We start from the raw sequence: 56,587 nt of genomic DNA on the forward strand, positions 1-56,587 counted from the left end.
TCTGAGAAGTGGGCTTCGCGAACTTCTCAGAGGAAGGCACCCGCCCGGAGGCGGCCCTCTCGACCGTTTCGATATGCGGGGGCTGATTTTTTTAATGTATTGGGGACATGGCTGTTGCTGCCTTGGAAACAGGAAGTCTTACTATGGCTAGCCCGAGATACATCGCCGGGGCCGGGGTGCCTGCTTTGTTTTGAGAAGTTCGCGGAGCCCACTTCTCAAAACAAAGCAGGCACCCCGGCCCTCGCCCGTACACTTTTCCGCTGAGCGCGTGATTGCCGCCGTGTACCGAAGGGTTGCCGTTGCAACTTCAAATTGGTGCTATATTCGGCTTGAGTTGTTTAATACTAGTACGGGAGGCTGATATGGGGCTGTTCAAGAAGAAAAACCCGCAGGATGCCTTTGATCCCGATGTGTTTACCATCACGGATACGATTTTGGACCCGCCGCGGTTTACGTTTTTGCCGGCTATCTACCAAGATGCCACGCGCCACAAGTGGGCTGTGCATCAGCGTGGTGCCGAGCCAAAGATCTTTGACTATGCGGATGTGCTGCAGTGCGAGATCGTTGAGACTGGAAATCCCGAGGATGTACCGGAGCTCAGCAATCGTGAGCTCGCTCAGCAGATTCTGATTAATCCAGCTCAGGCTACCAAAAATAACGCCGCCAAGCGTAATATGTGCCTTGGTATGGGTGTCATCGTTGCCGTGCAAACCGGCGAGGATGAGATTTCGAAGCTTGAGATTCCGGTGACCGCGGGCGAAGTCAAGCGAGACTCCGGCCTGTATCGGTCGTATCGGAACGTTGCGGAACAGATTAAGGAAGCCTTCGACGCCATGGGGTGTTCGGAGAAATGATGCCCGCAGCATCAGGCGGTTGAGGAGCCTTGTCCATGTCGAGCGAACCATATGCGATTCCGCCCAAAGATCGCGCCCTTGAGGGCATTCTTTGGTATATCAAACACTATGACTTACAGGGTGGCGATCGGTTGCCTGCCGAGCGCGTGCTCTGCGAAGAGCTGGGCGTATCACGCACGGCGCTTCGTGCTGCCATCACGCGTCTTATATCGTGCGGAACCCTGGAAAGCCGCCGTGGTTCGGGCACCTATGTGTGCCCGCCCAAACCGCTGAACATCTTTCAGGAAACGTGGAACTATACCCAGGCCGTCGAGAGGGTCGGCTCAAAGTCCACCGCACGCCTGATATGGTCAAAGGTCGTGTATGCCGATATCGATTTGGCTCAAAAGGCGCAGATCGATCTGGGTATGCCGCTCTTCTGCATTCGACGCGTTCGCGTGGTCAATGGATCCCCCGCATCGATCGAGACGGCATACGTCAATCTGTCTTTATGTCCCTCGCTTCCCGATCACGATTTTGAGCAAGAGAGCCTCTATGACGTTTTGCTCAAAGAGGGCAATGTCCATGTGACGCACGGCAAGGAGCATATTTCCATCAGCCGCCTGAACGCCGACGAGGCCAAGCTGCTGGATGCCCAGGAGGGCACGCCAGTGTTTTACAAGGCGTCTCACGAACGCGACGAGAACGACGGCTTTGTCGAGTATTGCAAGTCCGTGATTCTGCCGACCAAGTATCGCTTTGCCGATAACGGCGAGGCGGACGGCGTTGCAACGAAGGTGGGTGCCGAATGGCTGAAGCGGTAGGGGACCTGCCGGTCTACAAACAAATCCGCCGCTGTATTGCGGAGCGAATCGAGCGCGGCGACTATCCGACGGGTTCGATGATTCCGTCCGAAAATGAACTGGCCGAGGAGTTTGGCACCACGCGTCTGACAATTCGTAGCGCCATGGACGAGCTGGTCAAGAGCGGTCAGATTCGTCGCGTGCAGGGCAAGGGCGCCTTTGTGGGGCATAAGTGGTTTGATGAGCACGTTCGCAAAGGCGGTTTTCGCCAGACGGTTTTGGCCTCGGGCGCGACGCCATCGGTACGCATCCTCGCGCGTTCCAAACGCTATGCCGGCCTGTACTATGCCGACCTGTTTGGTATCGCCGAGGACGATCTGCTTTACTCGGTGCGCCGTCTTAACTGCATCGATGGCGAGCCCGTGTCGATCGAGATGACGCTGATTCCGTGCCTGCTGTTCCCGGGTATCGAGGATGTCGATATTTCGGTTTTCAGTCTGTACGAAACCTATGACATGTTGGGTCGAAAGCCGGATAAATCGATTGAGAAGCTCGATATCGAGGCTTTGGGCGCACGCGATGCGAGCCTGCTCAATCTTGAGCCAGGAGATCTGGCGCTTGTGCTGGAATGCTTGACTTACGATGCGAGCGGACAGGTCATCGAGTACGCCAAATCCTTTACTCGCGGCGATGCCGGCGGTTATGCCTACAACTATTAGTATCTAGAACGTCCTTGCGCACGGCGAGGACGCTCGTTTTTTTAGGACATGTGTCGCTCGACCGATGAACGGCCAAAACTGACCGTCTACCGAGAGAGGAGGATTAAATCGAAAAATCGGTATTAAAAACGGCTAACCTGTAATCGTTCACTGGTATTAAGAACCTTTGAATTGTTGAGTTTGTGGTCAAGATGACCACAAGGTTAAACGGGACTAATGGGACGGCAAGCCCGTTCGTGTCCGTGCGACAATTCAGACTGCTCGTGAAAGGAGCGGGAATGAAGGAGACCGAGAAGATCGAGATCATGCACTTCGACCAGGAGGGCTACCTCGAGGACGGCAGGAACGTCTACGAGGCCGGCAAGAGGATGACCGCCCTGGCCGACCGCGTGCACGAGGAGGGCTACGACGCCGTCTTCCTGATGGGCGTCGGCGGCACCTGGGACGAGTTCATGCAGCTCGAGTACCTCATGAACAAGTTCGGCGACCGCGACCTCGAGGTCTACCTGATCCACGCCGCCGAGTGGAACGTCATGGGCCACAAGCGCATGACCGAGCGCTCCGTCGTGCTGACCGCCTCCGAGTCCGGCACCACCCCCGAGGTCCTCGAGGCCATCGGCAAGATGAAGGCCATGGGCGTGCGCGTCTACGCCATGACCAACCCGGAGGGCAAGATCGGGCGGGCCGTGGGCGCCGAGAACTGCGTCATGATGGCCTCCGACCACGGCGCCGGCGGCTGCGAGAAGGGCTACTACCTCGCCGACTGCTTCGGCCTGCGCCTGCTCAACCGCCGCGGCTGCTTCCCCAAGTTCGACCTGTTCATCGAGCAGACGAAGGACGTCTGGAAGGACATGCTCGACATCCGCAAGCGCTTCGAGCCGCGCGCCGAGGAGCTCGCGAGGAAGTACGCCCTGGCCGACTACACCATGTTCATCGGCTCGGGCGCCCTGTGGGGCGAGACCATCCTGTACTCCATGTGCCTGCTCGAGGAGATGCAGTGGAAGCGCATCCGCCACATCACCTCGCACGACTTCTTCCACGGCACCCTCGAGCTGCTCGAGCCCGGCGTCCCGGTGTTCCTGTTCATGGGCGAGGACGAGTGCCGCGCCCTGGACGAGCGCGTCCGCGCCTTCCTCACCAGCGGCGTGACCGGCGACGAGGACTACGTCATCATCGACACCGCCGAGTACGCGATCCCGGGCCTGGACGACGACTTCCGCGTCATCGTGTCCCCCTGGATCCTGTCGGTGCTCACCACCGACCGCCTCTCGCGCAACTACGAGCTGGTCACCAAGCACAACCTCAAGTACCGCCGCTACTACCACCAGTTCGACTACTAATTTCATTTGGGGGAAACCGCAATGAGGCAATACATCTTCGCCAGCCACGCGCATTTTGCGACCGGCATCAAGGAGAGCACCGAGCTGCTCTCGGGCGCGCGCGATAACGTCCACGACCTGTCGATGTTTGTCGACGGCCGCACCGACGTCGCCGAGGAGGCCGCCAAGCTCCTGGCGACCTTCGACCCCGCCGACGACGTAATCGTGTGCACCGACCTGTTTGGCGGCAGCGTCAACAACGAGTTCACCAAGATCGTCCAGACGCGCCCCAACACCTACCTGGTTGCCAACATGAATCTGCCGCTGCTGATCCAGCTGCTCTTTTCGGACCAGGAGGCTCCCGCCGATCAGGTTATCCGCGAGATCCTCGCGGCTGACGACACGCGCGTCAAGTTTGTCAACGACCTGCTGACCGATGCGGATGACGAGGAAGAGTTCTAGTCACCGCCTGCTATTAATGGGGCCGGGTTTCCGGCATGAGACCTTTGGGGGTCAATCATGATTCAACTGCTTCGCGTCGACCATCGTCTGCTTCATGGCCAGGTGGCCGTCTCTTGGGTCCAGGGCTTGGGCTCTGACTGCATCTTCTGCGTTGGCGACAAGGTTGCCAACGATCCCGTCTGGAAGACTACGCTCAAGATGGGAAAGCCTGCCAACGCCAAGCTCGTCATCAAGGACATGGAGCACGCCATCGAGGCCATCAACTCCGGTGTTACCGATAAGTACAAGATGATCATCTGCGTCGCCAGCATCGCCGAGGCCAAGCAGCTTGTCGACGGCTGCCCGCAGATCACCTCCATCAATCTGGGCAACACCAAGTCCAAGGACGAGCAGCGTCCCGATGCCCGTAAGATCTCCCGCCAGATCTTTGTGACTGCTGCCGAGGAAGAGGACATTCGTGAGCTCGTCGGCCGCGGTGTCGAGGTCGAGATTCGCGCTCTGGCCGACGACCCCAAGGTCGATGCCCTAAGCGCCCTCTAATTGGGAACCACGGGCGGCGCGCACGGCGCCGCCCCTATTCGTGGGCGTACCGGATAAACGCTTTACCCGTTACCCCCATCTACCGTTCACCGGGAGTACACGCCCGTTGAGCGATTGGTATTAAATAGTTTTCGCATGACTATATAATTGGTATCAAATCATTTGCACCGGTTTAGGTGTTAACAGCACACCGGTACAAGCTGGATCTGTCTGGGCGATTGTCGGCATGGAAAAGGGCGCGCTGACAAGTCGGGAATCGCCGCGCGGATCCAAGAGGGATCAAAGGGAGGAACAATGCTTGTTCAAGCGATCCTCATCGGACTTATCGCTGCCTTCGGTAAGCTCGATTATCAGCTCGGTACGCTCTATGCGTTCCGCCCGATCGTTCTGTGCCCGCTCGTCGGCATAGTCCTCGGGGACCTGCAGTCCGGCCTCGCCATCGGTGCGAGCCTCGAGCTGCTCTTCATGGGTTCTATCTCCATCGGCGCTTACGTGCCGCCCGATGAGTGTATTGGCGGTGTGCTCGCCTGCGCCTTCGCTATTCAGCTGGGTCAGAGCACCGAGGCCGCTATCGCGCTCGCGATGCCCATCGCCACTCTGTGCCTGGCCATCAAGAACGTCGTCAACGCCGGTATGCCCCTTCTGGTCGACCGTGCCGACGTCTTTGCCAGCAAGGGTAACCTCAAGGGTATCTACGCTATGCACTGGATTATCGGTCTCGTGATTGTCGTCCTGGCCTTTATCTTGTGCTCGGTCTCCTTCTATCTGGGTGCCGACGCCGTTCAGGGCCTGCTCGACTTCATCCCGACGTTCGTCCTCGATGGCTTTGGCGTCGCAGCCAACATCCTGCCTGCCATGGGCTTCGCCATGCTCGGCCGTCTGGTGCTTACCAAGCAGCTCGTGCCGTTCTACTTCCTGGGCTTCCTGCTGTGCTCCTATGCCAACGTGCCCGTCCTCGGCGTCGCTCTGATCGCAATCATCATCGGCATCGACAAGTACGACCTGCTGGGCCTTGGTGGCGCCCAGTCCCAGCTTTCTGTGGAAGGGGATGAGGACGATGACTTCTAATTCCGAGAACCAGATTACTCGCTCCGACCTCATTAAGAGCGCCGTGAACACCGGCGCCCTGGGCATGGAATTCTCCTGGACCTACTACAAGCAGATGAACATTGCCTTCTGCCTGATGGTCGCCAACATGCTCAAGAAGATCTATGCCGGCCGTCCCGATGATTACGCCGAGGCCTTGCACCGTCACAGCGCATTCTTCAACATCACCCCGCAGCTCGCTCCCTTCGTGGGTGGCATCGCGATGGCCATGGAAGAAAAGGTCGCTCGTGGCGAGGTTGAGCCCGAGAGCGTCAACGACATCAAGGCCGCCCTCATGGGTCCGCTTTCCGGCCTGGGTGACTCCTTCTTCCTGTCCACCCTGCGCGTCGTCGCCGCTGCCGTGGGCATCAGCCTGTGCCAGGCCGGCAACGTCTTTGGCCCCATCGCCTTCCTGCTCGTCTACAACATCCCGGCGTTCCTGATTCGTATCTTTGGCGCTATCAAGGGTTATGAGCTAGGCATTGGCTTCCTCGACGAGGCTCAGAAGACCGGCCTGATGCAAAAGATCATGGCCTGCGTCGGCATTGTCGGCGTCATGGTCGTCGGCGCCATGAGCAAGGACATGTTCTGGGCTTCGTTGCCCATCGCCATTGGTCAGGGCGACTCCGCCCAGACTCTCCAGGACATCCTGGACGGCATCATGCCCGGTATGCTCGGTATGGCCGCCTTCTGGCTCTACTACTGGCTGCTCTCCAAGAAGATCAACCCGATGGTCCTGATCCTCTGCACCATGGTCGTGGGCATCATCGGCGCTTACTTTGGCGTGCTTGCCTAATATGTTCGAATCGCGCTTCCATCGCGTCTAACGGTTGCGTCGATCTTTGGGGGCTTGTCGCATCTGCGGCGGCCCCCTGTTTTTTAAAACTCCGTACGAAAGGGGAGGGCTATGGTCGTACCCGAGCTTTCGCTCATGAACATCAACCATCGTTACTACAGCATCGAGACGTTTTTTAAGGCGGCCAGCGAGGCGGGCTATCGCAATATCGAGCTGTGGACCGGCTCGATGCACCTGTATGTGGATTGCCATGAGCACGATTCGGTGGATAAGATTCGCGATCTTGCCGCCCAATACGGTATCAAGATCGTGTGCGTGTGCCCCGAGCAGAACAACCCCAAGCCGTGGAACGTCGCGGTGCGCGGTGAGGCGGGCCAAAAACGCATCCTCTCGTACTTTAAGAATGTGATCGACGTTGCCGTTGAGTTGGGCGTGCCGCAGATTCTGGTGACGAGTGGTTGGGCCTATCTGGACGAGCCGGCTGAGGACGCCTGGGCCCGCAGCGTTGCCATGCTGCGCTCGGTGTGCGACTACGCCGATACGCGCGGTATTCGCGTCGCGCTCGAGGCCCTGCAGCCGTCGGAGTCCGTGTTGGTCAACACCGCACAGGATGTCGCGCGCATCCTCGAGGCGGTCGATCGTCCCAACCTGAAGGCCTGTATCGACTTTGGCGCCATGGAAGTTGCCGGCGACACGATCGACGGCTACTTTGAGGTTTTGGGCGACAAGATCGTTCACACCCACTTTGTAGATGTGGGCGGCGGCACGACGCATCTTGCCTGGGGCGACGGCGAGCGTGATATGCGTGCCGACCTCGAGGCACTCATGCGCCACGGCTATACGGGCTATGTCTCGGCCGAGACGTGTGATGGCCGCTACTATCAGGATCCGTCCAAGGCGACGACTCAGGTTATCGAGATGTATCGCCGTGTGACAGCGGAGATGGAAGCCGAATAACTAAACTGCGCGGTTGCGCCGGAAACGCTTGGGCGGGTCTGGCGCAACGCTTTTATAGCTGGCGAGTTGTGGGGAACCCGTTGGCAGTAGCGCTCGAAATAGACAACTATTGGCGTTGTAATACCACTCGGGCGAGGAAACCGACCGTTCGCCGCAAATCTCCGTGAGTTTGGATTGGTATTAAATAACAAGCAATCGTATGGCTATAATTGGTATCAGCAAGAAGCGCGATGTATAGAATTGCGCACATGTGATGGGAGGACACACATGAAGGAGACCGAGAAGATCGAGATCATGCACTTCGACCAGGAGGGCTACCTCGAGGACGGCAGGAACGTCTACGAGGCCGGCAAGAGGATGACCGCCCTGGCCGACCGCGTGCACGAGGAGGGCTACGACGCCGTCTTCCTGATGGGCGTCGGCGGCACCTGGGACGAGTTCATGCAGCTCGAGTACCTCATGAACAAGTTCGGCGACCGCGACCTCGAGGTCTACCTGATCCACGCCGCCGAGTGGAACGTCATGGGCCACAAGCGCATGACCGAGCGCTCCGTCGTGCTGACCGCCTCCGAGTCCGGCACCACCCCCGAGGTCCTCGAGGCCATCGGCAAGATGAAGGCCATGGGCGTGCGCGTCTACGCCATGACCAACCCGGAGGGCAAGATCGGGCGGGCCGTGGGCGCCGAGAACTGCGTCATGATGGCCTCCGACCACGGCGCCGGCGGCTGCGAGAAGGGCTACTACCTCGCCGACTGCTTCGGCCTGCGCCTGCTCAACCGCCGCGGCTGCTTCCCCAAGTTCGACCTGTTCATCGAGCAGACGAAGGACGTCTGGAAGGACATGCTCGACATCCGCAAGCGCTTCGAGCCGCGCGCCGAGGAGCTCGCGAGGAAGTACGCCCTGGCCGACTACACCATGTTCATCGGCTCGGGCGCCCTGTGGGGCGAGACCATCCTGTACTCCATGTGCCTGCTCGAGGAGATGCAGTGGAAGCGCATCCGCCACATCACCTCGCACGACTTCTTCCACGGCACCCTCGAGCTGCTCGAGCCCGGCGTCCCGGTGTTCCTGTTCATGGGCGAGGACGAGTGCCGCGCCCTGGACGAGCGCGTCCGCGCCTTCCTCACCAGCGGCGTGACCGGCGACGAGGACTACGTCATCATCGACACCGCCGAGTACGCGATCCCGGGCCTGGACGACGACTTCCGCGTCATCGTGTCCCCCTGGATCCTGTCGGTGCTCACCACCGACCGCCTCTCGCGCAACTACGAGCTGGTCACCAAGCACAACCTCAAGTACCGCCGCTACTACCACCAGTTCGACTACTAAGAGCTGGCCGCAGGGCCGATATCTTGGCTGGTTGATATCTCGACCCTACACAAGGGCGTCCGCATTCGCGCGGGCGCCCTTTTTGCGTTGCCGTCGGCGCAGGGTGTCCTCGGCGGAAATCTCATCCCGGAATTTCGGCTCAGAGTGGGATGCGGTTTCCGGATGAGGGCGTCCCATTCTGAAGCCCCGAAACGGGACGCGCTTTCCGCTTGGGGTCCGATCCGGAAAGCTCATCCCGTTCCGAGCATCAAATCCGGGACATGCTTTCCGCGCTCCGCCCCTTGCAGAAAGCGCGTCTCCTTCCAAACACAAATCTTGCGGTACAGCTTCTGCAAAGACGCGAAGTGGCCGCTGACAGCAAAGAGGGGCTGCCGAGACAATGCCCGACGGCCACTCCCCTCATAACTTGCTATCGATGCCAATCGCCACAAGGGCGCGGCTGCCTACTTGCTGATCGCGCCCGTCATATAGACAAACTGCACGCGATTTATATGTCCGCCCTGCTCGCCGTTGACAAAGTCCGTCGGCGTAAAGCCGGGGTTGAGCATTTCCTCGATCTTGTCCTTAACGGTGTCGATGACCTGAGTATCGAGATTGCTCGTTCGGTCGGTAAGCTCCTGCATGCCGTTGCCGAGCTCGGATGCGCCGCTGGCAAGCGTACCCGCACCCGAGGAGAGAAGATTCGTGCCGCTGGCAAGGCTAGCAGCACCTGTCTTGAGCTGCGCCGCACCGTTGTTGAGCTGTGATGCGCCGTTGGCAAGCGCGGGCGTGGCACCGTTGAGCTGCTGTGTGCCCGCAGCAAGCTGGTCGGTGCCCGCGGCAAGAGCCGCGGCGCCATCGCTCAGCTGACCCGCGCCCGTTGCTGCAGAGCCAACACCGGCGACAAGACCGGGGTTCACGGCCGTGGGGTTTGCCGGGTTGATCGCGCTGTTCATATAGGCGATGGCTCCGGCCAGGCTCAGCTGTTGGCCATCCTGGACAGTGGTGTAGCCCTGAATGGCGCTATCGAGCGCGGTGACGGCACCCTGGGCGCCGCCCTGGGCGCCGGCCGCCTGGGCCAAAGTCGTAACCTGATCGGTAAGCGTGCCAAACATGGACTCGGCACCCTTAAGGCCCTGCGACACCTGCGTGTTAAGACCCTGCGCGCCCGCAACGGCATTGGATGCAGAATCGAGAAGCGCGGTAAGACCCGTCGCATCGGCGCTCGATGCCGCCGTGGCGGCGGCACCCGCGCTGGTAGCAGCACTGCCGGCACTTGCGGTGGCGGCATCCAGCTGTGCCGTAGCCTCGCTTAGCTTGGCTGCCGCAGCCTTGGCGGAGTCGAGATCCGCCGCGTTATCCAGCGCGTCCTGAGCATCGGCGACCGCCGCCTTGGCAGCGGCAATAGATGCAACGGTGCTCTCGGCGCCAGCCTTTGCGCTCTCGGCGTTAGCCTTTGCCGCATCGTTGCCCATGGCGCTCGCGGCCTGCTTTGCCCCGCCGAGCGCCTGCTGTGCACCGGCAAGGTACTGCCCCTCGCCGCTGAGCGCCGCCGTAAGACCCTGCGGCCCGTACAGCGCGCTGTAGGCGTTGCCCGACGTAGCGGTCACGGCGTCCTGGGCCGCCTTGGCCGCAGCCTGCGCCTTGGCAAGGTTTGCCTCCTGAGCCTGCTTGCCCAGCGTCAGCGCGTCGACGTACGTATCGGACCCAGCGGCAATTCCACTTATGCCGCCCGAGATCTGCTGTGCGCTCCCCTGCAGCTTGGAAAGGCCCGCCGAAAGATCGGACGCACCGCCCTTAAGCTGCACGGCACCGGCATTAACCCCCTCGGCACCGGCATTAAGGTTGCTCACGCCTTCGACCAGCGTGGGGACCTGCGCGTTGAGCTGACTCGTACCCGCCGCGAGCGCAGCGGCGCCACTGGACAGCGTGCCGGCACCGGTATTGGCCGTGGCAAGCGAGGCCGCGAGCGTCTTGACACCGTCGGCAACCTGGCCAGCACCGCTATTGGCCGTAGCAATACCGTTGGAGAGCTCCACGAGCTGGCTCGTATCCATGCTGCTCGAGTCCACATCGATGGCAAGATTCAGCGGCACGCCGACAATCTGCCAGCCATCAAACTCAAAATCCTCAACATCGGTCGTAATGGTGTAGTCTCCGGTGCTGCCGGGAATCACCATGTAGGTAAGCTGCGTGTTGGAGCCGTTGGCAGCAACCGTGGCGCCCTCAGCCTCAATATCGTGTGCCTCGGCATCCTTAAGCTGACCGGTAATCTGAACCAGGTAGTTATCGGCATAATCGCCACCGGTATAGTCGTCATTCTTTTCGACCTTGAGCTTCATGGTGAGCTTGCCGCTCTTGCCCGCCAAATCCTTGGCGTCGATATCGCGGCCATCGAGCTGGTATGCCACGGTGACGTTCCACGGCATCTGAGTGTTCTTGTCCAGATCGCCCTGGTAGACAAAGTCCTGCACTCCCTGGCCCGTAACGGCAACCGACCCGCTGTCGTCCGTTAGTTTTTGAGTCGTCGATAGGTTGGTCACTTTGTTATAGGTGCCGGCATCGTCGATCTTGACGCCCTTATTGGCCTCGAAGCTATTGACCACGTAAACACCCGTGCGATTGCCGTCGGCATCGGTTTTGACGTATACGACCTGGTTTTTCTTATATCCCGGCGTGCTGTTATCGGAGTCCGTCGCCATCTGTTCACTCGTAGCCGAGGCAGCGCTCGTCGACCCTACGCCGTCGGCGAACACAACGGCACCGGGAACGGTAAGGGCCACGGTCAGACCGGCGGCAAGAGCGAGCGCAGCGATGCGCTTATGGGGACGACGTACAAGATCGCGTTGGGCTTTGAGCTCTTTCGAAGCGGTATCAGTGGTATGGGTATGCATTGCGGTATTCCTTCCAACTGCTTTGTAAAACGTTACTGAGCGGAGCCGTCCGCAGCCGATGCCTCGGTGGTATCCGAAACCGGATCCTGGGCATCCTTGGGCAAAAAATGAGCTTTGAGCGTGGTCTTGCCGATGAGGCCATCGAGCACATACAGGAAACCCGGCAGCGCAAAGAGTACGGCGACTAGGGAGATGCTCACGCCGACGCCCAGGAACCAGCCGATCTGCTTGAGCACGCCGTGGCTCGAGATCGCATGGATCAGGAAGCCACTGATCAGCAGAACCGATCCAGAGGTCAAAACAGGAATCGTGCAAGCTTCCATGGTCTCGAGTAGCGCTTCGCGCTTATGCATGGTCACGCGGTCCTCACGATAGCGGTCAGCAATCAGGATGCCGTAGTCGACGGCAACGCCCAGCTGGATGGAGCTCACAATTAAGTAGGCGAGGAAGAACTCGTGCATACCGGTGTAGAGCGGTGCAGCAAAGTTGATCCAGATCGAGGTCTCAATCACGAGCACCAAGATGATCGGCAGGCTCAGCGACTTGGTGGCCAGCAGCAAGACCGCGAACACGGCCACGACGGCGATGAGGTCGACCTTGCCCTTATCGACGGTGATGGTGTCCTTAAGGTCGGTGGTGCTCACGCCCTCGCCGGCGAGCATTGCCTTACCCGGATAATGTTTGTCCGCGATACAACGAATCTTCTTGACCAGCTTAAATGTACTCGGACCCTCGTAGGGCGCGGTAACCGTGAGCACCAAACGGCTGTGGTGCTCTCCCTCCACCAGATCGAGCGTGTCCTTTTCGGCCATGCCCGTGGGGATATAGGGACTCGCAACGTCAACATAGCTCTGGATGGACTTGACCTCGGGGAGCGCCTTGAGCTCATTGGAGAGTGCCTGCTCCTCGCTCACCTCTCCACGGGGAACGAGCACAACGTAGGTATCGGAGTTGCCAAAGACCTCCTTGACCTTGTCCATATCCTGACCAAGCCGCGTATCCGAACCAAAAATGTGCGAAGTGCCGTAGTAGTACGTGATATCGCTGGAGGTCGATGCCACACGCGCAGGGTAAACCACGGCGAGGATCACGACGGCAGCGGGGATACAGACCTTGAGCACCAGACGGGCGAACTTACCCAGCGGCGGGACAAAGGGCCTGTGCTGCGATTTTTGCACAAAGCCATCGAACTGAACGAACATCGAAGGAACAAAGGTAAAGACCGATACCAGGCTGATGGCGATACCCTTTGCAAGGGCAAGACCAAGGTCGGGGCCGATCTTAAACTGCATGGCGGCAAGCGCGATAAAGCCGATGCAGACCGTGCAACCGCTCGAAAACACGGCGACCGAGGACAGGCAGCACGACTGCACCATGTCTTCGGCAACGCTGCCGTGGCGGCCACGCTCCTCGTTAAAGCGGTGCAGCAAAAAGACCGAGAAGTCCAGCGCGATGGCAACCTGCAAAATGGAGCCCGCAGAGTTGGTGACAAAGCTAATCTCGCCAAAGATGAGGTTGGTGCCCCAGTTGATAAACACCGAGACGCCCAGGCCCAGCAGCACCAGGATGGGTTCGGCCCAGCTGGTAGTCGTGATGACCAGAATCACGAAGATAATCGCTATGACAGCGACCGTGATAATGCTGATCTGCTGCTCGGTCGATGTGGTGGCGAGCGCGTTAGACATGGCCGAGCCCGTAATGGCGCCCTCGTCGCCCACGATATCTCGAATAGCGTCGGTTGCCTCGATCTCCTTTTCGGAATTAACCGTCACCGTAAACAGGGCGTTGTTCTTTTTGTAATAGGTCTCAACGGTGTCTTTGTCTTGCGTGGCAAGCGGCTGATCGATATCTGCCGCGTCGTCAAGCCATAGGACCTCCTCGACGCCGTCGACCTTTTTGATTTTGTCCTTGTATTTGAGCGCCTGAGCGATCGAGACATTGGGCACCATAACGCGACAGTTGGGAATGTCACCCTCAAACTCATCACCCATGGTATTCAGAGCGACGGTCGACGCCGCTTCGTCGGGCAGATAGCTCGTAATGTCGTAGTTAACGCCTACAAACTGGCGCAGGAACAGGCATACCAGTGCTGCCACCGCATAGAACGCGATGATGGGTTTGCGGTGCTTCACGACCCATCGAAATAGCTTCTCTTTCAACCTCAATCCTCCATAACGCTCAGCCTATGTTTTGCTCTTTGTTATATTCCACATTTGGTAGTTATACAACATGTGTAGGATAAAGGCGCCATAAAGATATGCGATTGACACGGTCCCGGAGCCAAAACAGCCGCTGCAGAAGCAGTTCGGAAAGTCCTCAGCGGAAACTGCATCCCAGTTTTTAGACGAAAAACGGGATATGGTTTCTGGTTGGCCTAGATAATCGTCAGATTTAGCTGAGCGTCTGCCCCTATGTTTCCAAATGAATACGGCGTGAGCGGCTGCGATGGATTTTCCCCGCAAACACTCTAGTATGCTAAAGTACCCAGAAGACCGGCGGAGCTATGCCGGTCTTCTGTTCTATATGAAACACAGCATGAGGAGGCTCACCAGATGACGGCCACACCGTGGGGATTCCGGGACATATTGCCCGAGGAGGCTCAGGCACGCGAGGAGATCGCATGTACGGTGAAGGGCTGCTTTAGGGAGCATCATTACCTGCCGGTTGAGACGCCGCTGCTCGAGGACAAGGGTTCGCTCGAGGAAGGCGGCCGCATCGCGGACACGCCGTTCAAGCTTTTTGATGACAACGGTCGCCTGCTGGTGGTCCGTCCCGACAACACGCTGCCGATCGTTCGCCTGGTTTCGACTCGCATGCGCGCGGCCGATCTGCCGCTGCGCCTGCGCTATGAGGCGCCGGTGGTTCGCGAATGCCAGCGCAATGCCGGCGGTTCGCGTCAATTTACCCAGCTGGGTTTTGAGCTCATCGGTGCGGGCGATACCGCGGGCGATGTCGAGATCGTCTCGCTGGTGGCCGAGGCCGTTCGCAAGTTGGCGCTGCCCGATGCGCGCATTATCGCAGGTAGCGTGCGCCCGTTTAAGGAGCTGCTCGCGGCGTGCGAGGATCGCGAGCTGGCTGCCGAGGCTCTGCGCTGCGTGCACGCCAACGACTTTGTGGGCCTCGATGCCCGCGTGGCGGCAAGCGCCGAGACCGATGCCGTTAAGGCCGCCGTCAGCGAACTGCCGCGCCTGCATGGTGGGGCCGAAGTGCTCGATCGCGTGGATGCGCTGCTGGCGGCTGCCGGTATTGTCGCGCCGCTCACGCGTGAGCTGCGCGCGCTGGTCGAGGGCCTGGCGCCCGAGGACGCTCAGGTGCTGTCCTTCGACTTTTCCATTATGAATTCTTTCGATTACTACACGGGCCTGGTCTTTAAGGCCTATGCCGGTGGCCTGCCCGATCCGGTGGGCTCGGGCGGTCGCTACGACTCTATCTTTACCGGCGCGTTCGGCGACGGCATCGAGGTGCCGGCGGCGGGCTTCGCCTTTTCGCTCGAGCGTCTGGAGGCCGCGTGCACCTCTGCCGAGGACGCCGCCTCCGATGGTGACCACGCCGTGGGCCGCGGCGCCGAGGGCCCGCTGCGCATCGCCGTGCCCAAGGGCTCGCTTAAGGCCGACACGCTCGACGTGCTCGAGGCCGCGGGCCTGGACGTCTCTGAGCTGCGCGACCCCGGCCGTCACCTGATTGTGCGCGGTCGCGACACACGTGCCGGCGAGGGCGCGGTCGGCGATATCGAGTTTGTCATCGTGCGCCCCAGCGACGCGCCCGCTTTTGTGGGCTGTGGTGGTGCCGATTGCGGCATCTGTGGCTGGGACTCGCTCATCGAGGCAGACCTCAACTTGCTGCAGCTGGTCGATCTGGGCTACGGCCTGTGCACGTTTATCGAGGCGGAGCCTGCATGGCGCGCCGGCCAGGCCGAGCGCAACTATGCCCGCCGCGGGTCGCTTCGCGTGGCCACCAAGTATCCGCGCATCGCGAGTGCCTGGTATGCCGAGCGCGGCGTGAACGCCGATATCGTCTCACTGCACGGCAACATCGAGCTGGGCCCCATCGTCGGCATGACCGATCGCATCGTGGATATTACCGCCACGGGCGCCACGCTGCGCGATAACGACCTGGTCATCACCGGCCGCATCATGGACTGCACGGCCCGCTTCTTTGTCAATCCGGGCGCCGCACGTCTGGATCCGCGCGTACGCAATCTGGCAGATCGCTTGGCGGCAGCCGTGAAGGGCAAGCATTTTGAGCCCGTTGCGGGCTCGGCACAATAGCGCGAGCACTCACGGGCGCCCCAACGTCCGGGCTGCGGGCCGATTGGCGCCGCCGTCCGGCCTCTCGTTTTTCGAACACAACCTCGACCGATAGGGGATACCGAAATGAAGACCATCAAGCTTGCTCCCGGTGAGCGCCTCGTTACCAACCAGCTCAACCGCAAGGGCGTGCTGCCGCAAAACATCGTCGACGCCGCCCGCGATATCGTGGCCAACGTGCGCGCCAATGGCGATGCCGCGGTGCGCGACTACTGTCAGCGTTTTGACGGCGTTGAACTGCAGAGCTTCCGTTTGCCGCAAGAGCAGATCGATGCCGCGCTCGAAGGCCTTGATCCCGCCTTTGTCGCGGCGCTCGAAAAGGCTGCACGCCAGATTCGCGAGTTCCACCAGCGCGAGGTCGAGCAGAGCTGGTTTACCACGCGTGCGGACGGCACCATGCTCGGCGTTAAGGTGACCCCGCTCGCGGCGGCCGGCATCTATGTGCCGGGCGGTCGCGCGCAGTACCCTTCCACCGTGCTTATGAACGCCATTCCCGCCAAGGTGGCCGGCGTCAAACGCGTGGTTATGGTGACCCCGCCGCAGAAAGATGGCCTGATCAGCCCGTATACGCTCGCCGCGGCAAAGCTCGGCGGCGTGGACGAGATCTATATGGTGGGTGGCGCTCAGGCCGTGGCCGCGCTGGCGTACGGCACCGAGACTATTCCGCGCGTCGACAAGATCACCGGCCCGGGCAACGCCTTTGTCGCTGCGGCCAAGCAGATTGTCTCGGGCGACGTGGGTATCGACATGGTCGCTGGCCCCTCCGAAGTCTGCGTGCTGGCCGATGCCACGGCCAAGCCCATGGTGGTCGCGGCCGACCTGATGGCCCAGGCCGAGCACGATCCGCTGGCAGCCTGCTATCTGGTGACCTGCGACGAGCGGTTTGCGCGCGAGGTCGAGGCGGGTATCGACATTCTGGTAGCGCAGTCGCCGCGTGCCGAGATTACGCGTGCTTCGCTCGAAAATGAGGGCGCCATCGTGGTGGCCGCCGACATGGCCGCTGCCGTCGAGGCGGTGAACACCGTGGCGCCCGAGCATCTGGAGCTGCACTGCAAGGATGCGATGGGCCTGCTTGGCGGTATCCGCAACGCCGGTGCCATCTTTGTGGGCGCTTGGAGCTCCGAGCCGCTCGGCGATTACGTTGCTGGCCCCAATCACACGCTGCCGACCGGCGGCACGGCCATGTTCTCCAATCCGCTTTCGGTGGAGGAGTTCGTTAAGCGCTCGAGCGTCATTTGCTATACGCCCGAGGGCCTGCTCTCTGACGCTCCCGCTACGCAGCGCCTGGCCGAGGCCGAGGGCCTGTGGGCGCACGCGCTTTCTGCCGCCCTGCGCCGTCGCGTGTTGGAGCAGGGCGAGGATGCCGTGAGTGCCGAGTCGCTGGCCGCGGCCGACCTGACCAAGGTTGCCTGGCCGGGCGATACGACCGCGACGGTCGCCGAGGGCGTGGACCTGGCGGCGGCGGGCGGTGCCGCTGGCGCGGTCGTCGAGGAGGCCTAATATGGCCGAGCTGACGCCCCGCATGAAGGAGCTCGTCCAGCCTTACCTGGCCGGTATTGAGCCCTACGATCCTAACTTTACGCCCACGCGTATCAACCTATCGGCCAACGAGAACACCTACCCCGTGCCGGCCGGCGTGCGCGAGGCGGTCGACGTCGCCCTGACTGCTACACCGCTCAACCGCTATCCCGACCCCATGTCCAACGACCTGCGCGACGAGCTTGCTGCCTGGCATGGCGTGACGCGCGAGAACATCTGCGTGGGCAACGGCGGCGACGAGCTGCTCTATAACTATCTGCTGGCGTTTGGCGGCGCGGGGAGGACTCTGCTCAACTGCCCGCCGTGCTTTAGCGAGTATGCGTTCTTTGCGTCGCTCTGCCAGACCGAGGTGCGCGACGTGTGGCGCGACCCGGCGACCTTTGAGCTCGACCAAGCTGCTGTGCTCGCGGCCGCGCCCGAGTGCAACCTGGCAATCGTGACCTCGCCCAACAATCCCACGGGTGATGTGGCTCCGCTCGACTTTGTCGCGGCCCTGTGCGATGCGTACCCCGGCATGGTCATGGTCGACGAGGCCTACGTTGAGTTTGCGGACGATTCGTTTGGCGCGGCTACCACGGCGCAGGGGCTTATCGCCGAGCATCCCAACCTGGTGATTCTGCATACGCTGTCCAAGGCGTTTGGCGCCGCCGGCACGCGTCTGGGCTATGTGATCGCGGCGCCCGAGGTCATCGACGTGTTCGCGGCGATTCGCCAGATCTATTCGGTCAACGTGCTGAGCCAGGCGGCAGCACTTGCCTGCGTGCGTGCCCGCGATGCCTACGCACCTGTGGTGGCGCAGGTCGCATCCGAGCGTGAGCGCGAGCTGGCCGCTCTGCGCGTGATGGCTGCCGAGGGTCTGCCCGTGGAGGCGTGGCCGAGCGCGTCGAACTTTGTGCTCGTGCGCACGCCGCATGCCACGCACGTGCGCGAGCGTCTGCGCGACGAGTATTCGATTTTGGTGCGCGACTTTAGCTACGCGCCGGGGCTCGCGGACTGCCTACGCATTACCGTGGGTACCCCGCAGGAAAACGACGAGGTGCTGGCTGCGTTTGCCGCGCTGGTGAAGGAGGAGATGTAGATGGACCGCTATGCCGAGGTGACCCGCAAGACGGGCGAGACCGACATTGTCGTAAAGCTCGACCTGGACGGAAGCGGCGTGTGCGATATCTCGACCGGCGTGCCGTTTTTCGACCACATGCTCAACGCTTTTGGCCGCCATGGTCTGTTCGATCTGACGGTGCACGCGGTGGGCGACGTGGAGGTCGATGCGCACCACACCGTCGAGGACGCGGGTATTGTGCTGGGCGAGGCGTTTTGCCAGGCGCTGGGCGACAAGGCGGGCATTACGCGCTTTGCCGACGCGGCGATCGCCATGGACGAGACACTTGTGATGGCTGCTGTTGATATTTCGGGCCGCGGGCAGGCCTACTGCGAGCTGCCCGTGCCGACCGAGCGCGTGGGCAGCTTCGATACCGAGCTGGCCGTCGAGTTCTTCTACGCCTTTGCGCGTGACGCCAAGCTCACGCTGCACGTGCGCGAGCTGGCGGGCAGCAACTCGCATCACATTATCGAGGCTGCCTTTAAGGCCGTGGGCCGCACGATGCGCCACGCCTGCGAGCTCGATCCCCGCGTGCAGGGCATCCCCAGCACCAAGGGATCGCTGTAACCGTTACAAGGGTAAAACCACCACAAAGGGGACAGGCACCTTTGTGGTGGTTTTGGATGATGAGAAGTGGAGGGGTCGCGTGGGCGAACCGAAGATCGTGGTGGTCGACTACCACAAGGGCAACTTGTCGAGCGTTGTGCGCGGGCTTGCGCGCGCCGGTGCCGTCGCCTGCACGTCGGACGACCCAGAGCAGATCCGTAACGCCGACGGCTTGGTCATCCCGGGCGTGGGCGCGTTCTATGACGCGATCGCCTTTATGCGCCAGAGCGGCGAGGCCGACGCGGTGCTCGATGCCGTCGCCGCCGGAACTCCGCTACTCGGTATCTGCCTGGGCCTTCAGCTATTTTTTGAGCGCGGCAACGAGGGCGTGCCTGCGGACGAGGGCGCGGTTGCCGATGGCAACACCCCCGAGCAGGCTGGCGGTCCCTGGGTCGATGGCCTGGGTATTATGCGTGGCTCGTGCACGCGCTTGAAATCGAGTCGCCTGAAGGTGCCGCACGTGGGCTGGGACCAGGTGCACATGACGCCCGCCGGTGCGGCCGATCCGCTGCTTACTGGTTTTGCCGAGGGTGCCAACATGTACTTCACCCACAGCTACGCGGTGGCCGACGATGCCGATGCCGCCGATGTGCTGGCGCGCACGCACTATACGCGGAGCTTCCCGTGCATCGTGCGCCACGGCAACGTGTGGGGCTGCCAGTTCCATCCCGAGAAATCCTCCGCGCTGGGTCAGCGCATCCTTAAGAACTTCGTGAGCATCGTCGAGGGGGCCGGCCGATGATCCTGTTTCCCGCAATCGATTTGATCGGCGGCAAGGTTGTGCGCCTGGAGCGCGGCGACCGGAGCCGCTGCAAGGTATATTCCGACGACCCCGTTGCCGTTGCCCGCTCGTTTGCCGAGCAGGGCGCAAGCTGGGTGCACGTCGTAGACCTGTCTTCTGCCTTTGGCGAGGACGAGGACACGTGCGCTGCCAACTCGGCGGCGATAAAGGCTATCTGCGGCGTCGACGGCCTGTCTGTGGACGTGGGCGGCGGCGTCCGCTCGCTCGCGCGCATCGACGAGCTGGCCGGCTATGGTGCTCGCCGTATTGCGCTGGGCACCGTGCTGGTGACCGAGCCGGGTTTTGCCGAAGTGGCAGCCCAAGGCTTTGGCGAGTTGCTGGTGGCAGACATTGCCGCGCGCGACGGTCAGGTCAAGGTGAATGGCTGGCGTGACGGTGCGGGTGTGGCGCTCGACGACGCCGTGGCGCAGCTTTCCGAGCTGGGTTTTAAGCATCTGGTGTATACCGACATCGCGCGCGACGGCATGCAGACGGGCATCGACGTAGCGGCGTATCGCCATGTGGCCGAGGTCGCGGGCTTTCCCGTCGTGGCTTCGGGTGGTATCTCGACGCTCGATGACATCCGCGCACTGGTCGCGGTGGGTGAGGGCGCGATTGAAGGTGCCATTACCGGTCGCGCGCTCTACGAGGGCAACTTTACGCTGGCCCAGGCACTGGTCGCCGCCCGAGGGGAGGAGTAGCCCATGCTTACCAAACGCGTGATTCCCTGTCTGGATGTTAAGGACGGCCGCGTGGTCAAGGGCGTCAACTTTGTGAGCCTGCGCGATGCGGGCGACCCGGTGGAGCTGGCGCGCGCCTATGACCGCGAGGGTGCGGACGAGGTCGTATTTTTGGACATTACCGCGACGAGTGACAACCGTGCGACGACCATCGAGATGGCGGCGCACGCGGCCGAGGAGCTCGCTATTCCCTATACCGTGGGCGGCGGCTTTCGCGACCTGGCAGGCATGCGGACCATGGTTGCCGCCGGTGCCGACAAGGTGTCGCTCAACTCTGCCGCCGTGCGCGATCCATCGCTGATTAGCCAGGCTACCGCGGCGTTTGGTAGCCAGGCCGTGGTCGTGGCGATCGATGCCAAGCGTGTGGGGCTGCCCGGGGAGCCGGGCGCCGATAAGTGGGAGGTCTTTACGGCGGGCGGTCGCAACGCTACGGGTATCGACGCGGTGGCGTGGGCCGAGGAGGCGGCTCGTCGTGGCGCCGGCGAGATCCTGCTCACCAGCATGGATCGCGACGGCACCAAGGCCGGCTTTGATTTGGCGCTCACCCGCGCCGTGGCGCGCGCGGTGCCGATTCCCGTCATCGCGAGCGGCGGAGTGGGCACGCTCGAGCATTTTGCCGAGGGCGTGATCGAGGGCGAGGCCGACGCCGTGCTGGCGGCGAGCGTCTTTCACTTTGGAACCTTCAGCATTCGCGAAGTCAAAGAGTATATGGCCTCACAGGGCATTCCTGTGAGATTGGACTTCTAATGCTGCGGCTTGTCCAGGCACCCGACCTTCCGGCTCCAACCCTCCTCGCGTACTTAAGTACGCGTCGTCGGGCTTGTCGCTCGGAATCTCGGGCACCTGGACAACCCTCGCCGACCGGCGATGTTTAAATTGGGGAATTGAAATGAGAGAAATTACTACTCCAGCGGATCTTAAATACGACGCCAAAGGATTGATTCCTTGTGTGGTTCAGCAATATGACACCGGCGAGGTGCTTATGGTTGCTTGGATGAACGAGGAGTCGGTGGGGCTGACGCTCAAGACCGGTACCACGTGGTTTTGGAGCCGCAGCCGTCAGGAGCTCTGGAATAAGGGCGCGACGAGCGGCAACATGCAGGAGGTCAAGGAGCTCTGGGCCGACTGCGATAGCGATACGCTGCTGGTCAAGGTCGACTCGCCGGGTCCGGCCTGCCACACCGGCAACCGTACCTGCTTCTTTAAGAAACTCGCGTAGGACGGGCGCTCGACTAGGCGCTTGGCCAACCAGAAAGGATTGAACTATGGGTGTGCGCACCGCAAACGTTCAGGATGGAAATATCGGAGAGACGTTGACAGGTCTGGCCGAGGTGATTCACGGTCGTCGTGATGCATCGCCGCAGGAGAGCTATACCGCGCGTCTGCTGACCGACGTCGAGGATGAGCTGCTCAAGAAGCTTGCCGAGGAGTCGAGCGAGGTGATCATGGCCTGCAAGGATAACGATCACGACCACATCCGCTACGAGGCCGGCGACCTGGTCTACCACCTGCTCGTGACGCTTGAGCGCTACGGCATCACCCTCGACGAGCTGGCTGGCGAACTCAACGCCCGCCGCCACTAGTCATTGGGGACGTTCTTAAACGACTAGTTAGGCGAGGGGTGTGGATTCCCATTCGCCGGTGGCGTGGGGGACGTCGAAGGTTCGGTAGCCACAGTCGTAGGCGTGTGCCTGGGCCTCACGGATGTTCCAGCAGATGTCGCAGGCGCGGTGTGCGTCCGAGCCAAAAGTGATCGGCACCTCGGCGTGGGCAAAGCAACGCAGCAATCCGGTCGCGGGATAGTAGTCGTCGAGGCCCTTGCGCGGTGCGGCGGTCGAGACCTCAACGCGGCGGCCCGTATCGTGCGCGCACTCGGCCATCTGCTGCCAAAACGGTGCGGGGTCAAAGTCGGGCGCAAAGCCTTCCTTCGAAAAGCGCATGACCAGGTCGGGGTGAGCCATCACATCAAAGTTGAGCGGGCTCTCGCAGGCGCGGCACCAGTCATCGACATAGCGCTCCCACACGCCGCGCACGCCTAAGTTATCCCAAACATGCAGGTCGGTGTCATCGTCGATCCAGCCGCAGCGCGAATCGGGCGTATCGGGACGAGCGACGTCCTCCGTCCCCGTCGTCCCCGCGGCGCCTGCCGCAATATCTCCCGGGTTGCCAATCCAATGCACGCTGCCCAGGCGTACGACGGCGCCCTGGGACCAGCGCTCAACCAAAGGCTCGCAGCCCTCGTACCAATCGCATTCAAAGCCATAGATAAAGCTGAGCTCCGGCACAATCTGCGCGGCAAGCTTGCGAGCATCCTCAAAAGCCAGACGATGTACCGGCAGGTCGCCCTCAGTAACCTGCACTTCGCAGTTGGCATCCATGCTGGCGGGCAGGGTGAGATGGTCGGTCGAGACCATGACGCGGCAGCTGGCCGCAGCAGCGGCGCGAACGTTGTCCTCAAACGAGGCATGTCCGTCCGAAAACGAGGTGTGGGTATGGCAATCGACCATCGGGCAAGCAGACATGGCAGCTCCTTTGCGTCAAGCGAATCCGCTCCATTGTAATGGTGTAGCTTTTAACACGCCGGGCACGCCGGAGCTCGAAATCGATTGGAAAGGCTGTGCGGTGCGCGGCGCGGCCTCGCTTGCGCTCTCAAAACATGTACATCAGCCTCCAAAAGCTGCAGAAAATGACATGTTTGGAGGCTGATGTACATGTTTGGATAGGGGCGAGGGCGGCGACGGACGAAAGTCACGCTTGTGCCACGTCCGATGTGCTAGCGTTTGGATGAACAAAACGAGCCCGCGCGGAAAGGAGCCGGACCGTATGCCATGCGATAGCACATCTCCGCTGTCCCGCGAGACCGATGCGCCCGAGACCATCGTCAAGCTGGAGTGCGACATCGACGATGCGTCGCCCGAGGTACTCGCCTATGCCGCCGACCGCCTGCGCGAGGCAGGCGCCCGCGAGGTGCACTGGCTGCCTCTCTACTGCAAAAAAGGCCGCCCCGGCTGGCAGCTGCAGGTGATCTGCTCGCACGAGGATATCGAGCGCCTACAGACGATTATCTTTTTGGAGACCACGACCAACGCCGTTCGTCGCCAGGTGATGGAACGCGTTTGCCTACCGCGCCGATTCGAGCAGGTGACAACGCCTTGGGGCGAGGTATCCGTTAAGGTGGCGACTCTGCCCGACGGCAGCGAGCGCGCGGCTCCCGAGTACGAGGATTGCGCCCGTCTTGCCCGCGAACATGGCGCGCCGCTCCAACGCGTGATGCAGGCGGCTCAGAGCGCGGCGCTGCGATTTGAGTAACACGGTAGATGGGCCCCACATCCGCCGGACCCCGTATTCAGCCCCCATCAACTCCGCTTCGAAAGGACCATCATGAAATACCTCATCGCCTCCGACATTCACGGCTCGGCATACTGGACAGAGCGCCTGTGCGCCGCCATCGAATCCGAGCAGCCTGACCGCATCGTGCTGCTAGGTGACCTGCTCTACCACGGCCCGCGCAACGACCTGCCGCGCGATTACGCCCCCAAGCGCGTCATTCCGCTGCTCAACGCCCTGTCCGACCGCATCATCGCGGTACGTGGTAACTGCGACGCCGAGGTCGACCAAATGGTCCTCGACTTTCCCGTCATGGCCGACTACGCCACGCTGTTCGATGAGGCCGGCCGCGAGCTGTTCCTGACGCACGGCCACGTCTTTGGCGCCGGCATGCACAACAGCGTCGACCACGCGCCCGCGCTGCCCGAAGGCTCCGCGCTCGTCTACGGCCACACGCATATCAAGGTTAACGAGGCAAGCGAGGCGCACCCGGGCCTGTGGCTCTTCAACCCCGGCAGCGTGAGCATCCCCAAGGACGGCACACACAGCTACGGCATCTACGAGGGCGGCGCGTTCCGCCACGTGATCCTGGAGGAGGACTAACCATGGCGCAGCACATGGCTCAGCAAAATGCCGAGGGCTCGCGCGATCTGTCCACGCTGGTCGACGCATCGGCCGAGCTGCAGCATCTGGTGCAGACCATCTGGCGCCTACGCCAGCCCGACGGCTGTCCGTGGGACCGCGAGCAGACACACCGCAGCATTGGTAAGAACATGATCGAGGAGGCCTATGAGGCGCTCGACTGCATCGAGACCGACGACGCGGCACACCTTCGCGAGGAGCTAGGCGACGTACTCATGCAGGTAGTGCTGCATGCGCAGATTGCGGCGGATGCCGGCGAGTTTACGCTGGCCGACGTGGCGCGCGATATCGACGCCAAGCTCATTCGCCGCCACCCGCACGTGTTTGGCGATGCGGATGCCGACAACCCCGACGAGGTGCTCAAGATTTGGGACGAGGTCAAGCTTGCCGAGAAGGCTGCCAAGGACAAGGCTGTGGCGGCGGGCGAGGCTGCACCCGAAGGCCTGCTCGACGGCGTGCCCACGCACCTGCCGGCGCTGATGCAAGCTCAGAAGGTGTCGCGCAAGGCGGCGGCCGTGGGCTTTGAGTGGGAGACGGTCCAGGATGTGTGGGACGAGGTCGCCGAGGAGCGTGCCGAGTTTGAGGCCGAGGCGCCCGGCTCGCCCGAGCGCGAGATGGAATTTGGCGACCTGCTCTTTGCCCTAGTCAACGTTGCGCGCAAAGAGGGGATTGACGCCGAGAGCGCCCTGCGCGCGAGCACGGCCAAGTTCCGCCGTCGCTGGGCTGCGATGGAGCAGATGGCGGCCGGTGCTCACGTGGATCTTGCCGAGCTTTCGACCCACGGCCTCAACGACCTGTGGGATGCCGCAAAGGCGGAGGAGTAAGACTGCGGGAACGACGGGCTGACACGCCTCATCGTTCCCGCTAAATTTTTCGAAAATCAAGTGTATCTCTCGGCTAACTTAGGGCATAATGCAAAAAGTGCGACATGGCTAACTTACGGAGACGCACCGACGGTGCACGTCAGCCGGTCGCTTGCATCCACTACGTTTCCAAGTGAGAGGGAGACAACATGAGCGATATTTTGGACGTCTACGGTCGCGAGGTGCTTGACAGCCGCGGCAATCCCACCGTCGAGGTCGAGGTCGTGCTCGAGGACGGCAGCTTTGGCCGCGCAATGGTGCCTTCGGGTGCTTCGACCGGCGCCTTTGAGGCCTGCGAACTGCGCGATGGCGACAAGGGCCGCTACCTGGGCAAGGGCGTCTCTCAGGCCGTCGAGCACGTCAATAACGAGTGCGCCAACGCCGTCGTGGGCCTCGACGCCTTCGACCAGCGCGCCGTCGATGCCGCGCTGATTGCCGCGGACGGTACCCCCAACAAGACCAAGCTCGGTGCCAACGCCATCCTGGGCGTGTCGCTGGCCGTCGCCCGCGCCGCTGCCGAGTCGGCGGGTCTTTCGCTGTACCAGTACCTGGGCGGCGTCAACGCCCATCTGCTGCCCACGCCCATGATGAACATCCTAAACGGCGGCGTGCATGCCGACAATAACGTCGACTTCCAGGAGTTCATGATCATGCCAGTGGGCGCCCCGAGCTTTGCCGAGGGCCTGCGTTGGTGTGCCGAGGTCTACCACACCCTCAAGGGCGTGCTGCACGAGGCCGGCCTGGGCGGCGGCGTGGGCGACGAGGGCGGCTTTGCGCCCAACCTCAAGACCAATGCCGAGCCGTTCGAGTACATTACCAAGGCCGTCGAGAAGGCTGGCTTTAAGCCCGGCGTCGACTTCATGTACGCCATGGACCCGGCCTCGACCGAGTTCTACAACGCCGAGACCGGCATGTACGAGCTCAAGGGTGAGGGCGTGGAGTACACGAGTGCTCAGATGGTTGATTACTGGGAGAAGCTCGTCGACACCTATCCCATCATCTCCATCGAGGACGGCATGGCTGAGGAGGACTGGGACGGTTGGGTTGAGCTCACCCAGCGCATTGGCAACAAGGTGCAGCTGGTGGGCGACGACCTGTTCGTCACCAACACCGAGCGCCTCAAGAAGGGCATCGAGCTGGGTGCCGCCAACGCGATCCTGGTCAAGGTCAACCAGATCGGCACGCTCACCGAGTCGCTGGAGGCCATCGAAACCGCCAAGGAGGCCGGCTACGCTTGCATTGTGAGCCACCGTTCTGGCGAGACCGAGGACTCCACGATCGCCGACCTGGTCGTGGGCGTCAACGCCGGCCAGATCAAGTCGGGCGCCCCGTGCCGCAGTGACCGTATCGCCAAGTACAACCAGCTCATCCGCATCGAGGACGAGCTCGAGGGCAGCGCGCGCTACGCCGGCAAGGCCGCGTTCTACAACATTCGCTAAACGGGCGAATTTGGCGAGGAGGAGGCTGACTCGGTTCCGCCCCGCCTTGGCTGGACGCCGCAAAGCGCTGTGGGCGCTGGGCCATATGGCTCAGCGCCTTTTTTATGTCGAGCAAAGGCTGGCGAAGGCGGTGCGGGCGCTCGTGCTATAACTAAAGGACTTAGCGCAAACAAACCTCAACCGCACAAGGCGCACATGGATCAGATTTACGACAACAGGTACTATTCCGCCGGTTCGCGCGAGCCGTCGCTTCACCGTGCGCGCACGGTGCAGCTCGGTGGGTCCGCCTACGCCGGCGTCGGCCGCCCCGCGCAGCGCCCGACAAGTACCTCGCGCCCCAATGCCCAATCAAATACTTTGGCAGATGGATCAGTGCGCCCGGCACGTTCGTCGCATGCATCGCGTCCCTCGACTCAGACACACGACAAATCGAGCAGACCCTCGAGCCGTCTTTCGGGCTCGGACTTTATGCATTACGCCAACGACAACGCGGTGGTCAAGGCGATCTATGACTTTACGCATGGCTCTCTGCGTCCGCTGTTTATCGGCATTGTCGTGGCGCTGGTGCTCGTGAGCCTGTATTTCCCCGTGCGCGACTTGTACGTGGCAAAACGCTCGAGCGATATCTTGGCCAAGCAGGTTGAGATTCGCCAGCAATACAATGATGAGCTGCGAAAAAGCGTCGACAAACTGCTCTCGGAGGAGGGTATCAAGGACGCGGCGTCCGAGGACCTGGGCCTGGTGATGCCCGGCGAGAAGAAGATTGACGTGCTAGGCTTGGACGACGATTCGGACTCGTCGTCGAGCAAAAAGTCCTCAAACGCCAAGAAGGCCAGCGAAGTTGCCAAGGAAATCGAAGAAGTCGGCAAGGACGCGCCGTGGTACATCCAGGCGCTCGACATGCTGTTTGGGTTTAACGGCGTCGAGGGCCAGACGGTCGTGTCCGACGGCAAATAGCGCCCGGAGGGGAGCCCGCAATGACAAATTGCAAACGCTATAAGGTAGCCGCGATCGACCTGGGAACGGTGTCGTCGCGACTGGTGTTGGCGCAGGTCGAGGCCGGGGCGATCGTGGAATCGTCCAAGCATACCGAGATTACCGACCTGGGCGAGGGCGTGGACGCGACGGGCCGCTTTTGCGAGGCGGCCGTTGAGCGTGTGCTCGATGCGTGTCGTATGTTTGTGGATGAGGCGCGTGCCTTTGGGGCCGCGTGCATCTGCACCACGTGCACGAGTGCCGCGCGCGATGCGTCCAATGCCGCGCTGCTGCTGGACGGCCTGCGCGAGTTGGGGCTCAAACCACAGGTAATTCCGGGCGAGGTCGAGGCGCGCCTGACATTTTTTGGCGTGGCGCACGACTTTGCCGGCGAGCGCATCATCGTCGCGGATTCGGGCGGTGGCTCCACGGAGCTCGCGACGGGCGTATACGCTCCGGAGCGCAGCGTCTTTGCGCTGGAGGGAACGCGCTCGCTGGACATCGGTTGCCGTCGCGTGACGGAGCGCTTTTTCTCCGCGTTGCCGCCCGCGGATGGCGAGCTTGCTGCCGCTGCCGCGTGGGCAGGCGAGCAGTTCGCCGCCTATTTTGAGGGCCTGCCTGTCGACTTTGAGCGCGCCGAACGCTTAGTCGCGGTGGGCGGCACGGTGACTACGCTGGTGGCTCTGGTCCACGAGCTGGAACCGTACGATTCGAGCTTTGTGCACCTACGCGAGCTGTCGCTGGAGCAGGTCTCGGCCGCTATCGAGCGCATGTCTGTGTTGGACGCGGAAGGCATCGCCGCGCTACCGGGTGTACAGCCCAAACGCGCGGGCGTGATCTTGGCTGGTGCCGTGGTGATTCGCGAGCTTATGCGAGCCGGCGGCTACGACACGCTCACCGTAAGCGAGAACAGCCTGCTCGCTGGCATGGCCACCACCATCAACGAGACCCTCGACGGCGAGCTACCCACCATCGGCTGGACCCCGAGCCTCAGCGCCCTCTAACTATTCCACCGCAACTTAGAGTCCCGCCGGCGTGAAAAAGAAACGGGCTCGCATCCCTGGGGGACACGGGCCCGTAAACAATACGTGGTAGGGGCGGTGGGACTCGAACCCACAATCCTTGCGGCGAGGGATTTTAAGTCCCCTGCGTATGCCAATTCCGCCACGCCCCCGTGAGACTTGAAGTCTAGCACAAGCCGTCCGTTACGCGTTGACGGCCATCGAGTGTTGGCCCGACTTCTCCAGGAACTCTTGGAACTTTGCCTCGTCGCCCTTGTTTTGATACTGCAGGGCCAGCAGGTACTCCAAGCGGCAGCGCTTGACCGGGTCGTCGCCGACGTCCTCGAGCATGCGCTCCAGCTCGGGAATGTCGTTGTGGCGCTTGAGGATCATCGTGTCGTACATCAGCTGGCATTCGTGTGCGACCGCTTCGGCCTGACCGCCCTCAAAGCCCTTGATCTCGTGAAGAAGCTCCTTGGACTTTTTGCGGTCCTCTTGGCCAACATAGTAGTTAAAGGCTTTGATCACCAGGTCGACGCGCTGCATCTTGGGGAGGTTGAGCCCCAGCAGCAGGTCGAACATCTCGCTGGCACGCTCGTGGTCCTCGCGCAGCAGATAGGAGTTCAGGCGCAGGTAGTCGCGGTTGTAGCGTGGGTACAGCATGCTGGTGAGTTTGCCGTCGAGCAAACGATCGAACTCGTCCCACTGCTTGGCAGCCATAAGCTGCTGCAGGCGCTTAAACGTGGTGCGTTTTTTGACGCTAAAGAATACCGACACGGCGATGCAAATAATGACGACGGCGGTCCAGAGGGTGCGGGAATCGGGCATATTGGGGTCCTTAGTCGCTCATAAAGCGAGCGGTATGACAACACGTACTAGATGTATTATACGCAGCGCGCAAGCAAACTAGCATAAAAGCTCATCGAGGCTGAGTGCCATCGCTCGCTGCGGTACACTTACCTAAAGTAAACCATGAAGGGAGACATTACCTATGAAGAAGATCGTTTTGGCTTGCGGTGCTGGCGCTGCTACTTCCACGCTCGTTGCCCAGAAGGTCGCTACCCTGCTCGACGCCAACGGTTATGCCGACAAGTACGAGATCGTGCAGTGCGCCATCTCCGAGGCCAAGGATTACTGCGACGAGGGCGCTGACCTGCTGATCGCCACCACTGTTGCCCCCGAGGGCCTCACCTGCCCGTACGTGAGTGGCGTGCCCTTCATGACCGGCATGAACCGCGTTGCCGCCGAGAAGGCCGTTCTCGACGTCATGGCTCAGTAGGCGCTGACTGCATGAGTGAGCAGAACGCCAACCCGGTAGAGCTCTTTGGTATGCGCGTTGCCCATGTGGGCATTAACGCCACCGACCCGGCAGACGCCCTGGAGATCGCGGAGCTGTTCTCGACGATGATGGGCCTGCCCGTCATCGAGACCCCGGTTTCGTACTTCAACGATTCGCTGGTCGAGATCATGAAGCAGAACGGTCGTGGCACCAAGGGCCACATCGGCTTTGCCGTTAACGACATCGATGCAGCTGAGAAGTGGTTTGCCGAGCGCGGGCTCGAGGTCAACGAAGAGTCGCGCGCGCTGCTGCCCGACGGTGGTACCAAGCTCGTGTACTTTAAGCGCGAGTTCGCCGGTTTCGCCGTGCACCTGTGCCGCGAGTAGCGCACAAGCTGCCATAGCTGGCAAAAAGGGATAGGGCCGCGTGGCCCTATCCCTTTATTTATGCCGAGGGGCTTCCTACCGCGGCAGGCGAATCGTAAAGCGGCTGCCGACGCCCTCGACTGAGGTCACGCCAATGACGCCGCCATGGCTATCGACGATCCACTTGGCAATGGCAAGCCCCAGGCCCGAACCCTGTGCACCGACATCGCGCGCGTTGCCGGCACGGTAGAACCGCTCGAACGCGTGAGCTGCGGATTCCTGGTTCATGCCGATACCCTCGTCCTCAACACTTATGTCGATCGTGCCCATGCCCGCATCGGGTGTTATGTCAAATGTGACGGTCGTTCCCGCACCCGAGTACTTGGCGGCGTTTTGCACGATCACGCGCAGAGCCTGCTTTACGAGTGCCACGTCGACGGGCGCGTCGCAGCGCGGGTCGCTGACAAGCGCGGTGTCGTACGCCAGCCGATATGTGTGCCCGGCATCGATCATCTGCGATTCCTCGCATACCTCGCCGACCAGTGCCGCCAGGTTAGTGTTCGCGCGCCGTAGCACGGTGCGGCCGGCATCGCCGCGCGCCAAAAACAGCAGCTGCTCCACGAGCTCCTGCATATGCTCGCTTTCGGCCTTGAGCGAAGCGATGGACTCTGCCAGCACGTCTGGGTCGTCTTTGCCCCAGCGGTCGAGCATGTTTACGTAGCCCTGAATCACCGCGATGGGCGTGCGCAGTTCGTGACTCGCGTCGTTGACAAAGCGCATCTGCTGCAGCTTGGCCTCTTGCATCTGACGCAGCAGGCGGTTGAGCGCGACCTCGATGCTCGCCAGGTCGGCGTCGCCGGTGGTGACGCTCGGCGAGTCGACGCTTGCGCGCTCGATGGCCTGCTCCAGCGTTTCCATCTTGCCGCCGGAGAGCTGCATACGGCCGAGCTCGTCCACGCGTAAGGCCAGGTCGTTGAGTGGTGCCATGGTACGGCGCACGCGGCGGGCGCCGCCGAGCATGTTGAGCACGCTGATGACCTGCCAACCTACAACAACGATATAGAGGGGCCACAGCGCGGCGAGGTCCTGCGCGAGGGGGAAGGTCTTGGTGGTACGCGCAAGCTCGACGGTATAGGTGAGCGTTGTCAGGTCCCAGCCGCGCGCGGGCGTCAGCGACATGCCGCGAACGGTGGCGCTGGGGATCCATCCCGCGGTAAACGCGCCGTCGGGCAGCGTCTGGTTGTATCCATAGACGAGAATCGCCGCCGCAATCACCACCAGCAACAGATCGAGCCAGACGTAGCTCACCAAGCGGCGCCACATGTAGCTCCAGTTGATGGCGCGGGCGATGGAGGTGACGCGCTTGGTCTCGGCGTTACGCGCGACAGACATAGCCCACCCCGCGCACAGTTTGGATGATGCGGGCACCGCCGGCGTCTTCGATCTTGGCGCGCAGGTGCGCGATGTGTACGTCGACGTTGTTGGTGTCGCCCATGTATTCGTAGCCCAGCGCTTCGTGCGCGATGCGTTCGCGCGTGAGCACGGTCTCGGCATGCGCCATAAGCAGGGCGAGGACATCGAACTCGCGGGCCGTGAGCGCAATGGGCGAGCCGCCGACCGTGACTTCGCGGCGGTCGGGATCGAGCGCGACCGAGCCCACGACGAGCGCGGCGGGGGAGGGCGAGGCGGATGCCTGGGCCGAGCCGCCGGCCAGGGGCATCGCAACGGTACCGGCGCCCGCGCCGCCCACTACGTTCGCCCCGGCACCGACGCCGCCAACGCCCGAAGCCGCCCGCACGGCCTCCGAGCGCTTCAGCGCCACGCGGATCCGTGCGAACAGCTCCTCGATCGCAAACGGCTTGGTCAGATAGTCATCGGCACCGGCGTCAAGCCCGGACACCTTGTCCATCACGGCATCGCGCGCGGTGACCATAATCACCGGCACATCCTTGTGCTTGCGGACGCGCCGCAGCACCTCCATGCCGTTGAGCTGCGGCAGCAGTACATCGAGCAGAATCAGATCGTAGTCGCGCTCAAGCGCCAGGTCCACGGCGGTGCGGCCGTCGGCGGCGTGTTCCACCTGGTAGCCCTCGTGCTCCAGCTCGAGCGTCACAAAGCGGGCGATTTTCTCCTCGTCCTCTACGATCAGGATCCGTGCCATGCGTGCCCCCGTCTGCGATTACTTGTCGTCGTTCAGATTTTGCTTGATGTCGTCCGCGGCATCGGCGGCGTGATTCATAAGGTTGTTGATGCTGCCGGGCACGTCGCCGTCGCTGTCGATGCGGTAGCGCATGCCAAAGAACAGGCCAATCAGCATCAGCCAAATCGTAGCGCCCCAGGCAAACAGGGCGATGATGGGGATCAGGATGGGGATGTTGAGGATGATCGCATCGCGGCGCGTGGCGATAAACTTGGTGTCCAGGCTCAGGCGGAAGAGCTTTTTGAGGTACTCCCATACGCTGTCCATCTTCTTGGAGAAGTCGGTCTTTTCGCTCGACTTCTCGTAGGCGGCCTGCGCGGCGACCATCTCGGCTGAGGGCTCATCGACTGGCGCGGACTCGGTGGCGGCGTGCGCCGACGTGGTCTGCGTCTTGCCCTGCGACTCGAGCCAAATGATGGCGTCCAGAACGTTGCCGTCGGCGGCGTCGAGCGCGGCCTTGGCATCGGTGTAGCTCACGTTGCACTTGGTGCGGATGGTTTCAACTTTTTCGAGGTCGTCCATGACCTGTCCTTTCGTTCGATGGGCGCGACGTCAGGCGATCTGCCCGGGCGCGAGCGTTGCGTTCGGCGGCCTGCGTTGCGCGGCGCCGCCCCGCCCTTGGTCGAACTCTATGGTGCAGGTTATAGATTAAGCGATTCTTGAGCCAAGATTAATGTTGGATGAGTTTTTGGGTGGCGGTGGGAAAAGTATTAGACCTCGATAGCGGGGGATGTGGTGCCGGTAGTAAAGCGGTGTCAAGGGTTGGTCGAGCGGGCGGTTTTTAGGCGACTGGGACATGGCGGGCGGTCGATCACCTATACTGGTTGGGCCCAACTGGAGAGGTGATAACTAGTTATGAAATCAATCAATGTTGCAGCGGCAATTATTCAGAAGGATGGGAAAATCCTGAGCTGCCAGCGTGGCTACGGCGAGTTTAAAGACGGCTGGGAGTTTCCGGGCGGCAAGCTCGAGCCGGGCGAGACCGGCGAGCAGGCAATCGTGCGCGAGATTCAAGAAGAGCTCGAGGTCACGATCGGTAACCTCGACTATCTTTGCACGGTCGAACACGATTACGAGACGTTCCACCTGTCGATGCAGTGCTACCTAGCTACCATCCTTTCGGGGGAGTTCAAAGAGCACGCTCACGAGGACATGAAGTGGCTCGATACCAACAACCTGTGGGATGTCGATTGGCTTCCGGCGGACGTTAAAGTCGTTAGGGAGCTCGAAAAGAAACTCGGACTTAACGGACTTAAGTAAGAAAGGAGCGGGCGCCACATGGTGCCTCGCTCCTTTTTGTTACTCGGCTTCACTAAGATCGCTGAGCATAAACTCGTAAATGTCCTGACGCACGGGCGCATTGAGCTCATATTCGATTTCGACGGCGTTGTCGCCGCTCTTAGTTTTAATAGCTTCGAACTCGCCGGTCGGATGCATTTCGCCTAAGAAATAGAACTCCCTACCGCCCTTATCGTCCTTGTTCTTACGCATAAACAAATACGTCTTCAGGCCGTTTCCTGGCCATGTCTGCAGTCGCTGAATTTCGGGGGAGTTGAGCGTGCGGTTGTTCTTGGAGATTGCAACTAGCTTACTCGGCGAAACAAAGCGGTCTTCATACTGAATGGACTCGCTAATGTCGGGTGCCTTGTCATAGTTAATAAACACGGGGAATGTATTGGTCTTCTCGTCGTAGAAGTAGCCGCCAAGATTTTGGCCGTTGATGTTCTTTTCCCAGTTCATCAAACGGCAAACCTCTTCGTACGTGTACTTGGCGTTGAGAACGAAATTTGTGTTTTCGTACGTCTCGGCATAGTCGAGTCGGTTGCGCGCAATACCAAAATCCAGCACCTCGAGAATCTGACGCTTGAACTCTGCGTTGCGCAGGGCGGTCGCAAACGCTTCGGTCAGACGAGGTCCGGCTCCATCGTCAATAAGCAGGGAAACGAAATCCTTAGGAGTGGTAAAGTCGCCCTTAAGGACTGCGATTGCCGACCTAACGGCGCTGTCCTTAAGCTGTGCGCGGTAGTTCCTAAGCGCAGCCTCGCGCATATGCCGGTAGCCCTCGTGTCCGGCTTCGACGAGCGTTTGAAGCAAATAGAGGTCTTCAAATCGCTTGCCCGCGGCGAGCTTTTGAGAAATAAATTTGAGAATCTTGGTTTGATCAGAGGAAAAATGGACTGTGTAGCCCGGCTCGTATTTGGAAAGAAATGCGTGGTAGGACCCCAGGCCGCTGTTCTTGAAGATAAGCAGCGGATCGATGGAGCCATTACGATCAAATTCGAGCAGCGATGGAATCTTGCCGAGTTTCTGACGCAAGTCGAGATATTCGTTCTTCAAAAATCTGACGGAGGTAAAGTCGCCGCCGTCGATGGCCTTATAGATGCGAGCTTCGGAAATACGATCGAAGCTTACCGTTGAGCATCCGGGGATCGCCGAATCGCTCTCTTGGACGAGACGACGCAGACGGTCTTTGTTGTACGTCTTGTCACCCGAAAGCGCGATGGGCACCAAGAAGTTGCTCTGGTAATTGCCAATAAAGTCGAGTACCAGTGCGTATTCCTTGCCATCATTCAGGCGCAAACCTCGTCCGAGCTGCTGAACAAAGATGATTGCGGAGTCGGTGCGTCGAAGCATGATGATCTGATTGAGCGAGGGGATGTCGACGCCCTCGTTCATGATATCGACCGAGAAAATGTACTCGAGCTCGCCGGCTTCAAGTTGGCTGATCGCGGCATCGCGGACTTCATCGGAATCTTGACCGCTAATCGCAGCCGTTCGATATCCGAGAACGTTGAATTTGCGCGACAGTTCTTCGGCCTCGGCGTTTCGATTGCAGAAAATTAAGCCCCTGCGGTCGTTTTTGGCGACGCTATATTCTTCGATCTTCTCGGTGATGTGACGCACGCGTTCATCGGACGTCAAACGCCCGAACAGAGCGGTATCTTCGACCGTCTCATCGTCAATCTCCAGATCGTGAATGCCAAAATAATGGAAGGGGGCTACCATCTCTTCGGCCAAAGCGTCCTGCAGCGTGATCTGGAACGCGATGACGTGATTGAAAAGGGCAAAGACGTCGTAGCCGTCGGTGCGATTAGGCGTAGCGGTCATGCCAAGATAAAACCGAGGCGTAAAGTGCGACATGATGGATTGGTAGCTCTGAGATCCCGTGCGGTGGGCCTCGTCGATGACGATGTAGTCGAACTCATCGGGACGGAAATCGCTCAGATGTTTGGCGACCGAAGAACACATGGCAAACACGCAGGTGGCATTGCTTATATTCTTGCCAGTTTGATAGGTGTCGAACGTATAGGTACTACCTAAGAGCCGTTCATAGCTTACACGGGAGGCGTCTATAATGCGTCGGCGGTGCGCAAGAAAGAGGATGCGCCGGGGTTTAGTTGCGAGCACGTCGAATGCCGAAAGGAAGGTCTTGCCAGTGCCGGTTGCCGAGACCAGCAATGCACGGGTCTCGCCCTTGCGGTGGATTACGCCGAGCGCCTCAAGGGCGCGCTGCTGCATTTTATTGGGCTTGATTTCTTCGAGGTCGTTCGTGGTTGGGCTAACAGTTGCCTGGAACGTCGGTTTCGATTTGGGCTTTGAGGGATGTGCCGATCGATATGCGGCATAGTTCTCAATCCAGTCTTGGGAAAGCAAAACGGTTGAGGTGTCGTTCCACAACGAATTGAATTCGCCCCTCAGTTCGCCGAGTAGGCGGCTGTTCTCGACAGTCTGGTACAGCACGTTCCATTCTTTATTACAGGTGAGGGCGGTCTGCGTCATGTTCGAGCTGCCGACGATGACCGTGCTGGTTTCGCCCTTATCAAAAATGTATCCCTTGGCATGCAGATTACCCTGGAATACGCGAACTTCCATGTTGTCGTATTCCAGGAGCTTGCGAAAGGCATCGGGTGAGTTGAAGTTGAGATAGGTGGACGTGAGCAGCCTGCCCTTAATGCCACGCTGCTTGAGCTCCTGGAACGCCTCGACCAGGATTTGAAGGCCGCCGTCTGCAACAAAAGCTACGCAAAAGTCAAAAGAGCTGCAGGTTGAGAGCTGCTCCTTCATAACGGATAGTAGTGTTCCGCCTGTCGCCTTCGAGTTGGCGATGAGCTTGGGTGAATCGTTCTCGCGTGCAAGCGAGTCGAATTCAATATCAATCTGCTGCTGCGTAGTCATCCCGGCCAAACCTTTCGAAAGACTATGTTGGCGCCAGGATAACAGATCGATCGTTCGTGTTTTGAGCGTATGTGATTATTAGACTATCGGCTACTCAAGTTTGTGGCTGCGGCCTTGGTGCCGTGTCTTGCTGGGCCTTTCTCTATCTATATGTATGTGTTTTCGTCTTATAGGCTGCTGGGAGAAGTCCTGCCCCCAAGATTCCGCGCATGCCATGGTTCCGTGTCGGCCATGTGGCAAGCTGCTTGTCATAGCCTCGCCGGAATCCGACTGTAAATGGCCACGGACGGATATGCAGGTTCTTGTCGCTACGTGAGAAAAACTTGCAGAATTCGCAAGTTCTTGTCATGCTGTGAGAAAAACTTGCAGATTGGGGCGGGCGATGGATAAACGGATGGTCCCTAGAGATCGATATCTCGAGAAATTGATTGCCTTTCGTGATGCGGATGTCATCAAGGTCGTAACGGGTATGCGCCGTTGTGGCAAATCGACGCTTCTGGACATGATGCGCAAACATCTGGAGGATAACGGCGTTCCGTCCGAGTGTCTTTTGACCTTTAAGATGGAGTCGTTTGAGCTGGAGGGCGTGCGTGATTGGCGAGAACTCTACCGCCACGTCGACGGCCAAATGCCTGCGGGTAAAAGGTGCTATCTCTTCTTCGACGAGCTCCAGGAGGTTGCCGGATGGGAGAAGGCGATTAACGCACTTCGTGTCGACCGGGACTGCGATATATATGTTACGGGTTCGAATGCTTTTCTCCTGTCGTCTGAGATTGCGACCTTAATCTCGGGCAGGTATGTCGAGATTCGGATGCATCCGCTCACTTTTTCGGAATATGTCGACTTTCTTGGTCCGACTGACGTCACGAATAGGCTCGCTGTTTTTGGTCGGGAGGACATTGTTGCGCTCGACGATCTTCTCGACCGTTATCTTGTGTTTGGAGGCCTGCCGTTTCTCGCTGCTTCAAAACTGCCGGAGCAGGAAATGAAGGACTATATTTGGAGCACGTACCAAACAATCGTCGGGCGCGACATTTTGGCTCGCGAGGCGCGTCGGGGTAGACGGTCGGTGACGAGCAGGAGTGTGCTCGACCGCGTCACTTCCTACTTGGCCGATAACATTTCAAACCCGACATCAATTAACAAGATTGTTGGCACGCTGGCGGAGAACGGGCTGAAATCCTCGCATGGCGTCGTGGACACTTGTGTGTCCGCCCTTGAGGAGACCTATATCTTTTCGCATGCGCGCCGATTTGATATTAAGGGTCGGGACATTTTGAAGACCGGTGGCAAGTTCTACATTGAGGATCTGGGGCTTCGAGCTTTCTTGGATGGGTATCGCGGCAGCGACAGTGGGCGTGTTCTCAAAAATGCCGTTTACAATCGCCTTGTCTATGACGGATATCAAGTCTTCACGGGTCATCTTCGAGATGCCGAAATCGACTTCGTTGCAATCGGCGACGGCTCGGATCGTAAGTTTATTCAGGTTACAGAGTCGATTGACGAGGAGGCGACGCGTAAGCGCGAGCTGCGTCCATTTGAGCTCAGATCGCTCGAGAAGATTACCGGCGGTTACGAGAAGATCATTGTCGTTCGTCAGGGGAGCCATCCGACCGACATCGACGGTATCAAAATCGTTTCTGCAGTCGATTTCTTAATGGGTAGGCTTGGGGCTTAGGGCGTTTGAAGCGCGTCTGTTTCCTATGCCTAGCGACATTGCCGCAGCTCGTGATACCGCCGGCTCCTTCCTCTCCGTCAAGCGGCACCAACTCAGCTGATCCGTTGGGGACGGAGGAAAGCGGATCATTTTCGGCGCGCCGCAGGTGATACGAATCCTGCGGCGCGCTGTTTTTTGCGCGAGGGCTTTCAGCTGTGTCCGCGTGGCGTGGGAGACTTAATTTGCCGTCTTGGTCTGTCACGGCGGCGTGAATCAAAGCAACGGCCCTCTAAGGAGTTCGATATTGATGAGTGACAACACCAAGCACCTTGCAAAGAAGTGCGTCAAGGACGCGGGGCCGTGCCTCGCGTTGTGCCTTGCCGGCGCAGCGGTCGCGCTGCTGGCTGTTCTGGGGCCATTCGACGTGCTCCGAAGTGCCGTCTTTCTACACATTTGCATGGCCCTTGCCGGCGCCATGATGACCGGCGGCGTGCTCGATCTGGTTTTTTTGGTGCTTGACCCGTTTGGATGGAAGAACGAGGGGTAGGCCCCAAAGGATGGGAGGGCTGGAACGGTTAGCTTAGTGATCGTGCAGAATGTGGGCTAGCGACTTGCAGGGAAGTGGTAATCCGATGACGGTCTATGTGACGGGCGATATTCACGGCGGCGTCGACATGCAAAAGCTGCGCGACTGGGAGCTTGGGGATAGTCTGACGGGCGACGACTATCTGATTGTCGCGGGCGACTTTGGCTTTCCGTGGGATTTCTCTGCCGAGGAGTGCGCCGATATCGCTTGGCTGGAGTCGCGCCCCTATACCGTGCTGTTCGTCGACGGCAACCACGAGCGTTTCGATCACTGGGCGGAGCGTTCCATGGAGCTGTGGCACGGTGGGCTGACGCAGCGCCTGTCGGACACCTCTCCCATACGGCGCCTGACGCGTGGCGAGGTTTTTGAGCTCGACAACTCAACGATCTTTACTATGGGCGGTGCCACGAGCGTGGACAAGGAATACCGCATTCCGTATTCCAGCTGGTGGCCACAGGAGCTGCCGGACGAGCGCAACTTTGAGGAGGCACGGACAAAGCTCGACAGCGTGGGCTGGAAGGTCGACTACGTAATCACCCACACCTGCTCTACGCACATGCTTTCGCCCACGCTCTATCCGGCGCCCGGCTGGGATTGCCCCGGCGTTGATCGACTTACGGCGTTTTTCGATGAGCTGGAAGATCGCTTGGACTACAAGCGCTGGTACTACGGCCATTTTCATCGGGATGCCAACCCGGCCGAGCGCCACACCGTGCTCTACGACTGTATCGTTCGCTTGGGTGATGAACTCCAGCCCTGGGATGTTGCGTAGCGGCAAGACGTTTGGCTACTCGGCCGTTATGGTGATGTTTTTCCGGTGCGCGTGGATAACATCCCAGCTAAAGTGCTCGACCAATTGCTCGGCGGTGCGCGGCGTGGTGTCCGGCGCGATGCCTGTTTGCCCGGCGAGCCAGCCCAGCAGTGCCTCGGATGTGCCAAAGCGAGCGCGGAGCTCGCCCAGGTCCAGATCGCGGTCGCGCTTGGAAAGGCGGCGGCCGTCCGGTGACATGAGCAGCGGAATATGTGCGTAGTGCGGAGTGGGAAGTCCCAGCAGATGCTGCAGATAGATCTGGCGCGGCGTGGAGCCAAGCAGGTCGCATCCGCGTACGATCTCGGTAACACCCATGGCGGCGTCATCGACCACCACGGCCAGCTGATAGGCAAACACGCCGTCGCTGCGGCGCACCAAAAAGTCGCCGCACTCGGTGGCGAGCGCTTCGCATTGGGCACCATACGTGCGGTCCACGAATTCGACCACATCGTCTGCGAGGTCGTCGACGGCGGGCACGCGCAGGCGCGTGGCCGGGGCGCGCAGGGCACTGCGGCGGGCGACCTCCTCGGCAGAAAGGCCTCTGCAGGCGCCACGGTAGATGGGCGTGCCGTCGCTGGCATGCGGCGCGCTTGCGGTGTGGAGCTCGGCGCGCGTGCAAAAACAGGGGTAGGTGAGGCCGGCGTCCTGCAGCTGGTGCAGGGCGTCCTCGTACAGATCCAGGCGATCGTGCTGGTAGTAGGGACCTTCGTCCCACTCCAGCCCCAACCAGGCTAGGTCGTCGATGAGCTGGGCGGCAAGTTCCGGGCGCTTACAGCGATCGTCCAGGTCCTCGATGCGCAACACAATGCTGCCGCCCTGGCTACGGGCCGAAAGCCACGCGCATAGGCAGCTGAACACGTTGCCCAGGTGCATGCGGCCCGATGGCGACGGGGCAAAGCGCCCCACGACGGGCGCGGGAGCGGAGGCGGGCGGCGTCGTTGGCGCGTCCGCGGCGGGCGTTGCTATGTTGCATGCGTTGATATCCATGCGGACGAGTATAGCGCGGGGCGCGACGAGGAGGCGTCACTGTGGTCCGCAAGTTGTCGAGGCTCCGCATTGCGCATGGCGGGTCGCAGACTCGGCGCTTTGATTCCTGCCATCAACTCGGCACCTTAGACGACAGAAACCCCGGCAGCTCTTCGCAACTGCCGGGGTTTCCGCGGAAAAGGGGGACATGATCCTCGAGCGAACGGCAAAGGGGCAAACCGTTTTCGCTCAATTGCTTTATGCCCCTCGGCTGGCGGCTCAATCAGCGTATGCCGCGCCCACACAAAGCCGCTACACCTGTGACGGAGCTGTGAAGTGGTATCTATCGTTGGCGCAGGACATGCCAAGGACTGTCCCAAACTGCCGGCAGATAAGGAACGTCCCTAAGTGCCAGACTCGGGTGGGACTTTTGTCCCATTTGACGTTCCGTTGGCCCAGATATTCGTCATGTGTGCCCGCAAACGTGGGACAATGGCGATGTTGGTTTTACAGACAAAGGATGTGCCTATGAACGCCCCCGTTGCCAATGCCTGCCGGCAGCGCCGCTTGTTTGCGCGATTCGTTTCTGCCTGCGCGCTCGTTGCGCTTGCGTTGTTGCTGCTGCCTGTCGCCGCGCACGCTGACGGCTACTCCATGATCCAAACCTATATCGGCGCCACGGTCGAGGCCGACGGATCGCTGACCGTTGTCGAGGGGCGCCAGTTTGATTTCGATGACGACATCAACGGCGTGTTTTGGGAGATTAATGCGGGCACCAACCAGCAGGGTGGCTCGGCGGGCGTCGACGTGCTGAGTGTCGAGGAAGAGGACACCGCGTTTAACAAAGTCGATAGCGCGAACAAGGGTGACTCTGACGTCTACACGGTCGAGCGGACTGGCGACGGCGTAAAGATTAAGGTATTCAGCCCTCACGAGAGCGGCGACAGCGCGACCTATTACGTGAGCTATACCATGACCGGTGCAGTCATGAACTGGGCCGATACCGCCGAGCTCTACTGGAAGTTCGTGGGTGACGGCTGGTCTGCGGATTCCGATGACGTCGAGATGGAAGTGTACTTCGCAAATGCCGCTGCCGGGACGGCGGCCGTCAAGGGCGATAACTTCCGCGCATGGGGCCACGGCCCGTTGACGGGCGACGTGTCGCTCGATGAGGACGAGCCCATGGTCACCTATACCATTCCCTGCGTGCATCAGGGCGAATTCGCCGAGGCACGCATCGCCTTCCCCAGCGACTGGGTGCCGCAGCTTGCCGCCTCGGGCGAAGAGCGCATGTCAACGATCCTGAGCGAAGAGAAGGAATGGGCCGACGAAGCTAACGCCCGCCGTGAGCACGCGCGTGCGGTTGCCGGCGCGATTGCCGTGATGTGTGTTGTTGTGGCGGTTGCCTATACCGGTGTAATCGTGATGCTCAAGCTGCGCAGGCCCAAGCCCAAGCCGCTCTTCCAGGACGAGTACTTCCGCGATGTGCCCTCCGCCGATCATCCCGCGGTGCTTGCAACTCTTATGAGCTGGAACGACGTGCCCGATCAGGCATATATCGCCACGCTGATGAAGCTGACCGACGACCGCGTGATCAAGCTGGAAGAAGCGACCGAGACCAAGAAGAAGGGTCTGCTCCGTCGCGAAAAAGAGGAGCAGACGTATCGCATCACAGTGACCGACGAGGCCTGGAAGGCTGCCAAGAAGGACGGCATCGACCGCGACGTACTCAAGGTCTTCTTCGCTGGCGTTAAGCCCGATAAGGACGGAGTCCGTTCGCGCACGTTTAGCGAGCTGGAGGAATACGCTAGCGAGCGCACCACATCTGTTGGCGACAAGCTCGAGGACTATCAGAGCACGGTTAAGGGCAAGCTGGAGGCGCGCGAGCTTATCGCCTCGGACGGCACCGTCGCCCTGGTTGCCGGCTTGGTTCTCGGCATCATCATTGTCTTTGGCATTTTGGGCTCTCTGTTCTATACCGACTTTGCGGACGCCAACGTCGGTGCCGCTATGATCTCGATCCCCGTCACGATTGTGGGCTTTGTCCTGAGCTGCACCTTCCGCCGTTACACGTCGGAGGGCGCCGAGGTGGCGGCTCGCTGCAAGGCGCTCAAGCATTGGCTCGAGGATTTTACGCGCCTGAAGGAGGCCGTCCCCAGCGATCTGATCTTGTGGAACAAGCTGCTGGTGATGGGCGTTGCCCTGGGCGTTTCGAAAGAAGTGCTGCGACAGCTGGCCGAGGCCGTGCCTGCGGATCTGCGCAACAGCGACGATTTCTACGACAACTACCCCTGCTACTGGTGGTATTACCATCACTACGGCAACGAGTCTCCGCTCGATTCGTTCAACGATGTGTATCACGAGACCATCCGCGAGCTGGCTTCGAGTTCCGATAGCTCGAGCGCCGGCAGCGGCGGCGGCTTTTCCGGTGGCGGCGGTGGCGGCGTCGGCGGAGGCGGCGGCGGAACGTTCTAACGGTCGTAAATTATGGGATGGGCTTTTCTCGACAGCCGTCGGGGGAAGCCCATCCCTTTTTATGCGCTACCTACGAAGACTGTCCCCAACGACTAGTCACTGGGGACGTTCCTAAATGACTAGGTATGGCTGCTGGGCCTAGGCTGTTAGGTCGAGTTCGTAGAGGAAGCTTTCGCGCGGCATGTCGTGACGGCGCTCTTCGCGGTTGGCGCGGTGCGTGGCCGTGCGCTTAAAGCCATGCAGCTCGTAGAACTTCCACGAGCAGTTGGAGTCGGTGTACAGGTGCGCCCTCGTCGCCCCGCGCGAGGATAGGTACGAGACTGCGGCGTCGAGCAACACCGAGCCAACGCCCAGGCCATGGACGTCGCGATCTACGGCAAGCAGCGTGACCTCGTTGTCGTGTGGCAACGGGCTGCTTTCGAGCAGGCGGTTGTTGGTTCGGATGGTTGCGCGCACAAACGAGAGATACTCGGCGCAGGCATCGGGCTCCAGCTCGCGCATTTGCGATAGCAGTGCGCGTTCGGTATCCAGCCAATGTTCCTTAACGGTGGCGCCGGAGCTCTGTCCCGCACGCGCGAGCGCAATGCCGCGCGCCTGACCGTCGATTACGGCAACTTGCGAAAACGTCGAAGACGAAAGGCAGTAGGCAAGGTCGCACGCGGCCTCGAGGCGGTTGTACTCATCGTTATCCGAATTGTCATGCCAAAGCTGCTGTAGAATCAGCGCGATGGCGTCGAAGTCTTCGGTATCAAACGGTCGGTAGAGAACCCGCGAGACCATGGTGCCTCTTTCTTTTGCGGATGCATATCGAGCACAGTTCTACCACGCTATTGGCATCTAATTATGGTGCCCCTGTGTTCCATGAACTCACCGTGCCCGGTGCCGTGCCCATCCCCTCCGCTCGCAAACTTTTTCTGCATATGCGCCCGTTGCGGGGTGCATCGATGCGCTCGATGCGCTACATTGAATCAGTATTTTCAATGCCGCTGCGCGAGCGCTGCAGATCGACGTATCACCGGCTCACAGAGCACGGCGGCGTACCAGACAGGAGGACTGCATGGGATCTGATGTGAAGATCGCACGCGCGTTGATCTCGGTTACCGATAAGACGGGCGTCGTCGATTTCGCACGGACGCTGGTCGATGACTTTGGCGTCGAGATCATCTCTACGGGCGGCACGGCTCGTGCCATCGAGGACGCGGGCGTTCCCGTAACCCCCATCGAGGAGTTCACGGGCTATCCCGAGATGATGGACGGCCGCGTTAAGACCCTGCACCCCAAGGTTCACGGCGCGCTGCTGGCCCGCCGCGATTCCGAGCAGCACATGCAGGAGGCGGCACAGCACGGCATTAAGCTGATCGACCTGGTCGTCGTCAACCTGTACGAGTTCGAGAAGACCGTCGCCAACCCCGAGGTCACCTTCGCGGATGCCATCGAGCACATCGACATCGGCGGTCCCTCCATGCTGCGCTCTGCCGCCAAGAACGCCGCGAGCGTTACCGTCATTTCCGACCCGGCCGACTATGATGCCGTCCTGGCCGAGATGCGCGAGACCGGTGGCTGCACCACGCTTTCCACCCGTCGTCGCCTGCAGGTGAAGGTCTACCAGACCACCGCCGCCTACGACACGGCTATCTCCCGTTGGCTTGCCGCCCAGGCAAGCGACGTGGCGGACACCTCTGCCAAGCTCGAGATCTCGCTGGAGAAGGTCGACGACCTGCGCTATGGCGAGAACCCGCAGCAAAAGGCCACGGTCTATCGCTTTGCCGAGGGTTGCGAGAATACCGCGAGCTCGCAGTTCCCGCTCGTGGGCTCCGAGCAGATCCAGGGCAAGCCGCTCAGCTACAACAACTATCTGGATGCCGACGCCGCTTGGAACCTGGTCCGCGAGTTCGACGAGCCGGCCTGCGTGATCCTCAAGCATCAGAACCCCTGCGGCTCCGCCGTGGCCGAGGGCATCACGGCCGCCTACGACCGCGCCTTCGCCTGCGATCCCAAGAGCGCCTTTGGCGGCATCATCGCCTGCAACCGCGAGGTTCCCTATGAGCTGGTTGAGCACTTTGCCGATCAGAACAAGCAGTTCGTCGAGGTTATCATCGCTCCGAGCTACACTGCCGAGGCGCTCGAGCGCATGGCCAAGCGCCCCAACCTGCGCGTGCTGGCCACCGGCGGCGTGGACCACGGCGCCCAGGTGGAGCTGCGCTCCGTCGACGGCGGCATGCTGGTGCAGGAAGTCGACCACGTGACCGAGGATCCCGCGACCTTCACGTTCCCCACCGACCGCAAGCCCACCGACGCCGAGATGGCCGAGCTCGAGTTTGCCTGGAAGGTCTGCAAGGGCGTTAAGTCCAACGCCATTCTGGTCTCCAAGGGTAAGGCCGGCATTGGCATGGGCCCGGGTCAGCCCAACCGCGTTGACTCTGCACTGCTTGCCTGCGAGCGCGCCGAGGACTTCTGCGAGCGCGAGGGCGTGGAGAAGGGCGGCTTTGCCTGTGCAAGCGACGCGTTCTTCCCGTTCCGCGACAACGTCGACGTGCTTGCCGCGCACGGTGTGACCTGCATCATCCAGCCCGGCGGCTCCAAGCGCGACGACGAGAGCGTCCAGGCCTGCAACGAGCATGGTATTGCGATGGTCTTTACGGGTGCCAGGCATTTTAGGCACTAGGGGCTTTCCCAAGCACCCGACCTTGCCCCTCAAACCGTCGCTTGCGTACATTTAGTACGCGGCGCTCCTCTTTCGGGGCAATCTCGGGCACTTGGAAAACCCTTAATGGGATGTTGTTCTATCCCATTAAGCTGATCGGTCGCCTGACCATATCGTCAAAATAATCTCTGCAAAAGACGGTCGCTCCGTTTGGAGGGCCGTCTTTTTGGTATAAGAGGACGGAATGACTAACACGAAAGGTATGACCATGCCCCAGATTGATGATGCCGAGCTGTTTGGCAATGCCGAGGATCAGCGTGCGTACGAGGACTTTTGCGCCAATCAGGAGGCGGTCGAGAAGTTTACGCTCGACAAACCCGCGCTTGTCTGCCGTTGGCGCATGTCCAACAAAAAGGTACCCATGCTCAACCGCCACATTCGCGCACTGTCCGAGCGCTTGGTGCAGGGCGAGCCGCTTACCCATAACATGCTCAGCTGGGCCAAGCAGCACGTTGAGTGGTCGCTTGCCGAGGGCGATTACACCGCACGCGACGGCGTGCTCATGCTGGTGATCGACGTCAACGGCAACGCCGCCATGACGGTGGGGGAGTACGAGCCGCTAACCGATACGTCGGCCAAGGCGCTACGTGCCCGCTCCGCCGAGGCCCGCTCCGAGGCCGACGAAACCGGCGTGGCGCCCGAGCTGCTCGCTGCCGTCGATAACGGCGAGCTTGCCTTTGTGGCGCCAGCGGACGAGTGCCTGTGCGGCACGGCGACGCTCATCGAGCAGCTGGCCCAGACCAAGGGCATCTCGGTCACGCGCGTAGACATTCCCGCACAGCTCAAGGGCGCCTTGTTCCTGGTGAGCGACGAGCACGGCGTGGTCCCCGCAACCGAGACGGACGCCGCCGAGGCCGACGCCGCCGAGGCCGACGCCGCCACGGTCGCCTTCTTTGCCGACGGCTACGAAAAGCTCCGCGCCCGCCGCTAAATGATTTTTCTGGGACGGGGATTAAAAACTCATTTTGGTCTCCGTTTCCGTCGCGAGCGTGAGGCGGACAAAACGCCCCCGCTTGCGAACAGTTCTGTCACCTTGGTGCCGCGCGAGGCGCGCACCTGCGGCTCCGCGGTCATAATGGGGCAAGACAACCAAGAGGGGAGCGGAATCCATGGCGCTGATCTATATCGTTGAGGACGACGAGCCCATCCGTCGCGAGCTCGCCGACATTTTGGCGCGTGCCGGTTTTGAGGTCGAGGCCTGCGAATCGTTTGAGCATGTCTCGCGCGATATTCTCGCCGCCGCACCCGACCTGGTGCTGCTCGACCTCACGCTTCCCGTCAAAGACGGCCAGCACATCTGCCATGAGGTCCGTCGCGAATCCGAGGTCCCCATCATCGTTCTCACGTCGCGCACGACCGAGATCGACGAGGTCATGGCCATGACGCTCGGCGCGGACGACTTTGTTCCCAAGCCCTACAGCGCGCGCGTGCTTGTGGCGCGCATCAACGCACTGCTGCGTCGCACCGCGGCGGCAGGCGAGCGCAGTACACTTGTCCACAAGGGGCTGGAGCTCGACCTCGCCCGCTCAATGGTCACCAACACGCAAACCGGCACTAGCACCGAGCTCACCAAAAACGAACTGCGTATCCTCTCACTGCTTCTGAGTCGCGCGGGCAAGATTGTTTCGCGCTCGGCCATCATGCAGGACCTGTGGGACTCCGACGCCTTCGTGGACGACAATACGCTCACCGTCAACATCAACCGCCTGCGCACCACGCTCGAAAAAATCGGCATCAAGGGGTATTTGACGACGCATCGCGGCCAAGGCTATTCGGTCTAGGGGCCGGCTATGTCGTTTGCCAAGTTCTTTAAAGACGCGCTGCTTCCCGTCGCCGTGTGGGCGTGCGGCGTGCTGCTGAGCTGCTTTGTGCTGACGGTCGCTGGTGCTTCGACATCTATCGTGGTCGTGGCGGTCGGCGTGTCCTTTATCTTTGGTATGCTCGGCATCGTGATCGAGTACGCGCGCCGTCGTCGTTTTCTGCGCCAGCTGGAGCGTGCGGCAGAGGAGCTCGAGAGTCCCGCATGGGTGCAGGAGATGGTGCAATGCCCGACCTATGCCGAGGGCGAGCTCGAGTACGAGGTCTTGCGCCGGGTGGGCAAAGCCGCCTGCGACGAGGTTGCCGAAGGCCGGCGTCAGACCGATGACTATCGCGACTATATCGAGAGCTGGGTCCACGAGGCTAAGCTGCCTCTGGCGGCGGCTCACCTGATTTTGGAAAACCTTGATGGCAGCGAAGACGACCTGTCGCGTGTGGATGACCTGGGCCGCGAGCTGGCTCGCGTGGAGCGCTATATCGACCAGGCGCTGTACTACGCGCGCTCGGAAGTCGTGGAGCGCGACTACCTGATTCGCCGCTGGGGTCTCAAGACCTTGGTGACGGGCGCGATTAAAGCCAACGCGCGTGAGCTCATCGCGGCGCACGTGGCGCCGGTGTGCGGGAACCTCGACTTTGAGGTCTTTACCGACGAGAAGTGGCTCGAGTTTATTCTGGGGCAGCTCATCCAGAACAGCATTAAATACGCGCGCGAGGACGGCGCGAAGATCGTGTTTTCGGGCGCGTTGCTGGACGAGGGCCTGGCGAGCGAACGCATCGAGCTCACCGTCGCGGACAACGGCTGCGGCGTGAGCGCGGCCGACCTGCCGCGCGTGTTCGAGAAGGGCTTTACCGGCGACAACGGCCGCACCACCAAGCGCGCAACGGGCATCGGCCTCTACCTGGTGGCGCGCCTGTGCTCCAAGATGGGCATTGACGTCACCGCGGCATCCGAGCCCGGCGAAGGCTTCGTCGTCACGTTTGCCTTCTCAACCAACAAGTTCCAATACTTTGAGTAGTCAGCCCGTATGGCGTAGCCGTTCAGGATCTTCCCATGTAAGAAGAAATCAGGCTTTTCAGCAGCTATATTCCTGAACGGGAACATTGCTAATGTAGTCAACACTATATTCCCGTACATGAACATAGTGCTACAGTTTTATACTAAGTTCACGGACAGGAATATAGCTGGAGGCGTCATGAGAACGGTGACAACGATTAAAAAGCTGGATGGGCGCATCAAGCTCAAACCGTCGGAAGTCGCTTTCTCGGAGCGCACGGTTTTCGATCCCGCCGAGATGGGGAAGGCCCTTAGGCTCAGAAGGCGTGAACTCGGCTTGACTCAACGTGACGTCGCGACTATGACGGGTCGCAGCCTTCGTGTGATTGGTGATATCGAACGGGGGCGGACAACGGTCGAAATTGGTGTCATTTTCGATTACGCCTCCATCGTGGATGTTGATTTTATTCTGAAGGTGAGGGGGAAGTAATGGATGGCACGCTGTTCGTTCACCGTGAGTTTAATGGGTCTTACCAGCCGGTTGGCATATTGGAGGAAAATGCGGGGTTTCCGATATTCACCTATAGCCCCAAATATCTCGAGAGCGGTGATGCGGCGCCGATTTCGATCTCGCTGCCGTTGTCGGCCGAGACATTTAGTCCGGACGCAACGGGTTCCTTTTTCTCCGGCATCATTCCGGAGGGGCAGCTCAACAGGGACCTTGAGAAAAGGGCGCGAGCGGAACGCGGAGATTACTTTAAGGTGCTCGATTTGGTCCGCGACGAACCTGTCGGCGCTCTGGTTTTGACGCGAGAGCCTTCGGCCGACGGTCTCGAAATGGGCTATGAAGAGATAGATGCGGAACAGCTAAGCGGACTGGCATACGCACCGGCGGAGATTGCTTTTGATTTAACGCTAGAGAGTCGAATCTCCCTTGCAGGTGCTCAGGCGAAGGTCGGTCTCTACCATACGGGTGATGACCCATGTGGTGGATGGTACCTGCCTCATGGAGCGGCCCCATCCACACACATTCTCAAGGCAGGGTCGAAAACGTTCCCGGGCGAGACAGTGTGCGAAGCGATGTGCGTGAGAGCCGCCTCTCTGATGGACCTATCGGCCGAAGAGTGCTTTCTTATCCGAGTTGAGGATGCCGAGCCAATTATCGCCGTGAAACGATTTGACCGAGTAACGCCTGATACCGGACGCTCGGTTGACGGATTGCCAATTCCATACCGTTTGCACCAGGAAGATGTTTGTCAGGCCAAGGGCATCTCGCGTGAGCTTAAATATGAGCCGACGGGCGTCAATTACCTGGGGCTTATCGTCGATGCGGTGCGAAGGGCGTCGACGAATCAAATGGAGGACAGGTTCCTTGTCGGCTATAACCAGCTGTTCGACTATGCCGTAGGTAACTGTGATAACCATCTAAAGAACTGGTCGCTCGTATGGGACGAAAGTTGGAAGCAGGTGAGGTTGGCGCCGCTCTATGACGTGCTGTCCACAACGGTTTACCCCAGTCTCGTTCGTGAGATGGGCGTTTCGTTTGGTGGGAGCCGCAAGATTGACGACGTAACGCGTGGGTCGGTGATGAGCCAAATGATTGAGGCGGGTTTGCCCGGGGGAATTGTCGCCGGAATGATTGCTGATACCTGCAATGAGGTTCCAGACGCGCTAAGAGACGCGGCGCGCGGTCTCAAAGAAGAGGGTTTTCCCGAGGCGGAGGTAATGTTCGAGAAGATCATTCCAGAAGTGCAAGCTCGTTTAAGCAGGATCGCCTTATAACAAAAACGTGCCGCCCAAACAAAACGTGCCGCCCCAAACGGGGCGGCACGCCATTTTTCTATCAGCCAACTCGCTGAAGTACGGTGACGAAGGCGCAAGGCCGGGAGGGGTTATCTAAGCCGACATCCCGCAGCCGCGAAGCGGCGAGGACGTCGGCGTGATAACCCCGCAGGCCTTGCGCCGGCGGGAAGGAACCTATTTCACGACCAAGATGTCGCAGTCGGTGTTGCGCAGCAGGAACGTCGAAATCGAACCCAGCAGCGCATACTTGATCGAGGACAGGCCGCGGGCGCCGCAGAGCACCAGGTCGGGCTTAACCACGTCGAGCATCTCGTCCTTGAGCGTCTCGCGAATACGGCCGGCGCGAATCATGACCTCGACCTCGGGAATATCGGGATTGGCCTTGGCCTCTTCGAGCTGCTTGGCGATGGAGTTCTTAAATGCCTCCTCTAGGCCGTTGACCAGATCGACCGGATAGGAACCGGCGCTCTCGAGCGCCGTGGAATCGATAACGTGGCCGATGATTAGCTTGGCGCCGTTGTTCGCGGCGACCTTGATGGCGCGTGCGAGCACAAAATCCTGCTGCTCAGTACCGTCGAGTGAAACAAATACCTTGGTGTAGCCCTCGTTCATGGTTTCCTCCTTGGTCTATCGCACGGGCGTGGGGCTCGTGCATCGGGCGGGCGCGGGCGCGTTGGCCGCCGGACACTTTATCTTGTTGCAGTTATACCCAAGGATTTGGGTTTGACCGCTCGCAATTCTGTGAACGGGCGAGTTTTTTGGTAAGGGTAGGCGCAGGCGCGCCGCCAACGGTTTATAATGGGACATCGCCCGCACCGTCCGCAGAACATCTACCGGCGGGTGTCTAACGAAGGGGTCCCTTTGGATATTATCGAGCTTCTAAAATCTGCCTTCATGGGCCTGGTCGAGGGCATCACCGAATGGCTGCCTGTTTCGTCGACCGGTCACATGATCTTGGTGGACGAGTTCGTCAAGATGAACGTGAGCGAGACGTTCTGGAATATGTTCCTGGTCGTGATTCAGCTTGGCGCCATTTTGGCCGTCTGCGTCCTGTTCTTCTACGATCTCAACCCGTTTTCTCCCAGCAAGGGCAAGGAGGGCCGTCGCGACACCTGGGTGCTGTGGGGCAAGATTGTGCTCGGTTGCATTCCCGCCGCGGCGATCGGTCTGCCGCTTAACGACTGGATGGAGGAGCATTTCTATAATGCTCCCGTCGTGGCGCTGGCGCTCATTGTGTACGGCGTGTTGTTTATCGTGATCGAGAACTGGCGCGCGAACAAGCGCGACCAGGCCGCTCTTGCCGGTTCGTTTGGTTCGCGTGCCGTGGTGGCGGGCGGACGACCCGCTGGTGCGCATTTTGCCGCGCCCGCTGCGACTGCCGCTGCAGACGATGACGATAATCTGGACTTTGGCTCCATCACTACGCTCGAGGATCTGAGCTGGAAGACCGCGCTTGGTATCGGATGCTTCCAGGTGCTCTCGCTGGTGCCGGGCACGTCGCGCTCCGGTTCTACCATCATCGGTGGCCTGCTGCTGGGCTGCACGCGTTCGGTGGCGTCTAAGTTCACGTTCTTCCTGGCCATTCCTGTCATGTTTGGCGCGAGCGCGCTCAAGCTGGTCAAGTACTTCGTTAAGGGCGGCACCTTCGGCACCAACGAGATCGCCATCCTGGGCGTGGGCTGCGTCGTCGCCTTTGTGGTGTCGCTTATCGCCATCAAGTGGCTTATGGGCTTCGTCCGCCGTCACGACTTCAAGTGCTTCGGCGTCTACCGCATCATCCTGGGCATCGTGGTGCTTGCGTACTTCTTTGTCCTGGAGCCGATGCTCGGCCTGTAACTTAGTCGACGCTGCGCGGTGGCCGGGGCGACAACTTGTCATTCAAAGGGGGCGGCATGACCAGAAGGTCTATGCCGCCCCTTTTCATGCCAATTTGTTCGCCCCGGCCACCGCTCGCTGCTGCTGCCGTGACATCGGCGGTTTCGTGATTGTCAATTGATTGGTGCAGACTAACCTGACCCCATTGCGCCTAATCCGCTGGGGTGGGCCTGACGGTGGCGCACGGAGTCGTGGTGTGATTTGCGTCGGTGTCCGCGCGGCTCGGTATACTGGTACGGCTCAAACTATGGCGCCGCCCGCAGGCGCGCCGTCCGTCAGATGAGGAGTCGCCCATGACCCAGCCCTTGCCCTGGGAAAAGAACGCCACGGTACCCGTGCCGCCCGCGCCGGAACCCGTGCCGCTCGATGCATGCACCGCCCCTGCAGCGCCGGAGCCCGAGCTCGTCCCGCTCGACATCTACGACGCTCCTGCGCCGGCACCCAAACCCGCCAAGCCGCTCGTCGACATCGACAGCCTGAATCCCGCCCAGCGCGAGGCGGTTCTGACCACCGAGGGCCCGTTGCTGGTGCTCGCCGGCGCCGGCTCGGGCAAGACCCGCGTCCTGACCTTCCGCATCGCACATATGCTCGGGGACCTGGGCGTTAAGCCTTGGCAGGTTCTTGCCATTACGTTTACCAACAAGGCCGCGGCCGAGATGCGCGAGCGTTTGGCGGCGCTCATTCCCAGCGGTACCCGCGGCATGTGGGTGTGCACCTTCCATGCCATGTGTGTGCGCATGCTGCGCGAGGACGCCGACCTGCTGGGCTACACCGGTCAGTTCACCATCTACGACGACGATGACTCAAAGCGCATGGTGCGTGACATTATGCAGGCACTCGGCATTGAGCAAAAGCAGTTCCCCATCAACATGATTCGCAGCAAGATCAGCTCGGCCAAAAACGCCATGATCGGCCCCGAGGACATGCTCAAGAGTGCCGATAGCCCCAACGACAAAAAGGCCGCGCAGGTCTACTTGGAGCTGGAGCGCCGCCTACGCGCTGCCAATGCGATGGACTTCGACGACCTGCTCGTGCGCACGCTCGAGCTGCTGCGCACCCGCCCCGAGGTGCTCGATAAGTACCAAGAGCGCTTCCGCTACATTAGCGTCGACGAGTATCAGGACACCAACCACGTCCAGTACGAGATCGCCAACCTGCTGGCCGCCAAGTACCAAAACCTCATGGTCGTGGGCGACGACGACCAGTCCATTTATAGCTGGCGTGGTGCCGACATCACCAATATCCTGGACTTTGAGAAGGACTTTAAAGACTGCAAGACCGTTAAGCTGGAGCAGAACTACCGCTCTACTGGTCATATCCTGAGTGCCGCCAACGCCGTGGTGCGTCACAACTCGCAGCGCAAGGACAAGCGCCTGTTTACGGCCGAGGGCGATGGCGAGAAGATCCAGGCCTTCCAGGCGAGCGACGAGCGCGACGAGGGCCGCTGGATTGCCGGCGAGATCGAGAAGCTGCACTCCAAGGGCATGAGCTACGACGATATCGCCGTGTTCTATCGCACCAACGCCCAGTCGCGTATTCTCGAAGATATGTTCCTGCGTGCGGGCGTGCCCTACAAGATCGTGGGTGGCACGCGATTCTTCGACCGCGCCGAGATCCGCGACGTCATGGCTTACCTCAAGATGATCGTGAACCCGGCCGACGAGATGAGCGTCAAGCGCGTCATCAACACACCGCGCCGCGGCATCGGTTCCACCTCGATCCAAAAGATCGAACAGCTGGCGCGCGACAACCGTTGCTCGTTCTTCCAGGCTTGTGAGATCGCGTGCGCCGAAACCGGCATGTTTAGCGCCAAGGTGCGCAATGGCCTGTCGAGCTTTGTGTCGCTGGTGCGCGAGGGCCGTCGCATGGATGGCGAGCTCAAGGACGTCGTCGAGATGATTGTCGACAAGACGGGCCTGCTGCAGGCATTCCGCGCCGAGGGCACCATGGAGTCCGAGAGCCGCGCCGAGAACATCCAGGAATTCCTGGGCGTTGCGGCCGAATTTGAAGAGACACACGAGGATATCGAGGGTACGCTTGAGAGCTTGGAAGAGCTGCGCGCGGCTGGCGTTGCCGATGTGCCTGCCGACGCTGAGCCCGAGCCCGTTGTGGTGAGCGCGCCTGCGCCCGAGCCGGGACCGTCCGCGCCCGCGTCCTCGTTTGAGGCGCTGGTCGGCGCGCGCGATGCCGCAGGTTCCAATCCGCTCGATAGCCTAGCCGCCCCGGCGCTCTCGCCGCAGGATGCTCTGGCCGCCGCCATCGCGGGCAACGCATATGCCGCGTCGACGGAGATGCCGGCGGGTGCCGTGCATGCTGACGAGATCGAGCGCACCTACGGTCCGCTCACCTGTAAGGCGCTGCCGGCACTCATGGAGTGGCTGGCCCTGCGCTCCGACTTGGATTCCCTAGCCGGTGAGACGCATGCCATTACCATGATGACCATCCACTCCGCCAAGGGCCTGGAGTTCCCGGCGGTGTTCGTGGCCGGCATGGAGGAGGGTATCTTCCCGCACGTGCACGACTTTGGCGGCAGCGATGACCCGGGTAAGCTCGAGGAGGAGCGTCGCCTGGCCTACGTCGCCATCACGCGCGCCCGTAAGCGCCTGTTCTTGACCTATGCGGCCACGCGTCGCACCTACGGCTCGACCTCTGCCAACCCGCGTTCGCGCTTCCTCAACGAGATTCCGTTTGAGGATATCGAGTTTAGCGGTATCGGTTCTGCCGGCTTTGAAGGCACGGGCTGGGAGAAGCGCGGCGACCGTCACGGCACCTTTGGCTCGGGCATGGGCTCGGATATGTATGGCGGCAAGGTGTTCGGCTCGCATACGCGCTCGACCGGCGGTTCCGGTTCGCGCGGCGGATCGAGCTTTGACGATTTCTTTGGCGGCAGCAGCTACGGGACCGAACGCCATCGTGGGGTCTCGCCCGATGCCGGCCGTGTTGCCTCGACCTTTGGCTCGGGCGCGCCGCGAGCCAAAAAGCCCTCGTCCAAGGTGTCCCCGACGGTGGAACGCAAGGTCGATCGCGCCAGCGCATCGCAGGACTTTGCCGCGGGCGATACCGTGAGCCATAAGACCTTTGGCACGGGTACCGTGATCTCGGTCGCTGGAGACATGATCGAGGTCCAATTCGAAAAGACCGGCCAGACCAAAAAGCTTATGAAGGGCTTTGCACCGATCGTCAAGCTGAATGCCTAACTGCGAGGGTGACCGGGCGCACTGGGGGCTTTGGTCGCCTGCTCGGACAGTCCTGCTCGCACGGAGAGCACATTAAGTGCTCTCCGGCTCGTGCGGAACTCGCGATCGACCAAAGCCCCCAGCGCGCCCTCTTCCTTGTGACGTTACGGCACTCAGCCTACAAACATCGCTTTGCTCGTTCGCTTTTTGATCTGGAGAGCCGGGTGGGCTGATGGAAAGATATAGCAAGGGGCTCTCCCGTACATGGACGGGGGAGCCCCTTGTTTCGTTTTGGTTGTTGTTGCGACCTAGAGGTGGCTGATGATCAGTTCCATCTGGCCTTCGAGGTCAATGGTGCTGACGGTGCTCGGGGCCAGCAGGTGGCTTCCCTTGTGGACGGGGTCGCCGCAGATGGTGCCTTCGCCGTCGATGACCGACAGGCACATGAAGGGCCAGCGCTGGTCGAGGGTCTTGCTGCCGTCGACGCGCACGCGATCGACGGTGTAGCAGGAGTTAGACTCGAGCTCGGTCACGCCGTCCACCTCGGGCGCGGTCACCGTGCCGTCGATCGGTGCCTGAACGTCAAAATCGATGCAATCGAGGCTCTGCTCAATGTGCAGGGGGCGCAGCTTGCCGTCGGTGCCGGGGCGGTCGTAGTCGTACAGA

The 56,587-nt window shown here is 60.8% G+C and carries 52 protein-coding genes and 1 tRNA gene (1 of these 53 cut by a window edge); 40 read left to right on the top strand and 13 right to left on the bottom strand.

Annotated features, from left to right (window positions below):
- Positions 1-362 precede the first annotated feature (362 nt).
- From ABHT90_RS05615 to ABHT90_RS05660, 10 genes are all read left to right on the top strand, one after another.
- Positions 363-854 carry a hypothetical protein gene (locus tag ABHT90_RS05615; protein WP_346981895.1) on the top strand — a complete coding sequence of 164 codons (492 nt, stop codon included), beginning with the start codon at positions 363-365 and terminating at the stop codon, positions 852-854.
- A 35-nt stretch (positions 855-889) separates the two neighbouring features.
- A complete protein-coding gene (locus ABHT90_RS05620; protein ID WP_346981896.1) occupies positions 890-1,657 on the top strand; it encodes a GntR family transcriptional regulator in 768 nt (255 codons plus the stop codon).
- Positions 1,642-2,355 (top strand): GntR family transcriptional regulator, encoded by a 714-nt coding sequence (locus ABHT90_RS05625; protein ID WP_346981897.1) that lies wholly within the window; start codon positions 1,642-1,644, stop codon positions 2,353-2,355. The genes ABHT90_RS05620 and ABHT90_RS05625 overlap by 16 nt, the downstream gene beginning before the upstream one ends.
- Before the next feature lie 278 nt (positions 2,356-2,633).
- Positions 2,634-3,695 carry an SIS domain-containing protein gene (locus tag ABHT90_RS05630; RefSeq protein WP_346981898.1) on the top strand — a complete coding sequence of 354 codons (1,062 nt, stop codon included), beginning with the start codon at positions 2,634-2,636 and terminating at the stop codon, positions 3,693-3,695.
- Between the two features lie 21 nt (positions 3,696-3,716).
- The gene (locus ABHT90_RS05635; RefSeq protein WP_006235880.1) at positions 3,717-4,136 is read left to right on the top strand and encodes a PTS sugar transporter subunit IIA; all 420 of its coding nucleotides are present in this window, start codon (positions 3,717-3,719) and stop codon (positions 4,134-4,136) included.
- A 57-nt stretch (positions 4,137-4,193) separates the two neighbouring features.
- Positions 4,194-4,676, top strand: coding sequence for a PTS sugar transporter subunit IIB (locus ABHT90_RS05640; RefSeq protein WP_346981899.1), 483 nt, complete (start codon positions 4,194-4,196; stop codon positions 4,674-4,676).
- 294 nt (positions 4,677-4,970) lie between these two features.
- Positions 4,971-5,744 carry a PTS mannose/fructose/sorbose/N-acetylgalactosamine transporter subunit IIC gene (locus tag ABHT90_RS05645; RefSeq protein ID WP_006235882.1) on the top strand — a complete coding sequence of 258 codons (774 nt, stop codon included), beginning with the start codon at positions 4,971-4,973 and terminating at the stop codon, positions 5,742-5,744.
- On the top strand, positions 5,725-6,558 hold the full coding sequence (locus ABHT90_RS05650; protein ID WP_006235883.1) for a PTS system mannose/fructose/sorbose family transporter subunit IID: 834 nt from the start codon (positions 5,725-5,727) through the stop codon (positions 6,556-6,558). Before ABHT90_RS05645 ends, ABHT90_RS05650 begins: the two co-directional genes overlap by 20 nt.
- Positions 6,559-6,669: 111 nt before the next feature.
- A complete protein-coding gene (locus ABHT90_RS05655; RefSeq protein WP_346981900.1) occupies positions 6,670-7,515 on the top strand; it encodes a sugar phosphate isomerase/epimerase family protein in 846 nt (281 codons plus the stop codon).
- A 267-nt stretch (positions 7,516-7,782) separates the two neighbouring features.
- Positions 7,783-8,844 carry an SIS domain-containing protein gene (locus tag ABHT90_RS05660; protein WP_346981898.1) on the top strand — a complete coding sequence of 354 codons (1,062 nt, stop codon included), beginning with the start codon at positions 7,783-7,785 and terminating at the stop codon, positions 8,842-8,844.
- A gap of 443 nt (positions 8,845-9,287) precedes the next feature.
- Here the strand turns inward: ABHT90_RS05660 and ABHT90_RS05665 are convergent, their stop codons facing one another.
- Positions 9,288-11,717: a hypothetical protein gene (locus ABHT90_RS05665; RefSeq protein ID WP_346981901.1), complete on the bottom strand. Its 2,430-nt coding sequence runs from the start codon at positions 11,715-11,717 to the stop codon at positions 9,288-9,290.
- Positions 11,718-11,749: 32 nt separating this feature from the next.
- Positions 11,750-13,876, bottom strand: a complete 2,127-nt coding sequence (locus ABHT90_RS05670) for an efflux RND transporter permease subunit (protein WP_346981902.1) — start codon at positions 13,874-13,876, stop codon at positions 11,750-11,752.
- A gap of 393 nt (positions 13,877-14,269) precedes the next feature.
- Between ABHT90_RS05670 and hisG the strand changes: the two genes are divergently transcribed.
- The 9 genes from hisG (at position 14,270) to hisE (ending at position 22,372) form a co-directional block, all read left to right on the top strand.
- The gene (gene hisG / locus ABHT90_RS05675) at positions 14,270-15,985 is read left to right on the top strand and encodes an ATP phosphoribosyltransferase (protein ID WP_346981903.1); all 1,716 of its coding nucleotides are present in this window, start codon (positions 14,270-14,272) and stop codon (positions 15,983-15,985) included.
- Between the two features lie 105 nt (positions 15,986-16,090).
- Positions 16,091-17,524, top strand: coding sequence for a histidinol dehydrogenase (gene hisD / locus ABHT90_RS05680; RefSeq protein WP_346981904.1), 1,434 nt, complete (start codon positions 16,091-16,093; stop codon positions 17,522-17,524).
- A 1-nt stretch (position 17,525) separates the two neighbouring features.
- On the top strand, positions 17,526-18,641 hold the full coding sequence (gene hisC, locus ABHT90_RS05685; protein WP_346981905.1) for a histidinol-phosphate transaminase: 1,116 nt from the start codon (positions 17,526-17,528) through the stop codon (positions 18,639-18,641).
- Positions 18,642-19,229 carry an imidazoleglycerol-phosphate dehydratase HisB gene (gene hisB / locus ABHT90_RS05690; RefSeq protein WP_006235888.1) on the top strand — a complete coding sequence of 196 codons (588 nt, stop codon included), beginning with the start codon at positions 18,642-18,644 and terminating at the stop codon, positions 19,227-19,229.
- A gap of 79 nt (positions 19,230-19,308) precedes the next feature.
- Positions 19,309-20,010: an imidazole glycerol phosphate synthase subunit HisH gene (locus ABHT90_RS05695; RefSeq protein WP_040359809.1), complete on the top strand. Its 702-nt coding sequence runs from the start codon at positions 19,309-19,311 to the stop codon at positions 20,008-20,010.
- Positions 20,007-20,750, top strand: a complete 744-nt coding sequence (locus tag ABHT90_RS05700; RefSeq protein ID WP_238057621.1) for a 1-(5-phosphoribosyl)-5-[(5-phosphoribosylamino)methylideneamino]imidazole-4-carboxamide isomerase — start codon at positions 20,007-20,009, stop codon at positions 20,748-20,750. Before ABHT90_RS05695 ends, ABHT90_RS05700 begins: the two co-directional genes overlap by 4 nt.
- Before the next feature lie 3 nt (positions 20,751-20,753).
- Positions 20,754-21,536, top strand: coding sequence for an imidazole glycerol phosphate synthase subunit HisF (gene hisF / locus ABHT90_RS05705; protein WP_346981906.1), 783 nt, complete (start codon positions 20,754-20,756; stop codon positions 21,534-21,536).
- A gap of 142 nt (positions 21,537-21,678) precedes the next feature.
- Positions 21,679-22,008, top strand: a complete 330-nt coding sequence (gene hisI, locus ABHT90_RS05710) for a phosphoribosyl-AMP cyclohydrolase (protein WP_006235892.1) — start codon at positions 21,679-21,681, stop codon at positions 22,006-22,008.
- 46 nt (positions 22,009-22,054) lie between these two features.
- A complete protein-coding gene (gene hisE, locus ABHT90_RS05715) occupies positions 22,055-22,372 on the top strand; it encodes a phosphoribosyl-ATP diphosphatase (protein WP_148332629.1) in 318 nt (105 codons plus the stop codon).
- Positions 22,373-22,399: 27 nt separating this feature from the next.
- On the opposite strand, the gene ABHT90_RS05720 is transcribed toward hisE, so the two are convergent.
- Positions 22,400-23,311, bottom strand: coding sequence for a PHP domain-containing protein (locus ABHT90_RS05720; RefSeq protein WP_346981907.1), 912 nt, complete (start codon positions 23,309-23,311; stop codon positions 22,400-22,402).
- Positions 23,312-23,612: 301 nt separating this feature from the next.
- Here ABHT90_RS05720 and larC2 point away from each other — a divergent pair, with 301 nt between their 5' ends.
- From larC2 to ABHT90_RS05750, 6 genes are all read left to right on the top strand, one after another.
- On the top strand, positions 23,613-24,098 hold the full coding sequence (larC2, locus tag ABHT90_RS05725; protein ID WP_346981908.1) for a nickel pincer cofactor biosynthesis protein LarC2: 486 nt from the start codon (positions 23,613-23,615) through the stop codon (positions 24,096-24,098).
- A 72-nt stretch (positions 24,099-24,170) separates the two neighbouring features.
- Complete coding sequence (yfcE, locus tag ABHT90_RS05730; RefSeq protein WP_346981909.1) at positions 24,171-24,719, top strand: phosphodiesterase; 549 nt, start codon at positions 24,171-24,173, stop codon at positions 24,717-24,719.
- Between the two features lie 2 nt (positions 24,720-24,721).
- Positions 24,722-25,582, top strand: a complete 861-nt coding sequence (gene mazG, locus ABHT90_RS05735) for a nucleoside triphosphate pyrophosphohydrolase (RefSeq protein ID WP_346981910.1) — start codon at positions 24,722-24,724, stop codon at positions 25,580-25,582.
- Positions 25,583-25,770: 188 nt separating this feature from the next.
- Complete coding sequence (eno, locus tag ABHT90_RS05740) at positions 25,771-27,060, top strand: phosphopyruvate hydratase (protein ID WP_346981911.1); 1,290 nt, start codon at positions 25,771-25,773, stop codon at positions 27,058-27,060.
- Positions 27,061-27,255: 195 nt separating this feature from the next.
- Positions 27,256-28,017 (top strand): FtsB family cell division protein, encoded by a 762-nt coding sequence (locus ABHT90_RS05745; protein ID WP_346981912.1) that lies wholly within the window; start codon positions 27,256-27,258, stop codon positions 28,015-28,017.
- 20 nt (positions 28,018-28,037) lie between these two features.
- On the top strand, positions 28,038-29,039 hold the full coding sequence (locus ABHT90_RS05750) for a Ppx/GppA phosphatase family protein (protein ID WP_346981913.1): 1,002 nt from the start codon (positions 28,038-28,040) through the stop codon (positions 29,037-29,039).
- 85 nt (positions 29,040-29,124) lie between these two features.
- Here ABHT90_RS05750 and ABHT90_RS05755 read toward each other — a convergent pair.
- Positions 29,125-29,209: transfer RNA gene (locus ABHT90_RS05755), tRNA-Leu, on the bottom strand.
- Between the two features lie 31 nt (positions 29,210-29,240).
- Positions 29,241-29,864 carry a hypothetical protein gene (locus ABHT90_RS05760; RefSeq protein ID WP_006235902.1) on the bottom strand — a complete coding sequence of 208 codons (624 nt, stop codon included), beginning with the start codon at positions 29,862-29,864 and terminating at the stop codon, positions 29,241-29,243.
- 163 nt (positions 29,865-30,027) lie between these two features.
- Between ABHT90_RS05760 and ABHT90_RS05765 the strand changes: the two genes are divergently transcribed.
- Both ABHT90_RS05765 and ABHT90_RS05770 read left to right on the top strand, forming a co-directional pair.
- On the top strand, positions 30,028-30,315 hold the full coding sequence (locus ABHT90_RS05765; RefSeq protein WP_006235903.1) for a PTS sugar transporter subunit IIB: 288 nt from the start codon (positions 30,028-30,030) through the stop codon (positions 30,313-30,315).
- A gap of 11 nt (positions 30,316-30,326) precedes the next feature.
- On the top strand, positions 30,327-30,701 hold the full coding sequence (locus ABHT90_RS05770; RefSeq protein WP_055310391.1) for a VOC family protein: 375 nt from the start codon (positions 30,327-30,329) through the stop codon (positions 30,699-30,701).
- Positions 30,702-30,776: 75 nt separating this feature from the next.
- Here ABHT90_RS05770 and ABHT90_RS05775 read toward each other — a convergent pair whose 3' ends face one another.
- The 3 genes from ABHT90_RS05775 to ABHT90_RS05785 are packed head-to-tail and all read right to left on the bottom strand — an operon-like array spanning position 30,777 to position 33,402.
- Positions 30,777-32,072: a sensor histidine kinase gene (locus ABHT90_RS05775; RefSeq protein WP_346981914.1), complete on the bottom strand. Its 1,296-nt coding sequence runs from the start codon at positions 32,070-32,072 to the stop codon at positions 30,777-30,779.
- Positions 32,056-32,841 carry a response regulator transcription factor gene (locus ABHT90_RS05780; protein WP_346981915.1) on the bottom strand — a complete coding sequence of 262 codons (786 nt, stop codon included), beginning with the start codon at positions 32,839-32,841 and terminating at the stop codon, positions 32,056-32,058. Before ABHT90_RS05780 ends, ABHT90_RS05775 begins: the two co-directional genes overlap by 17 nt.
- A gap of 18 nt (positions 32,842-32,859) precedes the next feature.
- Positions 32,860-33,402, bottom strand: a complete 543-nt coding sequence (locus ABHT90_RS05785; RefSeq protein ID WP_117847868.1) for a UBA domain-containing protein — start codon at positions 33,400-33,402, stop codon at positions 32,860-32,862.
- A 333-nt stretch (positions 33,403-33,735) separates the two neighbouring features.
- Between ABHT90_RS05785 and ABHT90_RS05790 the strand changes: the two genes are divergently transcribed.
- Positions 33,736-34,140: a (deoxy)nucleoside triphosphate pyrophosphohydrolase gene (locus tag ABHT90_RS05790; protein ID WP_346981916.1), complete on the top strand. Its 405-nt coding sequence runs from the start codon at positions 33,736-33,738 to the stop codon at positions 34,138-34,140.
- Between the two features lie 39 nt (positions 34,141-34,179).
- Here the strand turns inward: ABHT90_RS05790 and ABHT90_RS05795 are convergent, their stop codons facing one another.
- Positions 34,180-37,056: a DEAD/DEAH box helicase gene (locus tag ABHT90_RS05795; protein WP_346981917.1), complete on the bottom strand. Its 2,877-nt coding sequence runs from the start codon at positions 37,054-37,056 to the stop codon at positions 34,180-34,182.
- Between the two features lie 382 nt (positions 37,057-37,438).
- On the opposite strand from ABHT90_RS05795, the gene ABHT90_RS05800 reads away from it, so the two are divergent.
- From ABHT90_RS05800 to ABHT90_RS05810, 3 genes are all read left to right on the top strand, one after another.
- Positions 37,439-38,734 carry an ATP-binding protein gene (locus tag ABHT90_RS05800; protein ID WP_346981918.1) on the top strand — a complete coding sequence of 432 codons (1,296 nt, stop codon included), beginning with the start codon at positions 37,439-37,441 and terminating at the stop codon, positions 38,732-38,734.
- A 286-nt stretch (positions 38,735-39,020) separates the two neighbouring features.
- Entirely contained in the window at positions 39,021-39,260 is a 240-nt protein-coding gene (locus ABHT90_RS05805; RefSeq protein WP_346981919.1) for a hypothetical protein, read from the top strand.
- Between the two features lie 85 nt (positions 39,261-39,345).
- Positions 39,346-40,071 carry a metallophosphoesterase family protein gene (locus ABHT90_RS05810; RefSeq protein WP_346981920.1) on the top strand — a complete coding sequence of 242 codons (726 nt, stop codon included), beginning with the start codon at positions 39,346-39,348 and terminating at the stop codon, positions 40,069-40,071.
- 15 nt (positions 40,072-40,086) lie between these two features.
- Here ABHT90_RS05810 and gluQRS read toward each other — a convergent pair whose 3' ends face one another.
- Positions 40,087-41,097 carry a tRNA glutamyl-Q(34) synthetase GluQRS gene (gene gluQRS / locus ABHT90_RS05815; protein ID WP_346981921.1) on the bottom strand — a complete coding sequence of 337 codons (1,011 nt, stop codon included), beginning with the start codon at positions 41,095-41,097 and terminating at the stop codon, positions 40,087-40,089.
- A 507-nt stretch (positions 41,098-41,604) separates the two neighbouring features.
- Here gluQRS and ABHT90_RS05820 point away from each other — a divergent pair.
- Positions 41,605-43,551, top strand: coding sequence for a DUF2207 family protein (locus ABHT90_RS05820; protein WP_346981922.1), 1,947 nt, complete (start codon positions 41,605-41,607; stop codon positions 43,549-43,551).
- A gap of 138 nt (positions 43,552-43,689) precedes the next feature.
- On the opposite strand, the gene ABHT90_RS05825 is transcribed toward ABHT90_RS05820, so the two are convergent.
- Positions 43,690-44,331, bottom strand: coding sequence for a GNAT family N-acetyltransferase (locus tag ABHT90_RS05825; protein WP_117847875.1), 642 nt, complete (start codon positions 44,329-44,331; stop codon positions 43,690-43,692).
- Between the two features lie 277 nt (positions 44,332-44,608).
- On the opposite strand from ABHT90_RS05825, the gene purH reads away from it, so the two are divergent.
- The 6 genes from purH (at position 44,609) to ABHT90_RS05855 (ending at position 50,849) form a co-directional block, all read left to right on the top strand.
- Positions 44,609-46,216, top strand: coding sequence for a bifunctional phosphoribosylaminoimidazolecarboxamide formyltransferase/IMP cyclohydrolase (gene purH / locus ABHT90_RS05830; protein WP_346981923.1), 1,608 nt, complete (start codon positions 44,609-44,611; stop codon positions 46,214-46,216).
- A 223-nt stretch (positions 46,217-46,439) separates the two neighbouring features.
- Positions 46,440-47,186, top strand: coding sequence for a hypothetical protein (locus tag ABHT90_RS05835; protein ID WP_346981924.1), 747 nt, complete (start codon positions 46,440-46,442; stop codon positions 47,184-47,186).
- A 178-nt stretch (positions 47,187-47,364) separates the two neighbouring features.
- On the top strand, positions 47,365-48,036 hold the full coding sequence (locus ABHT90_RS05840; protein ID WP_118066294.1) for a response regulator transcription factor: 672 nt from the start codon (positions 47,365-47,367) through the stop codon (positions 48,034-48,036).
- Between the two features lie 9 nt (positions 48,037-48,045).
- A complete protein-coding gene (locus ABHT90_RS05845) occupies positions 48,046-49,089 on the top strand; it encodes a sensor histidine kinase (protein ID WP_346981925.1) in 1,044 nt (347 codons plus the stop codon).
- A gap of 177 nt (positions 49,090-49,266) precedes the next feature.
- Complete coding sequence (locus tag ABHT90_RS05850; RefSeq protein WP_329738457.1) at positions 49,267-49,557, top strand: helix-turn-helix transcriptional regulator; 291 nt, start codon at positions 49,267-49,269, stop codon at positions 49,555-49,557.
- Entirely contained in the window at positions 49,557-50,849 is a 1,293-nt protein-coding gene (locus ABHT90_RS05855) for a HipA domain-containing protein (protein WP_329738456.1), read from the top strand. Before ABHT90_RS05850 ends, ABHT90_RS05855 begins: the two co-directional genes overlap by 1 nt.
- A 195-nt stretch (positions 50,850-51,044) precedes the next feature.
- Here ABHT90_RS05855 and ABHT90_RS05860 read toward each other — a convergent pair whose 3' ends face one another.
- Positions 51,045-51,482 (bottom strand): universal stress protein, encoded by a 438-nt coding sequence (locus ABHT90_RS05860; protein WP_006235921.1) that lies wholly within the window; start codon positions 51,480-51,482, stop codon positions 51,045-51,047.
- Between the two features lie 249 nt (positions 51,483-51,731).
- Between ABHT90_RS05860 and ABHT90_RS05865 the strand changes: the two genes are divergently transcribed.
- Both ABHT90_RS05865 and ABHT90_RS05870 read left to right on the top strand, forming a co-directional pair.
- Positions 51,732-52,706 carry an undecaprenyl-diphosphate phosphatase gene (locus ABHT90_RS05865; RefSeq protein WP_238023286.1) on the top strand — a complete coding sequence of 325 codons (975 nt, stop codon included), beginning with the start codon at positions 51,732-51,734 and terminating at the stop codon, positions 52,704-52,706.
- A gap of 332 nt (positions 52,707-53,038) precedes the next feature.
- Positions 53,039-55,942 carry an ATP-dependent helicase gene (locus ABHT90_RS05870; protein WP_346981926.1) on the top strand — a complete coding sequence of 968 codons (2,904 nt, stop codon included), beginning with the start codon at positions 53,039-53,041 and terminating at the stop codon, positions 55,940-55,942.
- A 287-nt stretch (positions 55,943-56,229) separates the two neighbouring features.
- Here the strand turns inward: ABHT90_RS05870 and ABHT90_RS05875 are convergent, their stop codons facing one another.
- Positions 56,230-56,587, bottom strand: partial view of a type I phosphomannose isomerase catalytic subunit gene (locus tag ABHT90_RS05875; protein ID WP_430393369.1) — the 3' portion only. Its footprint extends 575 nt past the window's final position; only the last 358 of its 933 coding nucleotides appear in the window; its start codon lies beyond the right edge, outside the window — the gene reads right to left on this strand; it ends in the stop codon at positions 56,230-56,232.

The organism is Collinsella aerofaciens (assembly GCF_039758815.1).
Taxonomy (GTDB): domain Bacteria; phylum Actinomycetota; class Coriobacteriia; order Coriobacteriales; family Coriobacteriaceae; genus Collinsella; species Collinsella aerofaciens_BP.

Excerpts from the sequence above, each read along its gene's own strand:
- ABHT90_RS05615 (WP_346981895.1), top strand. The coding sequence starts at position 363 with ATGGGGCTGTTCAAGAAGAAAAACCCGCAGGATGCCTTTGATCCCGAT.
- ABHT90_RS05620 (WP_346981896.1), top strand. The coding sequence starts at position 890 with ATGTCGAGCGAACCATATGCGATTCCGCCCAAAGATCGCGCCCTTGAG.
- ABHT90_RS05625 (WP_346981897.1), top strand. The coding sequence starts at position 1,642 with ATGGCTGAAGCGGTAGGGGACCTGCCGGTCTACAAACAAATCCGCCGC.
- ABHT90_RS05630 (WP_346981898.1), top strand. The coding sequence starts at position 2,634 with ATGAAGGAGACCGAGAAGATCGAGATCATGCACTTCGACCAGGAGGGC.
- ABHT90_RS05635 (WP_006235880.1), top strand. The coding sequence starts at position 3,717 with ATGAGGCAATACATCTTCGCCAGCCACGCGCATTTTGCGACCGGCATC.
- ABHT90_RS05640 (WP_346981899.1), top strand. The coding sequence starts at position 4,194 with ATGATTCAACTGCTTCGCGTCGACCATCGTCTGCTTCATGGCCAGGTG.
- ABHT90_RS05645 (WP_006235882.1), top strand. The coding sequence starts at position 4,971 with ATGCTTGTTCAAGCGATCCTCATCGGACTTATCGCTGCCTTCGGTAAG.
- ABHT90_RS05650 (WP_006235883.1), top strand. The coding sequence starts at position 5,725 with ATGAGGACGATGACTTCTAATTCCGAGAACCAGATTACTCGCTCCGAC.
- ABHT90_RS05655 (WP_346981900.1), top strand. The coding sequence starts at position 6,670 with ATGGTCGTACCCGAGCTTTCGCTCATGAACATCAACCATCGTTACTAC.
- ABHT90_RS05660 (WP_346981898.1), top strand. The coding sequence starts at position 7,783 with ATGAAGGAGACCGAGAAGATCGAGATCATGCACTTCGACCAGGAGGGC.
- ABHT90_RS05665 (WP_346981901.1), bottom strand. The coding sequence starts at position 11,717 with ATGCATACCCATACCACTGATACCGCTTCGAAAGAGCTCAAAGCCCAA.
- hisG (WP_346981903.1), top strand. The coding sequence starts at position 14,270 with ATGACGGCCACACCGTGGGGATTCCGGGACATATTGCCCGAGGAGGCT.
- hisD (WP_346981904.1), top strand. The coding sequence starts at position 16,091 with ATGAAGACCATCAAGCTTGCTCCCGGTGAGCGCCTCGTTACCAACCAG.
- hisC (WP_346981905.1), top strand. The coding sequence starts at position 17,526 with ATGGCCGAGCTGACGCCCCGCATGAAGGAGCTCGTCCAGCCTTACCTG.
- hisB (WP_006235888.1), top strand. The coding sequence starts at position 18,642 with ATGGACCGCTATGCCGAGGTGACCCGCAAGACGGGCGAGACCGACATT.
- ABHT90_RS05700 (WP_238057621.1), top strand. The coding sequence starts at position 20,007 with ATGATCCTGTTTCCCGCAATCGATTTGATCGGCGGCAAGGTTGTGCGC.
- hisF (WP_346981906.1), top strand. The coding sequence starts at position 20,754 with ATGCTTACCAAACGCGTGATTCCCTGTCTGGATGTTAAGGACGGCCGC.
- hisI (WP_006235892.1), top strand. The coding sequence starts at position 21,679 with ATGAGAGAAATTACTACTCCAGCGGATCTTAAATACGACGCCAAAGGA.
- hisE (WP_148332629.1), top strand. The coding sequence starts at position 22,055 with ATGGGTGTGCGCACCGCAAACGTTCAGGATGGAAATATCGGAGAGACG.
- ABHT90_RS05720 (WP_346981907.1), bottom strand. The coding sequence starts at position 23,311 with ATGTCTGCTTGCCCGATGGTCGATTGCCATACCCACACCTCGTTTTCG.
- larC2 (WP_346981908.1), top strand. The coding sequence starts at position 23,613 with ATGCCATGCGATAGCACATCTCCGCTGTCCCGCGAGACCGATGCGCCC.
- yfcE (WP_346981909.1), top strand. The coding sequence starts at position 24,171 with ATGAAATACCTCATCGCCTCCGACATTCACGGCTCGGCATACTGGACA.
- mazG (WP_346981910.1), top strand. The coding sequence starts at position 24,722 with ATGGCGCAGCACATGGCTCAGCAAAATGCCGAGGGCTCGCGCGATCTG.
- eno (WP_346981911.1), top strand. The coding sequence starts at position 25,771 with ATGAGCGATATTTTGGACGTCTACGGTCGCGAGGTGCTTGACAGCCGC.
- ABHT90_RS05745 (WP_346981912.1), top strand. The coding sequence starts at position 27,256 with ATGGATCAGATTTACGACAACAGGTACTATTCCGCCGGTTCGCGCGAG.
- ABHT90_RS05750 (WP_346981913.1), top strand. The coding sequence starts at position 28,038 with ATGACAAATTGCAAACGCTATAAGGTAGCCGCGATCGACCTGGGAACG.
- ABHT90_RS05760 (WP_006235902.1), bottom strand. The coding sequence starts at position 29,864 with ATGCCCGATTCCCGCACCCTCTGGACCGCCGTCGTCATTATTTGCATC.
- ABHT90_RS05765 (WP_006235903.1), top strand. The coding sequence starts at position 30,028 with ATGAAGAAGATCGTTTTGGCTTGCGGTGCTGGCGCTGCTACTTCCACG.
- ABHT90_RS05770 (WP_055310391.1), top strand. The coding sequence starts at position 30,327 with ATGAGTGAGCAGAACGCCAACCCGGTAGAGCTCTTTGGTATGCGCGTT.
- ABHT90_RS05775 (WP_346981914.1), bottom strand. The coding sequence starts at position 32,072 with ATGTCTGTCGCGCGTAACGCCGAGACCAAGCGCGTCACCTCCATCGCC.
- ABHT90_RS05780 (WP_346981915.1), bottom strand. The coding sequence starts at position 32,841 with ATGGCACGGATCCTGATCGTAGAGGACGAGGAGAAAATCGCCCGCTTT.
- ABHT90_RS05785 (WP_117847868.1), bottom strand. The coding sequence starts at position 33,402 with ATGGACGACCTCGAAAAAGTTGAAACCATCCGCACCAAGTGCAACGTG.
- ABHT90_RS05790 (WP_346981916.1), top strand. The coding sequence starts at position 33,736 with ATGAAATCAATCAATGTTGCAGCGGCAATTATTCAGAAGGATGGGAAA.
- ABHT90_RS05795 (WP_346981917.1), bottom strand. The coding sequence starts at position 37,056 with ATGACTACGCAGCAGCAGATTGATATTGAATTCGACTCGCTTGCACGC.
- ABHT90_RS05800 (WP_346981918.1), top strand. The coding sequence starts at position 37,439 with ATGGATAAACGGATGGTCCCTAGAGATCGATATCTCGAGAAATTGATT.
- ABHT90_RS05805 (WP_346981919.1), top strand. The coding sequence starts at position 39,021 with ATGAGTGACAACACCAAGCACCTTGCAAAGAAGTGCGTCAAGGACGCG.
- ABHT90_RS05810 (WP_346981920.1), top strand. The coding sequence starts at position 39,346 with ATGACGGTCTATGTGACGGGCGATATTCACGGCGGCGTCGACATGCAA.
- gluQRS (WP_346981921.1), bottom strand. The coding sequence starts at position 41,097 with ATGGATATCAACGCATGCAACATAGCAACGCCCGCCGCGGACGCGCCA.
- ABHT90_RS05820 (WP_346981922.1), top strand. The coding sequence starts at position 41,605 with ATGAACGCCCCCGTTGCCAATGCCTGCCGGCAGCGCCGCTTGTTTGCG.
- ABHT90_RS05825 (WP_117847875.1), bottom strand. The coding sequence starts at position 44,331 with ATGGTCTCGCGGGTTCTCTACCGACCGTTTGATACCGAAGACTTCGAC.
- purH (WP_346981923.1), top strand. The coding sequence starts at position 44,609 with ATGGGATCTGATGTGAAGATCGCACGCGCGTTGATCTCGGTTACCGAT.
- ABHT90_RS05835 (WP_346981924.1), top strand. The coding sequence starts at position 46,440 with ATGACTAACACGAAAGGTATGACCATGCCCCAGATTGATGATGCCGAG.
- ABHT90_RS05840 (WP_118066294.1), top strand. The coding sequence starts at position 47,365 with ATGGCGCTGATCTATATCGTTGAGGACGACGAGCCCATCCGTCGCGAG.
- ABHT90_RS05845 (WP_346981925.1), top strand. The coding sequence starts at position 48,046 with ATGTCGTTTGCCAAGTTCTTTAAAGACGCGCTGCTTCCCGTCGCCGTG.
- ABHT90_RS05850 (WP_329738457.1), top strand. The coding sequence starts at position 49,267 with ATGAGAACGGTGACAACGATTAAAAAGCTGGATGGGCGCATCAAGCTC.
- ABHT90_RS05855 (WP_329738456.1), top strand. The coding sequence starts at position 49,557 with ATGGATGGCACGCTGTTCGTTCACCGTGAGTTTAATGGGTCTTACCAG.
- ABHT90_RS05860 (WP_006235921.1), bottom strand. The coding sequence starts at position 51,482 with ATGAACGAGGGCTACACCAAGGTATTTGTTTCACTCGACGGTACTGAG.
- ABHT90_RS05870 (WP_346981926.1), top strand. The coding sequence starts at position 53,039 with ATGACCCAGCCCTTGCCCTGGGAAAAGAACGCCACGGTACCCGTGCCG.